The organism is Xylanibacter muris, from assembly GCF_013166605.1.
Lineage (GTDB): Bacteria > Bacteroidota > Bacteroidia > Bacteroidales > Bacteroidaceae > Prevotella > Prevotella muris.
The window spans coordinates 57,672-115,342 of the sequence record NZ_JABKKF010000007.1; the positions used below are offsets into that span (position 1 = coordinate 57,672).

Here is a 57,671-nt window from a genome sequence, read left to right on the forward strand (position 1 = left end):
CAGACGGAGGCGATTTCGTCGAGGACTGCTCGTTTGAAAGCGACATAGAGATGTACTTTCCCGATAGCTACGTGCCGAGCGACAGCGAGAGAATGCTTCTCTACAGGGAGCTGGATAACCTGCGTGACGACAGCGAGATCGAGGGGTTCCGCATGCGTTTGCGTGACAGGTTCGGAGCCATTCCTGATGTTGCCCGTGAGCTTATGAATGTCGTTCCGCTCCGTCATGCCGGCAAGAGCCTCGGTTTTGAGAAGATAATGATAAAGCAGGGACGTATGACGCTGTTTCTCGTGGCCAACGTTAACAGTCCGTACTATCGCAGTGCCGTTTTCGACGGTATTCTTGAATATGTCACATTCAATCCCCGTCGCTGCAGTCTTCGCGATAACGGCGGCAGGCGTTCTTTGGTTGTTTCGGAGGTGGCGACCGTCGGTGACGGGGTTGAGGTGCTGAAGTCAATGGGAGCTGCGGTAAGCAAAACCAAGGAAATGAAAGCCGGATGAAAATTCTAAGATTGTTCATATTGCTGCTGCCGTTGATGTTGGCCATGCCACTGGCTGCCGAAAGGACATATTATGTGCTTGACGGAGGACAGGGGCTTCGCGGACGCAGCGTGCTTCAGATGCTCCAGCTCTCCGACGGGCGTATGGTTGTGATGACGGAAAGCCACGTAAATATTTATGACGGTGCGGAATTCCGTTCCGTGGCTGTCGACACATCGGCTGCCGAGCCTCTTGAGGCGTATTACGGCCATACCCATCTCTATGTGGATGCATCCCGCAGGCTTTGGATAAAGTCTTATCGCAGTGTGTCATGCCTTGACCTTACTGCTCTCCGGTATGTCAGAGACTGCAAGAAACAGGCCTGTGTATCGTGTTTCGACGATATGTTTGTAGATTCGGAAGGCGGTATATGGACTGTTGCCGGAGGCGATGTGGTGTCGGCTGACACGGGTGTAAGGCTGTGTATGCCGGAAGGTGGCGGAACGGTGCAGGACATTGATGTGAAGGCCGGACGTGCGGTGATTTTTACAAGCGGCGGTTATGCATGTGTATTTTCCTTGTCTTCCGGTAAATGCGAAGGCATGACAGCGGCTTATGACAGTGTGACGGCCCGCAAGTATGAACGTACATCGTTGATAGTGAAGACTTCCGACGGTATGTTCCATCAGATACGTACGGGCAGCGGATGTTCCATATTCCAGACTTTTAATCCCGTAACAATGTCATGGAAACGCCATTTAGAGTGCGGTTATCTGCTGCATACACTCATTGCGGGCGATGGCGGCATGGCCTATATCACTACTCCTGAAGGGTATATAGCATATAATTTCGGCACCTCCGGCCGACTGGTGTTGCGTGAGTTGCGTCTTCCCGACGGCACACGGCTGACCACCGGCATAAACACCGTGTGTAGCGATCGTGAGGGCGGAATATGGCTTGGAACGTATAATCGCGGCATTCTTTATCTTCCGCCTCTGTCGGGGGTGTTTGATATGGGGGAGTCGAATGTTCCGCTCACCCCTGTGCTCATTTCCGTGATGATTCACGGCCGCCGTATCGAGGCCGGTGGCGGCATGGATGTCGATGCGCCTTATCTCGACAGGCTCAGTCTTGATTATGAAGACAACTCCGTGGCTTTTTGTTTTTCTCCGATGAAGTATGTGCATCCGCGTAGCGTATGCTACCGTTACAGGATTATAGGTCTCGACGGTGTGTGGCATACGGCCGATGCCGACAGCGACGGCATGCTTGTAGACAGTCGCGGGCTGCTCACACTGTCGTTCGTAGACCTTGCCGCGGGCAGTTATGTGCTCGAGGTGATGGCCTCGTCGCGTTTCGGAGTGTGGAACGGCGGTATACGCAGGCTTGTCTTTACTGTGGCCGTACCGTGGTGGCGTTCCACGGAGGCCATTGTCTTATATGTGCTGCTGTTTGTGGTGTCGGCTTCCACCGGCGTTTGGGTTTACATAAAAGCTGTGAGGCGCAGGGTGGCGCGCGAAGGACGCGAGGAGATGCTGCTCATGCGTATCCGTGACCTTATGGAGCAGTGCAACCGCAATGAGAGTTCCGTCAGGGTTGTTCTTGTCGATAACGGTCATGGCGATGAAAAACCAGACATGAGCGGTTCGGAGATGGATTTTCTCGATAAGGCGACGAGGATTGTCGAGCGGCATATAGGCGATACGTCATACACAGTGGAGCAGCTCAGCCGCGAGATGTGTATGGACCGCACCGGACTATACCGCCGGCTTACGGCCATACTCGACAAGTCACCCCAGATGTTCATACGCAGCATCCGTCTGCGTAAGGCCGCAGAAATGCTTTCGCGCGGTGGAACGACTGTGACGGAAGTGGCCGACGCCACAGGTTTCAGCTCGTCGAGCTATTTCACCAAATGTTTCCAAAAAGAGTACGGTTGCCGTCCGTCGGAGTATGCGGAGAAGAAAAGCATGCAATGATTGTTTATGTGAGGATATTTGAAATATGAAGTGATGACTCATCCGGTAAATCAGGAAAGATATTCCTAAATATACTTTCTGAAAAGGTATGGCATTTTGTCTTAATTAAAGAATGTTATGGCTTTATTCTTAATTTCTTATGACTTAGGAAAGCAATGTTCACCGATGCATTTTAATTTCTTCGTTTTGCATTCATTTTTCGTTTCTTTGCTGCATATTTCAACGTGATTACCAATAGAATCAACATAAGTGCAATGCTGTTTCAGGGTATTTGCAGTACCTTTGCATAAGGTAAGCTGCACCTCAGCAATTCCAAGCAAGCTTGATTGCGTTCGGTTTGCATTACCTTTGCAATAACTAAAACAATATAGCATTTATGAAACGATTATCATTTATGATGCTTTTTGCCGCATTGTGGATGGCATGTCTGCCGTCGGGCGGAGCATCGGTTACGAAAGTAGTGTTTTATTCGCCGCACATCGTGCGGATAGTAAAGTATCCGTCTGCGTTTGAGTCGCAGCCTGAGAAGAAAAGCTTCACAGTCATCATGCAGCCTGAGAAGGTTGGCGTGAAGACCACTGTTGCCGGTTCGCTTACCACATACGCAACCGACAAGATGAGGGTGGTTGTTCACGGCAACGGTACGGCCATGTTTCTTTCCGCTGACGGTGACACTCTGTTGCGCGAACAGTCTGTTCCAGGATTCGAGATGAGACGCGATGATGCCGATGAGGGCAAATACGTAGTGAACCAGAGATGGAGCCTTGCCGACGGTGAGCATATCTATGGTTTGGGCCAAAGGAAAGACAGGACCCTCAACCTCCGCGGCAAACACATAAAACTGTGGAACACCAATACCTATACCACCATTCCCGTGTTTATAAGCAGTAAGGGTTATGGAGTGTTCTGGGACAATATGAGCCGTTCATTCTTTGACGATGACAAAACAGGGACATCGTTCAAGAGCGAGGTGGCTGAGATGGTCGACTATTATTTCATCTTCCGTGATGGTACGGCCGACGGTGTGATTTCCGGTTTGCGTTCTCTTACCGGCCGTGCCACAATGTTTCCTTTATGGGCAATGGGGCATTGGCAGTGCCGTGAGCGTTACAAGACTTCCGATGAGCTTGCCGGGGTGCTTGACAAATACCGTGCCCTGCAGATACCGCTTGACGGCATCGTGCAGGACTGGCAATACTGGGGATGTGATTCCAACTGGAATGCCATGCGGTTCATGAATCCTTACTATATTAATAAGGTGGGAGATCCGGCATGGGCCAAATACCTGCCGGGCGACATGCGTAATATGAGCCGTCAGGCAGAGCCCAGACTGAAAAGCCCTTTGGAGATGGCAAAGTATGTACATGACAATAATGCACATCTCATGATTACCATCTGGGCCAGTTTCGGTCCGTGGACGGACGCTTATGCCGATATGAAGAAGATTGGCGCACTGCTGCCTTTCGAGACATGGCCGAGGAATAGCGGCACGATGCCGTACGATGCCTTCAATCCAAAGGCACGTGACATATATTGGAAGCATCTGACCAACCTATATAATATAGGTTTCGACGCATGGTGGACAGACTCTACCGAGCCCGACCATTTTGAGAAGCCGGGCGATGACGACTATATGACTGCACGCGGCACATGGCGCAGCGTGAAGAATGCCTTTGCCATCGAACACAACCGTGGCATATATGAACATCAGCGGAAGATGCGCGGCAACAATAAGCGCAGTATCCAGATGACACGCAGCGGACAGATAGGCATACAGCACTACGGTACGTTCTCATGGAGCGGTGACATCTCCAGCAGTTGGGAAGAGATGAAGGCACAGGTGCCGTCAGGTCTGAGCTATGTTATATGCGGGATACCGTTCTGGAACACCGATATCGGCGGATTCTTCGGAGGATACTACCGCAACAATCCTAAAGATCCAGGAATGCAGGAGTTGCAGGTGCGTTGGATGCAGTGGGCGGCATTCATGCCGCTGATGCGCAACCACTGTTCTTCACCGATGGTGAGTGAGCTTTATGAATTTGGCAAGCCGGGCGAGTGGGCCTACGATGTCCAGAAAGATTTCATAAAGTTGCGCTATCGTCTTCTGCCGTATATCTACAGCACACAGGGTGATGTGGTGCTCAATGACGGCTCCATGATGCGTCCGCTGGTGATGGACTTTGCCTCTGACGTGAAGGCACTTGATTGCAATGATGAATACATGTTCGGACGTTCGTTGCTCGTACGTCCTGTGACAGATCCCCTATACACATGGCGTAGCGGTGACCGTCGTGGTCATCTTATATATCCGGATGTGACCAAAGGAGCGGCACCGGTCAGTGTGTATCTGCCGGAGGGTGCGAAGTGGTATGATTTCTGGACAGGCGAGTGCATAGAAGGAGGTCGTGAGATAATGCGTCCGTGTCCTATAAGCGAGATGCCGGTGTACGTGCGTGCGGGAAGTATCATGCCTTGGGGGCCAGAGGTGCAGTATTCCTCAGAGAAATCATGGGATAATCTTGAAATGAGGGTATATCCCGGTGCCGACGGACGTTTTGTCCTCTATGAGGACCGCGGTGACGGTTACGACTACGAGCGTGGAAAGTATACTCAGATAGAGTTTGAATGGGACGATGCCTCACGTACTCTTACAATAGGCAACCGTAAGGGGGCTTATCCGACGATGCTTCGCAACCGCAAGTTCAACATTGTTATGATGAACCACGGAACAGGGGCGGGAAGTGTTCCGGTGCAGGCTGTGCGCACAGTGGAGTATAACGGTGAGAAGACAAAAATAACTCTTTAGGGCATTTATATCACCATGTATCTGACATAATGTCGCTATATTCTGTCTTTTTATACTTGTTATATGTCATTTTGTCTTGCGACTTGCAATGGTATGCTTGTTGCGATATTGTAGGTGAAAACCTTCCGACAGAGCGGAGGTAATCATAAAAGACAATTTAAACATTAATAAAATAGGAGGATTTGATTATGACATTAGTTAGAAGAAACGCAGCATGGCTGCCAGAGGTGTTCAACGATTTTTTTGATAACGGCTATATGCATCGTGCCAACGCCATGGCACCGGCAATCAACGTGATAGAGACAAGCAAGGGCTATACAGTGGAGCTGGCTGCACCGGGTATGAAAAAGGAAGATTTCATGGTGCATATAAATGATGAGGGCAACCTTACGGTGAAACTGGAAAAGAAGGAGGAACAGAATAATGAGGACAAGACAAGGCGCTACCTGCGTCGCGAGTTCTCTTACACAAAGTTTGAGCAGACGCTTGTATTGCCGGATGATGTTGACAAGAGTAAAATTGCCGCATCGGTGGCCAACGGAGTGCTTACAGTGGAACTTCCGAAATTCGAGCCTACCCAGGAAAAGGTGTCTCGTAAGATAGAAGTCATTTAAGCGGAGCCGCTTTTTAAACAAAGAGAGAAAAGTGAAGAATGGGCAGATGTATCTGCGGAATTCTTCATTTTTCTCTCTTTTCTTTTTATTGGGAAATATTAAACCTTGTCATGCATTCCGCGTCCTAAAAAAGAAAATAATAATCTTATCAAAAGAAAACGACCAAAACTTATGAAAAGATATCCGGTTCTGTTTATGATTCTGATGCTGTGCCATTTGTTTGTCAATGCCCAGCAGGCCGTTGTGTCTGGAAATGTCTTTGAAGGCGGTTCGGATAATCCGCTCGACAAGGCCACGGTACAGCTGCTGAAGACAGACAGCACATTCGTGTGCGGAGCCTTGACGGCGACAAACGGACGGTTTGATCTTAAGCCTCCGTCGGCAGGGGCATACATAGTGAAAGTCTCATATCTCGGATACCGCACGGAATACAAGGATGTCAGTGTGCCGAAGAAAGGTGTGGCGGAGGCCGGGCGCATAGCGCTGTCGGCTGACGCGGTGATGCTCGAAGGGGCTGTAATCACCGGTGATGTGCCCAAGATGGTGATGGTTGAGGACACATTTGTATACAATACGGCAGCCTATCGGGTGCCGGAGGGCTCAACGATAGACGCTCTTGTGGAGAGGCTGCCCGGAGCGAAAGTAGATGAAAACGGAAAGATAACCCTTAATGGCAAGGAGGTAAAGAAGATAATGCTCGACGGTCGTGATTTCATGCCGGGAAACATGAAAGAGGCCATGGAGAATCTTCCCGCCTCGATAATAGATAAGATAAAGTCATACGACGAGAAGAGCGACATGGCCAAGCTGACCGGTATTGATGACGGTGAGGAGAGCACCGTGCTTGATTTCACCGTAAAGCGCGGCATGAAACGGGGTATGTTTACTAACGCCGACATCGGTTATGGCACGGATGACCGGTATTTCGGACGTGTGAATCTCTCGAGATTTGTCGGAGATTTCCGACATACCGTGATGGCAAATGCCAACAACGCCACAAACAGGAACATACGAACCGGTGGGCGCGGGCGGAACGGACTGAGCGCACGGAAGACTGCGGGACTGAACTTCAACTATGAGAAGAGGGGAAAGCTTAAGGCTGACGGAAACATAAACTGGAGTCATGGCGATACAGATAACCATACAATAAGTTCGGTGGAGAATTTTGTCAACACGCGCGGAGCCTTTTCAAACAATGTGAATAAAAACTTGTCAAGAAACAACTCGTGGAACGGAAACATGCGTCTGGAGTGGAAACCGGATACCGTGCAGACCATAACCTTCAGACCTCAGTTCTCTTTATCCTCGAACGACGGAATGAGCTCGGGCGCATCAGCATCGTTCAACGAGAATCCATATCTTTACACGGATAATCCGCTTGATGAAGGGAATATAGCCATGATGGCTGAAGACAGCATTGTCGTGAATTCCAGAACAAACAAATCGCTCAGTTACGGTACGTCGGCCGGTTTCGGAGCATCACTGCAATATCACAGGAGGCTGGGATACAAAGGGCGGAATTTCGGGGTCACGGCAAGTTTCAATATCGGGGATAACACCAATAAAAGCCTGTCGGCATCCAACGTGCATCTTTTCCAAAAGAAAAACGCGGCAGGCGAGGATTCCGTTTATCAGACCAACCGCTATAATCTCACACCGTCCGACAACCGTAGCTATACGCTACAGGCAACATATACAGAGCCGCTTTTCAAGGCAACTTTCCTGCAGCTGAGTTATCGTTTCCAGTACAGTCATAGGAAAAGCGACCGTTCTACATTTGATTTCGGCACAATGGACTATGATCGTTTTGCCGATGTACTGACACGCTACCGTGATTGGGACGGATATTTCGCGCTTCTTGAAAATCCTATCGACTATTATATAGATCACGATCTCAGCCGCTATTCGGAATACAACAATTATACACATAACATAAACATACAGTTGCGGATAGCACAGAAGAACTACAACATGAATGTGGGTGTGATGATTCAGCCGCAACGTTCCTATTTCATACAGAATTACCACGGCATTGACGTAGACACGGTCAGGGACGTGACAAACATCACACCGACGCTTAACTTCCGCTACCGTTTCAACCGCCGCACCAACCTGCGTGCCACATACCGCGGAACAACATCGCAACCGAGCATCTCGCAGATGCTCGACATCACCGATAACAGCAATCCTCTGAACATCACTATGGGAAACCCCGGGCTGAAGCCGTCTTTCACGAGTAATCTCAGGGCTGAGTTCAACACAAGCTCGCCGCGTTATCAGAGAAGCATAACATCGAGTGTCGACTTTTCGACAACGCGCAACAGCATAAGCAATATTGTGTCGTATGACGAGACAACCGGAGGACGGGTGACACGTCCGGAAAACATCAACGGCAACTGGCGTACAGCGGCACGTTTCGGGTTAAACACGGCACTTGACACCACCGGTGTATGGACTGTCAGCACGCATACGTGGTTCAACTATTCCAATTATGTGAGCTATATAACGACAGACCGCAAGTCAAGTTCGCAAAAGAACATCACACGTACGTCAACCTACAGCGAAGACCTCACTTTCGGATATGACAAGGATTGGTTTGAGATAGAACTTCACGGCTCAGTGGACTATAACCATTCGCGAAACATGTTGCGTAGTAGCGCCAACCTCGACACATGGGAGTTTGCATACGGAGCAAACCTCACACTGGATGCCAAATGGAACATGAGTTTCACGACAGGCATACACCAGACAAGCCGCCGCGGATACAGCGACAAGACAATGAACACCGATGAGCTGATATGGAACATGCAACTCAGCCAAAGTTTCCTGCGCCGTAAGGCTCTGACCGTATCTTTTCAGTGGTTTGACATTCTCCGCCGCCAAAGCAGCTTCCGCCGCCAGATAAGCGCGACGCGAAGAAGCGACACAGAATATAACAGTATAAACAGCTATGCCATGCTGCACGTGATATACAAGATGAACATGTTTGGAGGACGCTCTGCAAACCGCGGACTGCGTACCGGACGTGCCGTCTCCGGTGGGGGCGACCGTACGGTCAGAACCGGTGGCGTGCGTGGCAACAGAGGTGGAAGAGGTATGTGATGTGTTTTGATTTAAAACAAATATCATTCTTTTTGCTTTAAATTGATTCTTTATTCTAAAATAAAAATAATGTTTGTTGGCTGTTAGAAGAAAATAAGTTATCTTTGCACTTTATTTGATAAAATATGCCTGTAATCCGGATGGAAATGACGGTATGGCATATTATGAAAGGTATATATAATATTAGGTGTAAAGATTATGAAACATCAGTTGAGAAGTGCCGTATGCACCGAAGGAAGGAGAATGGCCGGTGCCCGTGCACTGTGGGTGGCTGCGGGAATGAAACGTGAGCAGTTCGGCAAACCGATAATTGCTGTGGTCAATTCATTCACGCAGTTTGTTCCTGGTCATACCCACCTTCATGAGATAGGACAGATTGTAAAGCATGAGATAGAGGCAATGGGATGCTATGCCGCCGAGTTTAACACTATTGCCATTGACGACGGCATAGCGATGGGGCATGACGGTATGCTTTATTCGTTGCCGAGCCGTGATATCATCGCAGACAGTGTAGAGTATATGGTTAATGCCCACAAGGCGGATGCGATGATATGTATTTCCAATTGCGATAAGGTCACTCCTGGCATGCTGATGGCTGCAATGAGGCTGAATATTCCAACGCTGTTCTGCTCGGGAGGTCCGATGGAGGCCGGCAGGTGGAAAGGAGAGAATGCCGACCTTATCACGGCAATGGTCAGCGGAGCCGATCCATCCGTATCGGATGAGGATATGGAACGTCTGGAGAGTTGTGCCTGTCCGGGATGCGGAAGTTGTTCGGGTATGTTTACGGCAAACTCGATGAATTCGCTGACAGAGGCCTTGGGGCTGTCGTTGCCGGGCAACGGTACGATACTTGCCACGCATGAGAACAGGATTCGCCTGTTCAAGGACGCAGCGCGCAGGATTGTGGAAAATGCCTTTGCCTATTATGAGGACGGTGACGAGAGTGTTCTGCCGCTGAGCATCGCCACCCGTAAGGCCTTTATGAATGCCATGGCTCTTGATATTGCCATGGGCGGAAGCACGAATACGGTGCTTCATCTGCTTGCAGTGGCGCAGGAGGCCGGTGTGGAGTTTACCATGAAAGACATTGATGCCCTCAGCCGACGCGTGCCGTGTCTGTGCAAGCTGGCTCCTAATACCCGTAAATATAGTGTTCAGGAATGCAACCGTGCCGGTGGTATACTTGGAATAATGAACGAGCTTTCCAAAGGCGGGCTTGTAGACGGTTCCGCCTTGAGAGCAGATGGCAGGACGCTTGCCGAACAGATGGAAAGATACGACATCACGGCACATGACATCGATGCGGAAGCCCAACGTATATATGGCAGTGCGCCGGGAGGCAGATTCTCCACGGTTATGGGAAGTCAGGATGAGAGATGGGCAACGCTTGACACCGACCGTACTGATGGATGTATACGTGATATTGAGCATGCCTATACTAAAGACGGGGGACTTGCGGTGCTTTTCGGCAACATTGCCGCGGACGGATGTGTGGTGAAGACAGCAGGTGTTGATGAGAGTATATGGAGGTTCTCCGGTCCGGCAAAGGTATTCGACTCCCAGGAAGACGCCTGTGATGGGATTCTTGGTGGAAAGGTGAGAAGCGGTGACTGTGTGGTGATTACCCATGAGGGGCCGAAGGGCGGTCCGGGAATGCAGGAGATGCTTTATCCTACATCATATATAAAAAGCATGCATCTTGGAACAGAGTGTGCCCTGATAACCGACGGACGTTTTTCCGGAGGGACAAGCGGACTTAGCATCGGTCATATATCCCCTGAGGCGGCGGCCGGAGGAGACATAGGAAAGATAAAGGATGGCGACATTATAGATATAGATATCCCTAACCGCAGCATAAACGTAAGGCTCAGTCCCGAGGAACTTGCCTCGCGTCCGCAGCAGCCGCTTAGGCGCAGACGAGAGGTGTCGAAAGCCCTGAAGGCCTATGCGAAAAGTGTCAGTTCGGCTGATAAGGGAGGGGTGAGGATACTATAATTGTCTCCCCCCCCCTGTGCGGACTAAACCGAGAGTATTAAAGCTGCTTGTAGAACCTGCCTAAGAAGAATATTATGTCAAAAGAAATAATAACCGGAGCCGAAGCATTGATGAGGGCTCTTAAGAACGAAGGCGTTACCACTATATTCGGCTATCCGGGTGGTGCGATAATGCCTGTGTTTGATGTATTGTATGATTATACGCGTGGTGAGAGGAAAGTTTTCGAACATATACTTGTGCGTCATGAGCAGTCTGCGGCCCATGCGGCCGAGGGGTATGCCCGTGTGAGCGGCGAGGTCGGAGTATGTCTGGTCACCAGCGGTCCGGGTGCCACAAACACGCTTACCGGCGTGGCCGATGCAATGATGGATTCCACACCGATTGTGGTCATAGCCGGTCAGGTGGGTGTGGGTGCGCTTGGGACAGATGCGTTTCAGGAGGTTGACCTTGTAGGCGTGGCCCAGCCCATATCGAAATGGAGTTATCAGATACGCAGGCCGGAGGACGTGGCGTGGGCTGTGAGCAAGGCTTTTTATATTGCCCGTTCCGGACGTCCTGGTCCGGTGGTGCTTGATTTCCCGAAGAATGCCCAGACGGGCACTACAGAGTGGGTGCCGTCACGGGTCGGCTTTGTGCGCAGTTATGTGCCGTATCCCGTTCCGTCTTCCGATGCCATAGTCCGGGCGGCTGAACTTATAAATAATGCGGAGAAGCCTCTTGCGCTTATAGGGCAGGGGGTGGAACTCGGTAATGCGCAGGACGAATTGCTTGAGTTCATCGAGCGTGGGGATATTCCGGCTGCACGCACTTTGCTTGGGCTGTCGGCGTTGCCGTCGGGACATCCGCTGAATGTGGGAATGCTTGGAATGCATGGCAACTATGCACCGAATGTGAAAGAGCAGGAGTGCGATGTGCTTATAGCCGTCGGCATGAGGTTCAGCGACCGAGTCACCGGTCTTACAAGCACATACGCAAGGCAGGCGAAAGTGATACATCTCGACATCGACAATGCGGAAATAGACAAAATCGTGAAGACTGACGTTGCCGTCATAGGCGACTGTAAGGTGACTCTTCCCGCTATAACCCGTCTGCTCGACAAGAAAAGGCACACGCAGTGGATAGAGAGTTTCCGGCCGCTTCAGGCAATGGAGGAAGAGAAGGTTGTCCGCCCGGCGATATATCCGGAGGACGGACCGCTGCTCATGGGTGAGGTGGTGAATGCCGTTTCAGAAGTCACAGGTGGAAATGCCGTGCTCGTGACAGATGTGGGGCAGAACCAGATGTTCTCGGCCCGTTATTTCAAGTATAACAAAAAACGGTCCATAGTGACCAGCGGAGGTCTCGGTACGATGGGATTCGGTATTCCGGCGGCTGTGGGAGCGTGCTTCGGGGCGCCGGGGCGTATGGTATGCATGTTCTCGGGAGACGGAGGGTTCCAGATGAGCATTCAGGAACTTGGCACGATAATGGAGCATCGGATACCGGTGAAGATGATAATGATGAACAACAATTATCTTGGTAATGTGAGGCAGTGGCAGGATATGTTTTTCTGCGGACGCAAGTCGTTCACAAGGATGGCGAATCCGTGTTATGCGCATATAGCGCAGGCTTACGGCATTCCCTATTGTGCCGTGACGGACAGAAAAGACCTGCATGCGGCCGTGGCGGATATGATTGCTACCGACGGGCCGTATATTCTTGAGTGTGCCGTGAGAGAGGAAGACAACGTGTTGCCGATGACCCCTCCCGGAAGCAGTGTAGACGGAATGTTGCTGGAGATTAAAATATAAATATATGGAAGGAAAGACATTATATACCTTATTGGTTTATTCGGAGAATATCGCCGGTGTGCTTAACCAGATAACAGCGGTATTCACCCGCCGTCAGGTGAACATTGAGAGCCTGAATGTCTCTGCATCGAGCATCGACGGCATCCATAAGTATACGATAACGGCATGGAGCGATGAAGACCAGATAACGAAGATAACAAGGCAGATAGAGAAAAAGATAGATGTCGTGATGGCTAAGTTTTATCGCGATGAGGACCTTTATATAAGGGAGACCGGACTTTACAAACTTTCTACTCCCGACGTGATGGCCAATCCGGAGATTTCGCGTACGGTACGGCGTCACGATGCCTTTATTACGGAGGTAAATCCCACATACGTGATAGTGATGAAAAGCGGGCGCACAGAGGAGATAATGAGTCTCTATCATGTGCTTGACGACTTTGGATGTATACTTCAGTATACGCGTTCCGGACGTATAGCCGTGACGCGGAGCCCCCAGGAGGAGGTAAGCATGTTTCTTTGCGAGAGGGAATCAGGAGAGCAGACAGGTGTATGACCTGTATGTGTAATAGTCAGTGATAATGTCGGACAATGTGCGTATATCATATATGCGGTTTGTCTGTAAACAGGATAAATACAAAATAAAAACATAGGAATGGACAAGGTAGGAAAGTATCTTTTTATGTCGGAGCCGTTTCATTGTGATTTCTCGAAACGTCTTTTTATGGGTCATCTGGGCAATCACATGCTCAATGCGGCCGATTTTCATTCATCGGAACGCGGTTTCGGCATGACATATCTGAATCCCATACATAAGACATGGGTGCTGTCGCGTCTGGCGATAGAAATGGAAGAGATGCCGGAACAGTATACACGGTTTTATGTGGAGACATGGGTGGAGAGTGCCATGCGTTATTTCACAAACCGCAATTTCCGTGTGGTAGGAGAAGATGGCACGATATACGGTTATGGCCGTAGCGTATGGGCGATGATAGATACAGGAACGCGGCAGCCGCAGGACATTATGGCTGTTCGTGACGGTGAAATAGTAAACTGGATAGAGACGGAAAAGGAATGCCCGATGGAGAAAGGCTCGCGTGTCAGGATGAGTGGCAACGCCGAATTAGTCCGGACTATAGACACGCATTATAATGATGTGGATGTGAACGGGCATATCAACTCCGTTAAATATATAGAGCATGTGCTCGACTTGTTCTCTCTCGACAATTACCGCGAGAACCGTATAGGGCGATTTGAGATTGCCTATGTTGCCGAAAGTTATTATGGAGACAGGCTGAGCTTTTTCCGTGAAGAAACGGCAGACGGGGAATACTGTGTAAGGATAGTAAAGACGAATCCGGAGAACTTGAAAGAAGTGGAAGTTTGCAGAAGTAAGATTGTTTTTGTAAAAAAGTGAAAGTAAATTTGGTTGTTTGGTTTTAATTGTATACTTTTGCATGCGGTTAATAAATAATAAGGAACAAGTATTAATTTAAAGGCCCGTTTTGTGGCTTTATATTTAAAAACACATAGATAATTATGGCAGAAATGAATTTCGGTGGCATATCCGAGACAGTTGTTACCAGCAGGGAATTTTCATTGGATAAAGCCCGTGAGGTTTTAAGAAACGAGACAATCGCCGTTATCGGCTATGGTATTCAGGGTCCAGGACAGGCATGTAATCTCCGCGACAACGGCTTCAACGTCATTGTAGGCCAGCGTCAGGGCAAGACATACGATAAGGCGGTGGCAGACGGGTGGGTTCCCGGTGAAACGCTGTTTTCAATAGAAGAGGCGGCAGAGAGGGGAACGGTGATATGTATGCTGCTTTCCGATGCAGGTCAGATTCAGGCTTGGCCTTCTGTAAAGAAGTATCTGAACGCAGGGAAGACATTATATTATTCTCACGGATTCGCCGTGAATTGGAGTGACCGTACGGGAGTTGTGCCTCCTGCGGACATAGATGTCATTCTCGTGGCTCCAAAGGGGTCGGGTACATCGTTGCGGACCATGTTTAAGGAAGGGCGCGGCCTCAACTGTTCCTATGCAGTGTATCAGGACGTGTCGGGCAAGGCTGAGGAGAAGACACTGGCGCTTGGCATAGGTATCGGTGCGGGCTATATGTTCAAGACAACATTCGAGCGTGAGGCTGTGTCTGATCTTACCGGTGAGCGCGGTTCTCTCATGGGGGCCATTGAAGGCTTGCTGGAAGCGCAGTATGAGGTTCTTCGCGAACATGGACATTCTCCTTCGGAAGCGTTCAATGAGACTGTAGAGGAACTCACGCAGAGTCTTATGCCCCTGTTTGCCCAAAAAGGTATGGACTGGATGTATGCAAACTGTTCCACAACGGCCCAGCGTGGCGCGCTTGACTGGGCTCCGCGCTTCCGGGATGCTATCAAGCCGGTGATGGAATGGCTTTATCTGTCGGTAAAGTCAGGTGATGAGGCCCAGCGTTCCATTGACAGCAACTCCAAGCCAGACTATCGTGAGGGACTTAACAAGGAGCTTGAGGAAATGCGTAACAAAGAAATGTGGCGTGCCGCTGTTTCCGTGCGTAAGCTTCGCCCGGAATATGACGGTGAGTAATTGAGGAAAGAGACATCATACTGAAGAAAACGGTGAAAACCGGTTGAAATATAAAACGCATTGAGGGAGCAGCCGACGGTTGCTCCCTCAATGCGTTTTATAAATTCTGTTCATATATTTCTGCGGTCTTCTAATGTACCATGCGTATCCCCTCTTTTACCGCTGTTTCTTATTCTGTTGCCGTAAAATGTCGGAGGCGCCGGCGGTGCGCGGCAATGAGTTAATTCTTTTTTAAAATATAATGACATATATGAGTATTCGGATTATTTTTATTAACTTTACAGGCTGGTAATGCTATTTACACCGGCAGCTGTCATAAAAGACACAGTAGGCATGGAATAGCATTATCTCTACTAATTCGACAAATAAAAACAAAATATAAATGCACTTTAAATGGAATTATGAACCGCCCACGCCTGAAAGGCAGAAAGCAGCCATGGAACTTGCTGAGAAAATCAACATGAGTCCCATACTCGCAGACCTGCTGATAAGACGTGGGATAAAGACCGAATCGGCCGCAAAGAGGTTCTTCCGTCCTATGCTCAATGAACTGATCGACCCGTTCCTTATGAATGACATGGATATGGCCGTAGACCGTCTGAACGACGCAATGGGACGGAAGGAGCGGATAATGGTTTACGGAGACTACGATGTGGACGGATGTACCGCTGTGGCACTGGTATACAAGTTCCTGCTGCAATTCTACTCAAATATAGAATACTACATACCCGACAGATACGAAGAAGGGTATGGGGTGAGCTATAAGGGAATTGACCATGCAAGGGAAAACGGTGTGAAACTTGTGATTGTGCTCGATTGCGGAATAAAGGCCGTGGAGGAGATTGCATACGCCAAGGAGCACGGAATTGATTTTATTATATGCGACCATCACGTGCCCGATGAGGTCATGCCTCCTGCCGTGGCGATACTGAATCCCAAGCGTCATGACTCCACATATCCTTTTCTTCATCTTTCAGGATGCGGGGTGGGATTCAAGTTCATGCAGGCTTTTGCCAAGAACAACGGAATACCGTTCATGCGCCTGATTCCGCTACTTGACTTCTGTGCAGTGAGCATAGCCTCAGACATCGTGCCGGTGATGGGAGAGAACAGAATACTCGCTTTCCACGGACTGAAACAGCTTAACAGCAATCCTTCTGTGGGGCTTAAGGCCATCATAGAAATTTGCTCGCTGACAGGCAGGGAGCTGACGATGAGTGACATAGTCTTTAAAATAGGGCCGCGCATAAACGCATCGGGCCGTATGCAGAGCGGAAAGGAAGCCGTGGAACTGCTTGTGGAGAAAGATCTTAAAAGAGCGCTCGAGGAAGCAAGCCGCATAGACAGATATAACGACCAACGCAAGGATGTGGACAAGCAGATGACCGAAGAGGCAAACAAGATTGTGTCAAAGCTTGAGGAACAGAAACACCTGCAGTCTATCATACTTTATGATGAAAACTGGAAAAAGGGTGTCATCGGTATTGTGGCATCGAGGCTCACCGAACTGTACTTCCGCCCGACAGTTGTCATGACCGTCAGCGGTGGAATGGCAACGGGGTCGGCACGTAGCGTATCCGGTTTTGATATATATGAAGCTATAAAAAGCTGCAGCGATCTTCTTGAGAATTTCGGAGGACATACCTATGCTGCCGGATTGTCGATGAAAAAGGAAAACATACCGGCTTTCAGGGCCAGGTTCCAGCAATATGTGGAAGAGCATATCAGGCCGGAACAGACTCAAGCCATAATAGACATTGAGGAAGAGATTGATTTCAAGGATATCACGAAGAAGCAGCATGCCGACCTTAAGAAGTTCGCACCCCATGGTCCGGGAAATCCGAAACCTTTCTTCTGTACGAAAAGAGTATATGACTACGGCACAAGCAAGGTTGTGGGACGCTCGCAGGAGCATATCAAACTCGAGCTTGTAGACTGCAAGTCGAGCAACGTCATGAACGGAATAGCCTTTGGACAGAGCGCTTCGGCAAGGTACATAAAAAGCAAGAGAAGTTTCGACATAGTATATACCATTGAGGAGAATATATATAAGAGAGGCGATGTGCAACTGCAGATAGAAGACATCAAACCTTCGGAGGAAGAACAGACGCAGGAATAACAATACACGGAAGAATAGTATTTATCATGGCCGACAAGTATTCTGAAATATTGAAAAGATATTGGGGATATGACTGCTTCAGAGGCATACAGCGGGAAATAATAGAGAGTATCTGCAGAGGCGACGACACTTTAGGACTGATGCCCACCGGAGGTGGCAAGTCGATTGCCTTTCAGGTGCCGGCACTCGCCATGGACGGGGCATGTATAGTTGTGACACCCCTTATAGCTCTGATGAAAGACCAGGTGGATAACCTGCGCAGGAGAGGCGTCAGGGCCGCGGCCATATATTCCGGAATGACACACTCCGAAATCATCACAACTTTGGAAAATGCCGTTTTCGGTGCAGTGAAAATTCTTTATGTCTCACCGGAGAGACTTTCTACAGATTTGTTTCAAGCCAAGCTGCGCCACACCAAAGTTTCTTTCATTTGTGTGGATGAGGCGCACTGCATAAGCCAGTGGGGCTACGACTTCAGACCGTCATATCTCAGGATAGCGCAGATAAGGCGTCTGCTGCCCGGCAAGCCGGTACTCGCACTTACGGCTACGGCCACTGGAGAAGTTGTGGCGGATATACAGAAAAGGTTGGGTTTCAGGCGCGAAAATGTGTTCAAAATGAGTTTTGAACGCAAAAACCTTGCCTATGTGGTAAGGTATACCGAAGATAAGATGTCGGAAATGATACACATTCTATCGGCTGTTGAAGGATGTGCCATTGTATATGCAAGAAACAGAAATCACACAAAGGATGTCTCGAAAGTATTGTGTAATAACGGGATTGATGCCACCTACTATCATGCAGGACTTGAAGATGCCGTGAAAGACAGGCGACAGAAGGAATGGCAGACAGGCAAGGTGAGAGTGATTGTCGCAACAAACGCTTTCGGAATGGGCATAGACAAACCGGACGTCCGGACAGTGATACACATGGACTGTCCGGACAGTATAGAAGCCTATTTTCAGGAGGCCGGGCGTGCCGGACGCGACGGGAAAAAGGCCTATGCCGTGTTGCTTTATGACAAGTATGACACAAACAGACTTAAGACTTCTCTTTGTGTGAGTTTTCCGGAAAAGGAATACGTGAGGCAGGTATACGATCATATCGCATATTTTTATCAGATAGGGGTCGGCTCGGGAGCAGGGCTTTCATTTGAGTTTAATATGGATAAGTTCTGTCGCATCTACAGGCACTTTCAGACAAGGGCGGAATCGGCACTTAAAATCCTTACACGTGCTGGATATATAGAGTATCGCGACAACGAGGACCATAAATCAAGGGTGATGTTTATTCTTGAGCGTGACGGACTCTACAGATTGAAGAACAATACGGTGGAAGAGGACAGCGTAATTGAAGCCCTGTTGAGAAACTATACCGGACTGTTCGTGGAATATCAGCTTATAGAGGAGGCTGTGTTGGCCATGAATACGGGAATGTCTCAAAATGAGATTTATAACATATTGAAGGGACTTAACCGAAAACATATAATAAGATACGTGCCCAGGAGCACCACTCCTACATTAAGATACACTCAGAACCGTGAAGATTCGCAATACATCCACATCGGACGTGAGGTGTATGAGGACCTTAAGGCGGCAGCGGGAAGGCGTATCGAAGCTGTTATTTCATACGCGGAAAATGATACGGTGTGCCGTAGCTCACAGCTTCTTGAATATTTCGGTGAAGAAACCGCACACTCCTGCGGATTGTGTGATGTGTGTCTGGCGGAAACAGGAAAAGAACAGGATGTACGGAAGATAAGCGAGGCCAAAGAGCAGATAATAAGGATTCTGGGCGATGGGAAACGCCATGTGGCATCAGATTTGGAAATTATGAGTTTTTCCAATGCCGTTTGTGATGCTGCATTGGATGAACTGTTAAATGAGAACTTTATAAAAACCGATAACGGATTCATAATGCTTTCCCATACAGACAATAAACGGCTTGAACGATAGCAATGGCCGGGATATAATAATGTAAGTAACACCGTAGTGTGTAGTCAGGTGCATTGTTAAGTCAGAAGGAATAAACGTATAATGAGGAATTCCGCAGCCATATAATTGTGCGGGATTCCTCATTATACGTTTTATCGGTATCAGAAGTTTCCGACTTAAAGAATTTCTTTCTTCAGATCTTCCGCCATCTGTTCATATTCAGCGTCAGTCAGGTAAACCTTCTGCGGATTCATTCTGAACACGCCTCCGAAATCAGGACCTCCCTTGTATTTTGGAATAAGATGGAAATGAAGATGCTCAAGAGTATCAGAGTAGGCGCCATAGTTTATTTTGTCTGGGTTGAACACTTTCTGCATCGCACGGGTAACCTTGGCAACGTCTGCCATGAAGGCGTTACGGTCGTCGTCGCTCAAGAGATTGAGGTCGTCAACATGGTCTTTGTAGGCCATGAGACAACGTCCACGGTATGTCTGTTCCTTGAATATGAATACACGCGAAACGCTTAGCTTCGCAATTTCAATCATAAGATTGTTCAGAGTCTCGTTGTTCTGACAATAGAGACACTCTTTCGGATCGCTTTTCATTTCTTTAAAATATCTTTTTTTGATTTGTATATACTGTTAACGGAGTCTCCTGATTCTTAATTGATGTTTGCCATACGGCATCGGGATTACAGGAGAATCATGAATGCAAAATTACAGGAAATAAAATAAATAAAAGAATTTCATTCGGACAATACACGTTAAATATAGATAAAAATAAAACGTCAGCATGGCAGTCTATGGATAAAAGTCTAACTTTACAAGACGTTTTCATTAAACCACAATAGATTCTTTTACCATGACCTGTCGAAATATCAATGACGTCACATCGGAATATATCAGTGAGAATGCCGAAGACTACATCAGCGAACTGCTGGCGGCTGTGAATACTCATGATATCCGCAAAACCTATTCTATGTTCGGTTCTACATTGCAAAGGGTAATAAACCAAAATACAAGAGAACTGAGAATAAAGCTTATAGGTCCGTTTGCAAAGATAGATTTCCTGCTTAAGGAGCATAAGGCGGATAACAGGTTGAGGAAGGCTGTAAACGACACACGTGTGAGACTTAGGCGCATGAGTGTCATTGAGACGGAAATGCTGGAAAATTTTCTTTATGCGGATTTTGAGTCTCTTTGTCTGTTTGTCTGCATGATATACGGCATTCCCGTTCCTGAAGAAGTTGCAGAACTCTTTCCTGCAAGGAAACCGGAGGAGAGAAGGACGGCTGTGGCTAAAGACTATATGCGCATAATCGTAAACAGGTGGGACGGCAATTTCATTTACGGGACGTCTGACACGGACGGGGCCGCACAGGTCACGGTTTGTTATACGGAAAACAGAAACTATCCTTACGACTGGAGCTATCTGGGCGATATGCTATATGAAAACGCACAGTTGAACATTATCCGTCCGGTAATGAAAGACCAGGTGCTGTATCCTGAACTGATAATTCTCGAGCCTGACTATCTTGTCGATATATCGGCTATTGCAACATGCTTCGAGGACTATACAGTCTCGCCTCTTTTACATCTCCTTAACAAGATCAAGCCAAGTGCATGCACAGAGCCTGTTCTTCTTGGAAATTTCGCATCGCAGCTTCTCGATGAGGAGATAAACAGTGCCGGTATGACTTATAATGAAAGCGCCGGAAAGTTTTTCCGTAATAACGCCATCGGAATCCTTACGGCCGGAACCGGCAGGGAATTTCATGAAAATGCAAGGAATCAGAAGCGTAATATATGCAAGGCTGTAGGAGAAGACCTTGCAAAAAGTGTAGGCACGTATAACCCGCGTAATATTATCCTTGAACCGTCTTTTTTTTCCGAGATGCTTGGAATACAGGGACGCATGGACTTCCTGCAGCTCGACTTCAAGGTGCTTGTGGAGCAGAAATCGGGTAGGGGGGCATATCCCCAGCCATCCCCGGATTCTCCGTCACCGCAGCTGAAACACTATGTCCAGCTGTTGCTTTACATGACACTCATCCGCTATAATTTTCATGTTCAATACAGCAGGAACGGTAAAAGCCTTTATTCTTTTCTTTTATACTCAAAATACAAAAACGGACTTGTCGGTACCGGCTTTGCGCCGGAAAAGGTATGGCAGGCTATAAGAATACGTAACGGCATAGTATACGGAGACTTCAGGTATGCGGCTGGAGGAATGAAAATTCTCGGGGAGCTTTCGGCCGACAGGCTGAATACCAATCAGGTGCACGGAAAGTTATGGGAGATGTATGTCAAACCGTCAGTTGACGGCCTTTTGCGTCCGATACACGAAGCTTCAAGGCTGGAACTTGCCTACTACTATAGAATGATGACATTCATTGCCAATGAACATCTGCTTTCGAAAATAGGCGACAAGAAGAGGCCTTGCTCCGGTTTCGCCTCCACATGGCATGACAGTATCGTGGAAAAACTTGCTTCCGGAAACATCTACGACAATCTCACACTTGTGTCGCCCGACAGTATGACGGCCGGAAGTGTAGACAACGTCGTGCTTAGATTCAGCGACAGTGCTGACAACGACATGGCCAACTTCCGCCGGGGGGATACTGTTATTCTATATCCCTACGACCAGGGTACGGAACCGGATATAAGGAAGACTATTGTCTTCAGATGCTCAATAGATCGGATTTCCACAGACAGAATAAGGCTGTGCCTGAAATCGGTGCAGGCAGATGCGCATATTTTCATTTATCTGAACACATGTGGGAATAAAAACCGGAAATGGGCGATAGAGCACGATTTTTTCGAGTCTTCTGTCAATTCGCTCTACCGTGGCATGCACGCTTTCCTGTCTGCTCCCAAGGAACGCCGCAATCTTATATTGATGCAGCGTGAACCCCAGACGGACAAGAGTATCAGGCTCAACGGAGAATATGCCTCATTCAACACCCTTGCGCTGAAAGCGAAACAGGCAAGAGACCTTTTCATAATAATAGGGCCTCCGGGCACGGGAAAGACATCTTTTGGGTTGCTGTATGCGCTTTTGGAGGAACTGACCGAGCCTGATTCTTCGGTGTTGCTTCTCGCATACACCAACAGGGCTGTCGACGAGATATGCGGAAAGCTTACAGAGCATGACATTGATTTTATACGTATCGGCAGCCGTCTTTCATGCGGTGAGGAGTATAGAGGTTTTCTAATGGAAGAGAAAGTGAAATCGTATGAGAACATTGCACGGCTGTATGAGGAAATAAAAAGTACACGAGTGTTTGTCGGTACGACAACAGCCTACAACTCAGATACTTCCATCTTTAAGATAAAGAGATTCACACTTGCCGTAATTGATGAGGCCTCACAGATTCTCGAACCTCATCTTATGGGAATTCTTGCCGCCTGCCATGGCTCTGCAAACGGGAATGTTTCGGCAATAGACAAGTTTATCCTGATAGGCGACTATAAACAACTTCCTGCCGTGGTGCGTCAGACAGCCGATGAGTCGGCTGTCACTGAATCCATGCTGAACGATATTTTTCTCTATGACTGCCGTTTGTCTTTCTTTGAGCGCATGCTTAGGAAATATAAGGATAATGACGACGTTACGTTCATGCTGACCGGTCAGGGAAGAATGCATACGGAAATAATGGATTTTCCGAATCAGGAGTTCTATGGCGGAAAGCTCAGGGCTGTGCCTCTGCCCCATCAGACTGAGAAACTGATACCGTCCGCTGACGGAGATAATGACCACATGACAGCCATGCTTACCGGTACGCGTGTAGCTTTTATTGATGTGCCGGCACCTGATGATTCGTCGTCGGAGAATGTAAACCGTAATGAGGCAATGATTATTGCCTCTGCTGTGGTAAGGATATTCCGGCAGAACCGTGACAGTTTTAATCCATTGCTCACTGTCGGAGTCATTGTACCGTATCGCAACCAGATTTCCACTGTGCGCAATATCATCGGGAAATACAACATTCCGGAGCTTGAAGGCATCACAATAGATACTGTTGAGCGTTATCAGGGCAGTCAGCGTGATTATATTATATATGGGTTTACAATAAGGAAATACCACCAGCTTGAGTTTCTCACTGAGAATGTATTTGAAGAGGACGGAAAACTTATTGACCGCAAGCTGAATGTGGCAATGACCCGTGCGAGAAAACATCTTATCATCACAGGTAACGGTGGTTTGCTCTCACGAAATCATACTTTCCACCGTCTGATAGAATATACGAAGAATAAAAAAAGTTTTTTTTCAGTATTGCCGGACGACATTCCTGAACGGGAAATACGTTCTTGAATGTTTACAATGGTGATTCGGGTCATTATGTTACGCTTTTTTGTTTTTTAACGTAAAGGCATCTGATTTCCCGCTGTTTTTTATTAATTTTGCCAAACAAAAATAAAAAGCGGATATAAAATAAAGAAAGTTGTCCGGATTACTAATTGTTAATACTCAAATAAAAAATAACAAGAAAATGAAAAAATTACTTTTAACTTTCATTGCTGTGGCTGGCATATTTGTTGCTGTCGCCGCACAGGAGACTACATCGGCATCTGCAAACGACAGCCTTAAACAAAGGCTTGACTCATTGGAAAACTCTCTCAACAGCCTGCATGCAAAAGAGGAGAAACGCACTGAGGACGAAAAACTTGAGAAGATATGGAGAAGAAAGAAGTATACAGTCATTGGCTTTGTAAATCAGACTCTTGAAAACAAAGACAGTGAGAGTAAGTATAAAAGTAAGTTTGGAGTGACGCTGCAGAAAGGAAAGACATTCAGCCTTCATAAGAAACCTATAGCCAAAATGGTGAAGATCGGCCTTGACTGGACGTTTGTCGACCTTAACTTCGCAAAATACAAAGACGGAAACGGAATCAGTATAAATCTTCCGTCAGAAGATGATTTCTACGGCAATGACGATGATGACGATTATGGTTATGGAGATGCTGTGGATCTTGATTTGGGAGTCATGCAGCTTGAGTATGGTATGGGCTTTGGCCCGTCTGTTCAGGTCACTCCGTTCTATTATCTTGGAAAGGGGCTTGAACACATAAAGGCGTATACATATTTTCATGTGACACCGTCGTATTCTCTTATTATCGAGACTACTGATGACGAAACAAACCTTAATCATGGCTATTGCACGTTCTTCAACTTCGGCATAGGTCTTTCGTATAAAGTCATATCATTAGGCTTTGAGCATCGTTGGGGGGAAGGCAAGTATAATATGGCAGACCTCAGTGACGAGGAGACAATCACAAGCGGATTCAAATTTGATGACAAGCAGAAGTTCTCGACAAAATCCTCAAGATTTTTTGTGCGGTTTAACTTCTGATGCGTCTCTAACGGGCGATACTGCCTTCTGATGCCGCCATAAGGAATAATCATTTGCATAAAAAATAAAAGACTACAAGTATCTTTATCCAAACATACAAGAGCCACATCCTGACCTCGGTACTGAAGGTCGGTGTGGCTCTTGTTTTGTATGTGTCTCCGATGCGTGTCAGCCGGCAGCATGTTCCGGTCATTTATAATTATCAAGGTTATGTTCCTTATATTGAGGATAACCATAGTGTGCAGTTGATAAAACAATATCAGTTAAAAGTTATATGTCTGAAACATATAACATGTAATAATAATTCATAATGAGCGTCCGTCCTGTTTCTTGATGTCTTTGTATTGAGGATAATAGCCTGGTATACAGAGTGTTGTCTTCAGATAAAAAGTGTGCCAAAAATGAATGGCCTGTTCATGCTTGATGAATAGGCCATTCACGGCCGATGAACATGCCATTCATTGAGCGTGAATAGGCAATTCATCGGAAGAGAATTTTATATATATCGGAAATGTAAATAGATTTCAAAATTTTACATGAGCCATGGCTTTTTTGATAAATTAATAATGTTTGAATCGCAATTTCCAAATATTGGCTGATGAGTCCGACATCCCAGAAATTCCGGACCACAAGCTTGACGTGGAATTCAGCTATGAGCTGGTTTGTTCAGATGCGCTACTGAAATATGTAACGCCCGAAGTGACCTTTACCGATGCTAAAGGAGTGCAGCGCACTGTTTCTGTTGAGAGTGGCATGTGGGAAGGTAACGAACACAAAACTTGGAAGCAAATCATACACTATGATAGCCTGAATGTTTCCAATACAGCGACAGTTAAATATGTGTCCAAATCTGGTGTGGCTTATCAAGACGAGTCGGATTTTGAAAGCGTTCACAATCTTACTTGCCTTATCACTATTAAAGAAGACGGAGACGGAAGAAGGAACAATCACACGATTATTCCAGAGACTCCGCCCATAAAGACGACTGTTAAGGCAGATGCACTTGAAAACTTTATCAACAGACTCTGCAATTCGTCTCTTACGAGAGGAGGGGCTATTGACATGAAGGGAGAGATAACTAAAATTGAAAACGAAAAATAGGACAGAAACATGAAAGCATTAAGAAACTTAGTTTTGTTAGGTATTGCTGCACTTATCGGCGGATTGTTTATAAGTTGTGAAAAAGAAGAAGTAAAAGAATACCCTAACGAAAGTACGACTATCAGCTATTTACTTACGGTGTCACCTGATTTGCTGAAATTTGTATCGCCAGAAGTAACATACGTTGATGCAGAGGGTAATGTACATAAGATTTCGGGAGTTAAAGAATTGGACAGTCTCATAAATGTTGGTTTCGCTTACACACCAGGTATAGGCGTATGGACAGTTCAAACGATAAAAGGAACGAACTATAAGTGCTGGAACCTTAATATGAATTTTAATAATAGACCCTTTCACTCTTATATGGGAGTAAAATATAAGAAGAATGTTGATGTGACAACTCTGTCGAGTATCACTCACACTCTTACCATATCACCCGACTTGTTGAAATTCGTTACTCCATAAGTGAGTTGTGTCGATGAGAATGGCAACCTTATAACAATTACAGGTATTGAAGAGTTGGACGTAAAGGTGATTGAAAACAAAGCGGAGATTAGTGCAAGTAGTGGCGGGAGTGAAGCTTATGTAAGCGGTTGGACGCAACAGGTAGTCAGAGGAACTGGTTATAAATGTTGGGTCTTTCAAATGTTGCCTGAAAAGTCGTTGTGGAGTAAACAGATTATGATATCATCTGGTTTACATGAAGAATCAAAATGTAACTGCTAATTTTTCAAATTGCAGCAGTAAAACGATAAATTAACTCTTATGTGCAAGAGAAATTTGCATGTATCGGTAAAAATTCGTAATTTTACACCAAAAAGAAGTAGATACACGCAAAATTTTATTGCATGAAGATAAAGAGTATTTCACTTTCAGGGTTTTGCAATATCAAGCAGTTTGATATTCAGTTGACGGATTTCAATGCGCTGGTTGCTCCCAACAACTATGGTAAGAGCAATGTTATTGAGGGTATCAGGTTTGCCTTCGATTTTATTACTGCATCCGAAAACATGCGCCGCCAAATGATGAGCGATGCTGCTTATATCCCCATCAACACTGCCACCAGTGGAGAGCCATTCAGGTTTGGTTTGTTTTTCACAAGCGCTGACGAGTCCCTGTATTCTTATATATTTGCTTTTGACTGGCAGAAGACCAATGGTGAGCAAGGATCTTGTATTATTGAGGAAAGCCTAGTCAAGTTCTCAGGGAAGCGTTGTCGCCCATCCGCTCTCATCAAGCGTACAATAGATGATGGTGGCTTGTATGTATCGAGTCCCAAGGCAAGATGCAATAAGCCCGTTGGAGCATCGGAGCATCAACTGGCAATAGACAAGCTGGCACTCATAGATAGGTTGATGTTTGGCAATGTCGTTTCAGAACTGAGAAGATTGTCGATTCACATGGTGGGAACATCGGCTTTCAACAAGCAATCCATCTGTGAGTTTATATACATATTGCGTGATCGACACAGCGACCGCTATTCATTGTTAGAAGATGCAGTTATGCATTTGGTTCCAAACATTATAAGCATCACACCGACGCGCTCTCATTTAGGGATTGGAAGTGGTGACGTTCCATACAGGATAGAAGATGCAATCTATGATCTGCGTATTAACGAGCGTAACAATAATCAGGACATCAGCATCTCGCGCCTGTCAAGTGGTAGCTGCCGAATAATAGCTATCATTGCCGAAATTGTCAAGGCAGAGATGGATGGTTCTTCGCTGATATGTATTGAGGAGCTTGAAAACTCCGTCCATCCCAAGTTGTTGGAGAACATGATTCTGATGGTACAGTCGTTCGCCGAGGGTATAACGGTAATTACCACAAGCCATTCTCCCTATCTTGTCCGCTATCTGAAATCGCGCCATCTCACCTTTGGACTACCGACAAATGAAGGAGTCGCATCGTTCCACAAGATAAGGCCAACCAAGGTGAAGGCAGTTGTCAAACGTGCATCTGCAATGGATATGACCCTTGGGGAGTACATGTTTGACCTCATGCTTGGCCTGAGGCCCGAGTCAGAGGAAATCACAGAACTTTTTGAATGATGGCCTGAATGAAGAAGAAAAAACAAACATCCGACCTCACACCTCATGTTGTCATCTTCGTTGAGGGTGACACCGATGAAGTATTCTTTAATCGGCTGCTGAACTACTATAGATGTCAGTCGGTAACACCTGTCAACTCCTGTGAAGTGCAGAACATGAAAGGTGTAGGCAGATATGCCAGTAGTAAGTTCACTGGTAAGCTTTCTGCTGACATCATTCCAAGGAACGAGCGAAAGGGACGCAAGATATATGGAGTGTGTTGCAGTTTCGATACGGATGTCTTTGAAGATGAAGAAACACCCATCGTCAATTGGAATAAAGTCAGAAAAATCATCGCTCGACTTGGCATCGAAGAGTTCTGTACTATAGAAGTTAAAAGTGCCATGGAAGACTGGTTACTCGATGACATCGAAGGGGTGTGCTCATTCCTGAAATTGAAGGATTGCCCTACATCACTGAATGGGGCCAATGGATATGCCAAGATGTCTGGATTGTTCAAACGCGGTGGAAAGGTATATGTCAAAGGCTTGTCGATTGCAGACTTCATTGATGCTCTGAATATTTGGAAGATAAGGGATAAACGTAAAGAAGCACTTGCTGAACTTGAACGGTTACTTCGAGTTCAATTACCATAACCGACTATAGCACGGCATCCTTGACAGCATATCCGGTAGGAAGAAAATTTATGAATCAGATAAACCGAAGGTGCAGAGGGTGGAAACAGAGCCACGGGCTATCCCGACCGTCATTAACTATGAACGGTCGAGTCTGCAGAAGTATGTTGACACGAAACAACTCTTGCTTGTCATCGGTGGCAAGTACAACCAGAAGCAAGTGGTCATCATGTCCACCTCGAAGTATGAAAGTTACAAAAAGGGTGGCAAGATATGGCCATGCGTGACCGTCGAAGATGTGGCTGGTGATGAACAAGAGCCTGTCAGGTTCCGGTATAGGCGAAGCTTAAGGTAAGGGCATAAAAAAAGGAGTACCGCCGTACTCCAATCTTTGTTAACCTTAAATCTAATACTATGAAAAACACATTGCAAAGGTATATATATTATTTTAATAGTGCAAATATAACACTATTAAATATTTGTATTTTAAAATTATTTAAGAAATGGAATCTGCGATTAGGCAGCATAAATCTGTATTGATGATATTTAAAGCGTTGTGTTATTCTGTTTTCACATCTATTATAAGACCGTCATACCCGAGTCTTATGCCGCACGGTAATTGTCTGTTCACCTCATCATGAAGCCCGATGTCATGACTGCAATGTATGAGATAGGAATCATGTGCCCCGATTCTCTCTATGAATTTAACGGCATCGCCTACCAATTGATGGGAATGATGTTCTTTTCTGAAGCGAAGTGCGTTTACAACAAGAGTATCCACACCCGTAAGATATTTGATTTCCGTTTCCGGAATACTTTTCATATCTGTTATATACGCAAACTTTCCGAAGCGGTAGCCGAGTATCGGAAGTTTGTCATGCATGACAATAAAAGGCAGCACTTCTATGTCACCGATCATAATAGGTACATGCGGGTGCAGCCTGTTTAAATGTATTGCAGGAACTCCCGGATACTTTTTCTCGGCAAAACAATAGGGGATAGAGTTTCGGAGATTATCGGCGGAATGTTTGTCCGCATAGATTTCAATATTTCCGAAACTGCAATAAGGACGCAAATCGTCAATGCCTCCCACATGGTCATAATGTGTATGTGTTATTAAAAGACCGTCAATTCGACGGAAAGGCTGCGACATTATCTGCTGGCGGAAATCCGGACCGCAGTCTATCAGTATACGTGTTTTCTCTGTCTCAACCAGTGCGGAGCATCTAAGACGGCTGTCGTGCGGGTTGTCGCTTTTGCAGACATCGCAGTTACAGCCGATGCTCGGCACTCCGCAACTTGTACCAGTGCCTAATAATGTGACTTTCATACTATATTCACTTCCGGATGTATGTCAATACCGAATTTGTCCATTACATCCCTCCTGACAGCATTACATAAGTTTAATATTTCCGTTCCGTCAGCTCCGCCTTTATTCACAAGTACGAGAGCCTGTTTGTCATGCACACCGGCACGTCCTAATGCGCGGCCTTTCCATCCGCAACAGTCAATCAGCCATCCGGCCGGAATTTTTTCATGCCTGTCGTCTATCCTGTAATGCGGAATGTTGCCATATTCAGCAGCCAATTCCACATATTTTTCTCTTGACACTACCGGATTCATAAAGAAGCTGCCGGCATTGCCCTCTGTCTTTGGATCAGGGAGCTTGGCATTGCGAATGTCGATGATTACGTTACGCAAATCCACTGCTGTTGGATTGTTGATGCCCCGGCTGTTTAGTTCTGCCTTTATATTTCCATAGTCAGTATTAGGAACAAAGGTGTCTGAAAGCTTATATGTGACATAAGTGATGATATACTTATTCTTCCATTCTCCTTTAAACTTGCTGAAACGATATGCATAGCCGCATTCCGCATTTGTGAATGACACGGTTTTGCCGGTGCTTGTTTCCATGGCCTCCACCATATATATAATGTCTTTCGCCTCAGAGCCGTAAGCTCCGATATTCTGAACGGCACTTGCTCCGACTTCACCTGGAATCAGCGACAGGTTCTCGGCTCCATGCCATCCGTTTGAGACACAGTATGCCACGACATCATCCCATACTTCACCGCTTCCTACACGCAGCAAGACTCCGTCTTCTGCTGCCGTGTGCTCCATTCCCTTAATGGAAGAGTGAATGACGGTGGACGGATAATCCTTGGTAAGCAACAGGTTGCTTCCCCCTCCCAAGACGAGTAGCGGATAGTCTTCACAGCCAAGTCCGGAAAGTATGGTCTGAAGTTCGTCTGTGGAGCAAAATTCTATGAACCTGTGGCATTTGGCAACTATGCCAAATGTATTATGGTCAGTTAAAGGATAATCGTAAATGTCTTTCATGCCTGTGGAATGCTTGTATGGGTTAAACGGGGAAAATCAGTTTATGAGTTTTGTCAGGACCCATTTACCGTCTTTTCTAATAAATGACATCTCTATTTCAAGACCGTTGGATATTCCGCGTATAAGGAATATTTTACAGTTGCTCTCCGAATGATTATTACCATACACGATGTTGTAAATACGCCCTGATGGCAATTCCGGTGCAAATGCAGGCCATGTTTCCGGAGTAATAAGTCCTTCCATGGTATTGAAGTCGTCGTCAGGGTCAGGCCCTACGAAAGTGACAGGGTTGCTGAGACTCTGTATCTGAAAGACGGAATCCGTGACAAAACGTTCGTAGAATTTCAGGAAGGAGGCATTGTTGTTCCTGTAAAGCGGAACATACCGTATGGATTCCATAAACCATATTCCCGTTACGCGTCTGAACACATATTGCTTGATGGTCTTTTTGGCAAAATTCACCATTTCAACCACGACGCTGTCGATAGATGTGTCGTTAACCAGATCCATTTGCCTTCTGTTGTCAAAGATAAGGGTATAATATCCTTGTCTCATGAAAAAATGTTCGGTTTTCCATTGTTCTTTCTTTATCGTGTCAACTTTCTCACCGACAAGAACAGGCAACGGGAATTTTATCCGCTGATGCTGTAATTTGCGGTTTGCGGCAAAATTAAAAAAGAAATTGTCAAATAACTCGTCTGCCGACTTTGGCATGGGAGTCTCAGATATCAACATCTCCATTGTATCAGATACGACTGTATCTGTCACAATACTGTCGGAATCGACAGGAATGTCATCACTGACACTGTTACTGTTTCCATTACCGGTACAGGAAAACATCACAAATACCAATACAACGATTGCTATGAAAAATTTATTCATCATTTATCGGATATTATATCCATCTCTCAAATTTCGGCAAAATTACAACTTTATTTTGATATCGTGCTCTCTTTTGCTAATAAAATATTACCTTTGCAATGAATTTATATAATATCACGATAATGATACTTGATAAAATAGAGCAACTACTTGCAGAGATTCAGAACCTCAGTGCCGGCAGCTCTGAGGAGATAGAGGCTTTACGTCTGAAATACCTTAGTAAGAAAGGTGAGATTTCCGCACTTATGGCAGATTTCAGGAATGTGCCTGCAGACAGGAAAAAGGAAGTAGGAGTGAAGATAAACCAACTGAAACAAACGGCAATAGAACGTATAAACGCACTAAAGGAGCAGTTCGAAGAGTCTGAGAATACTGACGAATCCATCGACCTTACCCGTACTCCCTATCCCGTACAACTCGGAACCCGCCATCCTTTGACAATAGTGAAGAATGAGATTATAGACATTTTCTCACGCATGGGTTTTATTCTTGCCGACGGGCCGGAGGTGGAGGATGATCTGCATGTGTTCACAAAGATGAACTTTGCCGCAGACCATCCTGCCCGTGACATGCAGGACACGTTTTTTGTCGAGCAAAGCGCTGATGATGTCACAAAGAATATATTGTTGCGCAGTCATACGAGTTCCGTACAGGCAAGGGTGATGGAGACAACGCAGCCTCCGATACGTATAATATGTCCAGGACGTGTCTACCGTAATGAGGCAATCACCGCCCGTGCCCATTGCTTCTTCCATCAGGTTGAAGGTCTGTATATAGATAAAAATGTTTCTTTCACAGACCTGAAGCAGGTACTCCTGTCATTTGCAAGAGAAATGTTCGGGCCTGATACTAAGATTCGTCTGCGTCCAAGCTATTTCCCGTTTACAGAGCCAAGTGCGGAAATGGATATCTCCTGTCATATATGCGGTGGAGAAGGGTGCGGATTCTGCAAGCACACCGGTTGGGTAGAGATTTTGGGTTGTGGTATGGTAGACCCGAATGTTCTTGAACAGTGCGGAATCGACAGCAAGATATACAGTGGTTACGCATTCGGCATGGGAGTTGAGCGAATCACCAATTTGAAATATCAGGTAAGCGATCTTCGTATGTTCTCTGAAAATGATACAAGATTCCTGCGTGAATTCGAATCTGCCGACTGATTAAATAGATTTGAAGCAGGAGATACTTTTCACTAAAAGTTATATATGCATATTGGCGGCCAATTTCCTTTTGTTTTTCGGATTTTGGCTGCTGATACCTGTCTTACCGTTTTATCTTAAAGAGACATTCGGATGCCGGGCCGCCATATTGGGAACTATATTAAGCTGTTATACGGTAAGCGGAATATGCGTAAGACCTTTTTCCGGATATATACTCGACAGATTCCCGCGTAAGCCTATATACATATTCTGTTATTTTGCAGGTATTGCCGTCTTTGCCGGCTATATGGCATCTGCGTCACTTCTATGTTTTGTCGTGTTGAGGACATTGCATGGAATTGCATTCAGCGGTGTTACCGTCGGAGGGAACACTCTGTGCGTAGATATAATGCCGTCCGGCAGACGTGGCGAAGGACTCGGCTACTACGGGCTGACAAATAACATTGCAATGGCTTTGGGACCGATGGCAGGTCTGCTTATGCACGGCCATGTCAGTTATACGGCAATATTCGGCACAGGAATGGCAGCGAGCATTGTCGGGCTTATGTGTGCCTTGTGTGTTAAGGCACGTATACCGGAATCAATGAAAAAAGACATGCCGTCAGCAAGGAATACATGCTTGTCGTCATCTGTAAGTGACATAAGGAAAAAGCGGTCGGCATTATCGCTCGACCGTTTCATACTGATAAAAGGCATTCCGGTGAGTGTTTCACTGCTTATGCTTTCAATACCATACGGAGCAACAACCAACTTCGTGGCAATGTATGCCCGCGAGATAGGCCTCACCGCTCCGTCAGGCTTCTTCTTCACTCTTATGGCACTTGGAATGGGAGTCTCAAGGATAATTGCAGGCAAGAAGGTTGACCATGGGTATGTGACGCAGTGTATCCATGTGGGCTACTATCCTGTGATTGTTGCATTTCTGATTCTTAGTCTTTGTCGTCTTGTTGCCGGTGAGAGTATTGCCGTGGCAACGGTCATATTCTATATTGTTCCGGTTCTTCTTGGAATAGGTTTTGGAGTGATGTTTCCGGCAATGAATTCACTTTATATTAATCTTGCCCCAAATAATAAACGCGCGACAGCTACAAGCACATATCTTACGGCATGGGACATAGGAATATGTGTAGGAATATCGTCAGGCGGATTTGTTGCCCAGTGTTTTACATTCTATATGGTATATCTTGTCGGGGCGGTAATTTGTATCGTATCGCTTGTTTTCTTCAGATATAAGGTCACTCCTCATTATAATACGAACAAGCTCCGCTAATAAAACAAAACGGGCGGGATAATGCTTGTAGTCATTAAAGACAGATGAGGAAGAAAGTCAGTCTGTGGCTACGCCTATTGTAAAAAGGACCATCTCGTCTTCTACAATGATTTCATGTCGGCATCCGGCGGGAACCCCAATATAGGTATCAGGAAGCATGGGTATCTTCCGGCCGTCTGCCGTCATCGTGCCCTTACCGGATAAAACAATGAAATGCTCGTCCATGGTTGGATGGGCATGTCCGCTCACTTGTTTTAATCCTGCTCCATGAGACGTTGGAACAGCCTCTATGTCGGATACCTTTTTTACAATACACTTTTTCGTCATACATATCATGTTATATCGGGATATAGAACGTAAAAATACTGTTTTTATTTTCCTGTGTATACTGTAAATTCTCTTGGATTTATTGTTTTTTTCTTAATATTCTTCATTCTTTATCATAGACATGTAAAAAAGCATCGGGAAAATTTTGTCAATATGAAGAAAATAGTTACCTTTGCACTCGCTTTTAAGCTAAAGACACTCTTTGGCCCATGGCAAGGAGAGATGGTAGAGTGGTCGATTACAGCGGTCTTGAAAACCGCCGTGCTGAGAGGCACCGGGGGTTCGAATCCCTCTCTCTCCGCTTTCAATCTGGATATCAGTAATTAAGGTTAACGCCCGATTTTAGACCCTTAAAAGGTTGAAATTGGGTGTTTTTTATTTCTGATGTTTTGTGTTGTATGGATGGCATTGACTGTAATGGGCATAAAGTCAGCCTTTTTCTTTTTCGCGGCCTTATCTGTATATTGGTTGAGGCAGGCATTATAATAAAGCCGGAATTAAACTGAATTGTTGGCATCCCTGGTGTTTTTGGGCCTGGCAAAGAAAAATAAAAGATATTGCTGTGTAGGCAATGTCAGTCAATTTGTCTCTGAAAAGTTAAAGATTAAATTCTGGAATGTGTTTTATTGTCAAATGTGATTTACTTAGATTATTATGCATAACTTTGTATTGAATGATAAACTATTTAATATGACGAAAGATTTGAATCGTATAAAAGTAGTCCTTGTTGAGAAGAAGAATACAGGCAAATGGTTGGCAGGGCATTTAGGCGTTTCTGTATCTACTGTATCAAAATGGGTGAGTAATATGGTACTGCCTAATCTCGGTACCTTGAATGACATTGCCCGGTTTCTTGATGTTAATATGAAGGATTTGTTAAAAAGGAATAAAGAGTAGCGGTTGCTAATTTTAAGAAGATATGAAAGATTTGTATTCCGTCGATTGGACTTTTAAGGAAGCGAGAACAGAACCTTTGCATTCAATACATCCATACCCTGCCAAATTTATCCCTCAAATTCCGGAAAAACTTCTTGAACTTTTCTCTCCAAAGAAAAATCTGTGTATTTTGGATCCATTTTGTGGTAGTGGAGTGACTGTGTGTGTTGCTCAAAAAATGGGTTATAATGCTATTGGGGTTGATTTAAACCCAATAGCCACTCTTATTACAAGGGTAAAGACAACACCTGTGGCAGATGATTTTCTTAATATATGCGATAGTATTGTAGAAGAATGCAAGAAGCATGAACAGCCTGTAGAAAAGAAGAATTTTCCAAACATAGACCACTGGTTTTCCGTTGATATACAATATGCTTTAGCTATTTTGAAAGAGCAGATCGATGTTTTTAGGGATTATCAAAACTATGATGCTTTAAACTTCTGTTTCTCCAGTATTATCGTAAAAGTTTCCAATCAGGACAGCGATACGAGATATGCTTTTCGGGATAAAGGTAAAACAAAAACAGATGTGTTGAAATTTTTTCTGCAATCTGCAAGGAAATTAAAAAAGAATTCGATAAAAGACGGGACTACTGCGACAATATTGAATATGAATTCCCTTCATCTGGATGATCAGATTCCAAATAACATCGGAGCAGTGATAACATCTCCTCCATATCCCTGTGCCTATGAGTATTGGCTCTATCATAAATTTAGAATGTATTGGTTGAATTATGATCCGATTCAAGTTAGAGGAGAAGAAATTGGAGCACGCTATTCGTATTTCAAGAAATCAAAGTATGAGGGCTATGATTTTGCTGTTCAGATGACAAAGCTTTTATCCTATTTATATGATAAATGTGTGCCTGGCGCCCCATTATGTTTTGTGATTGGTCGTTCAAAGATTCATGGACAAATATATAATAACGATGAGATTATTGCAGACATAGGAAAAAGTATCGGCTATAAATATATTGCAACATTAACCAGAGATATGGTAAATAGCCGTAAGTCTTTTAATCTTTCACATGCAAGAATCAAAGTTGAATACATAGTAGTACTTCAAAAATGAATGATATAATCCTACATAAGCAAAGATATAAACTTTTCGCCTATGAAAAAAAAATGGCAGTTAAGGAAGTTCAAAGTATTTTGCACCCTGAATATATCCGTGAAGAAAATGATTGCATAAAGGCCTATGGTTGTAAAAGAATAGAAAATGCAAGCCGACTGGTTTTTTATTCTTCTTATGAAAATGAAGGTACTGAGACTACAACAACTCAGGCTATTAGGGAAAGTTCGACTCGGAAAAAACAAAACACACGATATTATGCTCATGGTATTCATGACTATAAGGGCAAATTTAATCCTCAGATAGTAAAGGCTCTTTTGAATATATTTGATATTCAGCCGGGACAAAGAGTTTTGGATCCGTTTTGTGGTAGTGGAACATCACTATTTGAAATACAGTTAATGGGTGGAGTTCCTTATGGCGTAGATATAAATCCTATGGCTGTCTTTATTGCCAGTACAAAAACGTCTGTCGGTAATGAAGTTGAGGCATGTGTAAATTTCAATATTGATGCTTTCATGACTTCTGTTCAGGATTGTCGTGTGGACATAAGTGGAAAAACAGAAAGGATGGTCTATTTAAGAAGTTGGTTCAGAGAAGATTATCTGAGATGTCTGGAAGCCATTAGAATTACAGCAGGAAATGAAAAAAACGAATCATTGAGAAAATTGATTCTATTATGTGCAAGTAATATAATTAGGGAATATTCGGAGCAAGAACCTTCCGATTTGCGAATACGTAGAAGGAAATCCGCATATCCTGAAGAGTCTCTGTTTCATCGTTTTTCTGCGGAGTTTACGGCCATTCAAGTCAAGATTGCTAAAATGTTAGAAGACAATGTAGGTAATGTCCCCAAAGCAACGATTTATAATGACAGTGTTGTGAATATCGGAGGCTATAAAGAATATAAAAACTATTTTGATTTCGCTGTAACCAGTCCTCCTTATGCTACAGCTTTACCTTATATAGATACACAAAGGCTGAGTCTTGTATGGTTGGGATTGGCTCGTCCTTCTGAGATTATTATGTTAGAGAGTTCCCTTATTGGAAGTCGTGAACTGAAAAGGAAATCCGTAGCTGCCGAACTGCTGACTGATTTAAAGACAAATGCAAATAAAATATCATCAGCATCTCATTATATTTGTATGGATTTGCAGAATAAGCTGGTTCCTTCAGATGGGTTTAGAAAACAAAACGTCCCTATATTGTTATACCGGTATATTTCGGAAATGAGAGCAATGTTCAGTTCTGTATATACTGTCCTGAAAACGGGAGCATACTATTGTTTGGTGGTAGGTCATAATAAGACAACTATAGGAGGTGTAACGACATATATAGATACTCCAACTCTTTTATGTAATGAAGCGGCAGAGCAGGGATTCGTAGTCTCAGAGGTATTGCCTCTTGAAACATATCAAAGATATGGTATTCATGCACAGAATGCAATCACAAATGAATCATTAATTGTATTACAAAAACAAGAATAGTATGGATTTTTTATTGCAGCCGAATATTTATTCCACGGAAAACGGAACAAACACCCTAATGAGTTTGCTTGAAAGGGCTTGGGTTAAGGATGTTAAAGAACATGACTCTGTTGGTAATGGTACGTTCTATATACTATCCGGATTTTCCAATTTTAATGGAGGGGTGCCTTTTTATGAAAGGATTGAAAAACATATTCAATTAGGAGGAAAATGTAAAATTATACTTGGTGCCAGCGCATCGCAACGTATGTCGAGTCAACAGATAGTAAGAAAACTTTTGGAAATTGGGTGTGAAGTGGGTTTGGTTAACAGAAAAGCAATTTTTCATGCTAAATGCTATGGATTTCAGAATGGGCAGTTCAGGAATCTAATAGTTTCATCAGGTAATTTTACAAGTAGGGGTATAACCCAAAATATAGAGGCTTCACTTTTCTTACAGGAGGCTGATTTGAAAATGAAATTTGAATGGGAAACGGTATTTGATGCAATAAAGACCCAGAAACTGGAATATTATCAAGTGTCTTCTGATGAAGCAAATGACCCTGCATGGAAGCTGTTGTTTGATGAGGACAAGTATAGGATAGAAGAAGGAACTAAAGACGAGTTTAGTACAATGGTATTGACGTTAGGGCATAATGATACTGTCAGAATACAGGCAGAACCAAGAACAAATGCTTCTAAGGGATCTCAATATTTTTGGCTTTCTAAGGATGCAATTGACTTCTTCCCACGTCTTAACATAGAGAATAAGCGAGGTACAAAGAAAACGTATTCCACATTTATAAAAATTCATTATTTGGATATTGGCAGGACTGTGGAAGAACGTGTGACACTTGAAGCTGAAAACAATCTTGATTTCCGCTTGGGTACAGGGACTTTGAGGAATACACAAGCGGCTTATGAGGGAGACATAGCCCTTATTACCCGAAAAGATAATGCAGAATATGAATTAAGAATCGTTCATAAGACGGATCCTTTATATTCTGTTATCATAAAATATGCCATTTATAATATTGGCAACCGCGGCAAGAGATATGGTTATATAGCCAATTCTCAATTAATGAAGATACAACAATCATTATTATAGCTATAAACTCTTCTCGTAAAAGAATCAGGATTGGCATGTGGGATATCTTTTGTTTAGGTTTATCTTATTTTATTTTGTTGAGGCAGGAAAATAAGTCTTCTTTCTTTGTTTTATAAAATGTTGCAGCCCGGGATTTGCTTCATCATGATTGCCATAGCTGAACGGTATACACTTTTTCGCATCATTGAATGGAATCAGGGCATGGTATTCTCCGGCAGCAAAACAGTCAATCTGATACGGATGATAGGTGAGCACGAATCCTTCCGGAAGAATCGCCAGGTGAGGCAGCGGAAAGGTACTGTATGCGGAACCATTCCCGCTTGTGGAATTCCATCCGGACCATTTGTCACACATATATTCAGACGTAGGCAAGAAAGCCGTGTCATTTTTCGTACTGATTGTGTCATATACGGGAAGTACGGACTGTGTGAATCCGTCCCATGTGCTTTTCATACCATGAATGGAGTCATGCTTCATCTTCAGGTTTTTAAGGGCCAGTTCCCTGAACCGGTTCATCATTGACGGCTTTATTGTATTTGAAGCATGTACGAATAATTTTCTTCGTTTGTCGTATGTGATGTAGTACGACCTCGGCAAGCCGTGAGCTCCTCCGCTATACGGCAATGCCTGATAATAATAGGTGGTGTAGTCGCGGCAGTCGGCAACTTTACGGGTTATAATGTCGCATGTCATTATAAGAACAAATGTGTCACCGGCCTGATAGTCGTTTAGACAGATCTTTTTCCATAATTCCCCGTACTTATCCAATAAGGAAAACGTCTCGTTATATGTCAGGCTGCTTGTTGACGGTATTGTATCCTGATAGCACACCATGGCCAAAGCATCATCCTTAACGGAATTTACCATCCATCCGCGAATGGCCTTGTCTGATTCCGAATTGCCTTTGGGTATTTCCAGGTTGACGCAAAGGGCGGCTCCCGCATCTTCATGTTCATTTTGAGGCCTGATACTATATTCCCTTTTCAGTATGATGGCAGTGGCGTCTTCTTCGGCGTGTAAGCTGTCAGACACATACAGTTCCTCCAATGAAACCTGTTTGGTCTGTACTCCACACACAAGGCTTATTTTACCTTCCTGTTCAGACTTCATGCAATAGGCATATTCTTGAAGATTGATGCATTTCCCGTCAGAGAAACATATCGAATCCTGATTGGTGAACGCATGCAGCCCCCTCCATTCTCCCAGATAATATAAGTGTGAGGCATTACAAGGAATGGTAAATGATGTTCTGTCATGATGGTCATATATAGTCCTGTTATCTATGCAAACGAACTTCGATGTGTTCTCAATGGCAGAAATATACCGTGCCTCCTGCTGTACGTAATAGAAGCCGTTGTGTTTCTGTTCTATGAGATAAAAGGGGGTGTTCTCTGCATGATCGTACCATACGATTAACAGACTGTCTCCTATCGTTTCGCTTATTCTAAACGTATCACCGTCAAGTGTCATCATATTGTCGTCCAGTATGATGCCCCTCAATCCTATTCCAGACCTTAGCCCCTTACATGAAACGAGCATTAGGAATGTCATTGCAATAAGCATGGTGTGGCTGAATATTCTATTCATTATTGTATTTATGTTATTTTAAATTTGTTGCATAGTCAATATGTGCGGCGGGTGTAACTCTAATTGTTTTTACTTTTATGCCGGAATTCTATGAAAAGTAACCTTTTCGTAGAATTTTTATTATAATATTCTCGTTAGATATTGTTCTTTGAATAAAGAAACAGTCGTGAAATTGATTTCACGACTGCCCAATATTACAAATTAACATTTTTCTTGGAAATGTTCAACCTTGCGGATGAACGTTCCCCCTTTCCAATCAGGCCAAAGCCTCACGGCTTCGCCTGTTTCATCAATTGCTTGTTATCACTAATTCACAATCAAAATTACCTTTAGGTCTAACACCTTAAACCTGAAAAACTAACAATCTTTCTATTACCTAAAACTTAAAACCTATCAAATAACACAATCTTTACCTAATAACTAAAACTAACCTATCAAATTATGAATGTATATCCTAACAATCTTTATTGTTTCTATACCATTGAAACTTTCGACATGTATCTTATTGTCTACTTATTTCCTTTTGACAATGCAAAGGTACATCGATTTTATGAAACTTGTAGCAGAATGGTATCTTTTTTTAGAAAAAAGTGCCATTCTTTTGACGTAAATCAAGTTTGCTGTGTTCGTACACATAAAAACAGTGCAATAAGACAGAATATGCTCTTTATTTTATTTTCGCGGCAATGCTCAAATAAACATTTATAATTCTGCCTTCTTTTTCCAGAATGCAATATTTACCACAGTTGATATGTGATGTCGCATTACCATGGAATGAGTTCTGCATGTTGCATGATGTGCCTACATTGCAAAAGTTTGAAAACTTTAGTGAGTATTCACTTTTCACGTTACATAATAACAGACATATCGCACTGTTGTCCATACGGCAACACCTGTTGCAGGTCGGAAGAATATTCTGTTGGTGAAAGGTGCCATTGGCTGATAAGCCCGCGTATGCGCTCTGCCGCCTTATGACATTCGTTGGGGTAGGTGACAGAGTATACAAACCACAGTTTGCCGTTTCTTATATATTTTGCGTAGCGTGAATGGTCCGGGTAGGGAGTGCCGTCGCAATAGAGCAACCCCTCCACGATGAAAGCGTCGTTGCCGACCTTGGTCACGGTAGTGTCTTTTCTTTCTGCAAATACAGGCCATTTGTCCGGAGACATATCGTCCATTGTATTCTTGAATACGGAAAACTCGATGGCTATATTTTCGTAGAGCGAGTATTCGAATTTTGCGTGTGTGGAGTCGTAGCCGGTTTCCTGCATTATGAAACATTTTGGATATTGTGCCTTGAAACCGTAGAATTTATTGTGGTAGGCGGTTATAGGCGCACGGTTTATCACCTCACTCATTATTTCGTGGTATGGAGGCATTGGCTTGTTTTCCCATACAATAGTCATGCCTGATGCGGCAAGAATGGCGATGAATCCTAATATGACAAATATTCTCATAATCTATACACTATAACATTATTGTATTCTATCTGACGTCTTCTGTTATGAAATCCGGACGCTGGTCGGGCTGTTCTGTCCTTATTCCGATGTTGTTGAATGTCACGTTTCTGGCATGGCGCACAAAGAATCCTTTTGCCGGAAGTATGCCCCACATGTTTGCTTCGGGATAGTCTTTCTCTTTTTCATCTGTCGGTATGGAGATTTTTTCTGCTCCTCCTTTGTGGCTTACCGTGACGTTGCTTATATGTATGTCTTCCACAGGATGTCCGGGGAGTCCGGTCACCGAGCATCCAGTATTTCCGGCATTGCGTACGATGACGTTATCAATGTGCACATCGCGTATTTTCCCTACGTTGGTGATTGTCTGCCCTTGATAATATCCTCGTGCCCGGTTGCCAAGGCGTATGAATATAGGTGATTCTGTTCCCTCTGCAGTAATGTTGCTTACGTTGACGTTTTCGAGCACTCCGCCGTCTACAATCTCGAGTGATACGGCCGATATTCCGTGCGGGAGTCCGAAAAACTGTGATGTCTGGTCTTCTGACGGTTTTATGGTTATTCCGCTGATGTTGATGTTGCGAAACCCGCCGTTTGTCTCGGTACCAAGTTTTACAGCGTTGCAGTGGCTGCTTACAACACAGTTGCAGATGGTCACGTTCTCGCACATTCTCGGTGAGGTGCTTTTCAGGGTGATGCCGTCGTCATCGCTGTCTGCAATCATTCCGCTTACCACCACATCGTGGCATCCGTCAATGTCGAGCGCATCGTTATTGTAGTTGTTCCTGTTTTTTACCCTGATACCTTGTATTCTCAGACGGTCGCATGCCAGATAATGTTGCATCCAGCATCCGCTGTTTCTCAATGTGATGTCTTTAACCACAATATCGCGTCCCCGTATTATGCGAAGGAGATGCGGACGGGTGATACCTTCGTCATTCCATGACAGTTTCTTGAATGATTTACCTCTTCCGTCTATTGTACCGTAGCCGTCTATTACCACATTCTCCACATTGTCGGCATAAATGAGTTGTATGGTTTCGGTTTGTGTACGTAATGACAGATAGTCGGACTTCATGCCCTTGTAGTCTGCAAGGCTGGTGCTGCCATATAGTGTTGCTCCGTGTTCAAGATGTAGGTTTACATTGCTTTTAAGCACAATTGTTCCTATTTTATACATGCCTGTCGGCACAGTAACACGTCCGCCTCCAGCCTTGGAGCATGCATCGATGGCACGCTGTACCCCTTCTGTGCTCAGCTTAGTGGTGTCGTTCACTGCACCGTAGTCTGTTATACGGTAGTCTGCTGCATGGGTAAGCTGCAACATGCATGCCGCTATAAGTGAGAATATTGTTCTTTGTGTCATATTTACGGGTTTGGCTGTTTGGGTCTGCTGTTATTTCATCAAGTTGGCTATCGTTGCGATCATTGTCGCTATTGAGGCTGTACCAGAACCGATGGCGACGATCTCCGCAGTAGACATCTTCTTGTTTATCGGTCTGCTTGACACGACTATTTCACATCCCGGCAACGGTTTGTTGCTATAGCTTGCCTTTGCAACTGTTCCGTTCATATATATGATGAATGTTTTGTTCTTCTTTGCCCTGTTGCCCCAGCCTCCGGCCTGGTCTATGTAATAGCTTATGCTTTTTCCTTCACGATACGCGACGGTGGTGGGGTACATCACGTCTCCGCTTATCTTCACTGTTCCGGAATACTCCGGGATTATTATTCTGTCTCCCTCACGCAATACGACATCATAGTTGCTTCCCGGATTTTCTATGGCCTTGTCAAGATTAATACCCACAAAATATGTTTCTCCAAGGTCGAGTTTCTTAATGTCTACGGAGTCTTTTGAGCCGCTTTGTGCATTTGCCATCTTTATTACGGATTCCATTCTCAGGCGTTCGTCCGGTGTTATTTTACGTTCAAGGCGTGCTCCTTGCGGGAATGCTGTGTTTGTAAATCCTCCCGATTGTTTGATGATTTCACTTATTCTCTGGCTTTTCTTTGACAATGTGTATGTTCCAGGGAACATTATCTCTCCTTCAATCTTCACATTCTGTTGTTTTGAGAATCCGGGGCTTGTACGCACATACACCTCGTCGTATGGCATGAGCTTGAAGCCCTGTTCTCCGTCGATTACAAATCCGTCCTTAAGCGCGAATGAGTAAGTATGTGCAATAGTATCGGATGATGTCAATGCATTAGGATTTATTATGCGTCGTGCTATGTCCACTTTCATTATTGATGCGGCGTCTGTAAGCCCTCCGGCCTGTAGGATGAAATCCTCAAGTGTCTCATTGTCTGCATACATATAAACTCCGGGATAGATTACCTCTCCGTGTATTGTAAGTGTCTGCTGTTCGAGCAAATCTTTCTTGCTCGGTATGTATAGTACGTCTTCGTTTTTAAGCGGTATGTCTGCAACTTTTCCTGACATGATGCCGTCAACGTCTACGGACAGAACCTCAAGGGTACGGTCTGGTTTCATTCTGTGCATTACGGCATGTGCGGTGAAAGCGTCTTCGGTGACCCCGTCTGCGTTCTCAATCAGCGATTTCACTGTTGCTATGCCGTTTCCTACCTGATACATTCCGGGGCGGAACACAGCACCTTTTATTTCCGCCATGTTTGAATACCGCGGCAGTATTGAATCTACGCTTAGCGAGTCCTCATCATAGAGTTGGAATGAACTCATGTCGAATTCTCCGATGTTGAATACGGAATACTGTGTTCCGGCCTTGCGCACCAGACGTACGGATTTCTTATATGCGTCTCCTGTAAATCCTCCGGAATACTTCAGAAGTGTTTCCACGCTTTCGTTCTTCTTCATTTCGTAAAACATCGGGCGTTTCACTTTTCCGGTAATATTCACGAGACAGTCGTATGGGCCTACGACCACAACATCGTTGTCGGCCAGCCGTATGTTGCCTGTGAGTTTTCCGTTCAGGATATAGTCGTAGATGTCTACAACGGTTACAAGACGGTTGTTGCGGAATACCTTTATGTTGCGCAAGGTTCCTATGTCGTTGGTTCCCCCTGCCATATATAGTGCATGGAATACGGAGGCAAATGCCGACAGGGTGTATGTTCCCGGATTTTTTACTTCCCCCATTACATTAACCATTATCGTACGTGTCTGTCCTACTGTAAGCTGTATTCTTGAACTGCTGTATCTTGCTCCGAGTGTTGAGCGAAGATGCGCGTTGGCTTGTTCCACTGTAAGTCCGCTGACGGTTATCGGGCCGTATCCGTCTATTATTACGGTTCCGTCGGGAGTGACGGTGCTTTCTATTGTTTTCTGTGAAGCTCCGTAAATGTCAATATATACGGCATCGCCAGGACCGAGACGGTAGTTCTTCGGTGTGGCAATATTCATGTTTGGTTCAAACGTAAGATTCTTATTGTTGAAGATGTCACGTCCGAAAACTTTGCGTCTTGGTTCCTTCTTTTTCACGTTGTCCATTATCATGTCTAATGAATCGGGCATGAATTCAGACAGTTCGTCTTTCATTTCCATGAATTCGTCATCTTCTTCATTGTATGTGTTTTTCATGTCAGTTCTCTCATCTTTTATGATGAAGCCCGATTTTGTACTTTCTGCCGCTCTTTTCTTTTTGCCGTTGTCCTTACGGCTGCGGTCGTCTGTCTTCACAGCTCCGTTGGTTATGTCTTTTGTTCCTAATCCTTGTTTCTGTATCTGTCTTTCATATTTGTTTCTCACTCTTCTTATCTGTTCTATCGTAACGCCGCGTTGCATCAGTCTTGTTACGATTTGTGCCTGGTCGGTGCCTTTAGCCTGTTCTTTCATTACAAATTCCACTATGTCCTGATCGCTCATTGATGATTGTGCAAATGATACGGTGGCACAGGCCAGTAGAAGAAGCATTGGAAAAATATATCTTTTCATAAGTTTTTAGTGTGATAAACAATATTGTATTTACATAAGTAATAACTGCCCATCCGGCAAATTTATTGCAAAGATACTGAATTTAATTATAAAAGTGTTGTAGTTCGGGAATTTTTATTTACCTTTGCATCATGATAGTGTGATGCAGGAGCAGTTTATGACATGTTTCTCCGCTGTGATTGCATTTCTATTCCTTTTTTACGGGCATTTTCATTGGGGTTGACTGGATTTGACAGCCGGATGAGATGGTACGTAAGCATGCGGAGTGAAGACTGTGGACTCCCTAATCAATTCGGTCAAAAATTTATCTGGCGAAAACAAGTATGCTCTCGCTGCCTAATCGAAGTACAGTAGATTACTGGCTTTATCCTGTCACCAGGTGACGGGACGAGACATCACTCAGACGCTGTTGTTCCGAAGCTGTCTGGTAAAGTGGTGCAGTTAAATCGGAAATAGTTGTCTGCAGCCCCGTGCAGGCAATGAGATTCAGGGGATAAGGCTGTTGTTGGTGGTCCGGGTCTTGCAACGGCACGAAAACCGAAGTCCGGAATAAGCATGTAGAAAGCGTATGGTTTCCCGGTTTGGACGAGGGTTCGATTCCCTCCAGCTCCACAAATGAGAAACGGCTTGCAGACAATCTGCAAGCCGTTTCTCATTTGCATTAATGTGTGTTTCCGAATGATTCAGTTTATGGGATAAGCCTAAAAAATGCGGCCTACGCTGGATGCCTATATTACAACTGCCGTACCGCTTGTTGTCACCATCAGCATCGAGCCGCTCGCTCCGATAGTCTCGTAGTCGAAGTCTACGGCCACTACTGCGTTTGCTCCCATTTCAATGGCTTTCTGCTGCATTTCCTTCAGTGATGTTTCTTTTGCCTCACGTATTACCTTTTCGTATGCATTGCTTCTGCCACCGATTATATCGCGTATATTTGCCATAAAGTCTTTTACTATGTTGGCCCCAATAATTGTCTCGCCTGTGACTATGCCAAGGTATTCACGAATCGGGTGTCCTTCGATTGTGGGTGTGGTTGTTGTAATCATGATACTGGTTTTATGTTATTTATTAATACTATAATATATATATGTTCGCGTACATTAAGTATGTCTTACGTGTCTTATTGCTTTATGATTACATCAAGTAGACCGTTACATGCATCTTCGAGCAGTTCTATCACAAGTTCAAAATCCTTGTCATTTCCGTAGTAAGGGTCTGGAATGTAGGTATAAGCTTTGTGTGAAACCAGAAAATCAGCCATGCACCTCACCTTGCCCTTCTCTTCACTGTTTTCAGCCATAGACGTCACTGCGCGAAGATTGTCTTTGTCCATGACGATGATAATGTCGAAAAGACTGAAATCTTTCTTTGAGAACTGTCTTGCATGGCTGTCGAATTTATATCCGTGCGATGCTCCGTGTCTGCGCATACGGCTGTCGGGCAGTTGTCCGACATGCCATGAGCCGATTCCGGCGGAGTCGATAAGGAAGCCTTCTTCCATACCGTGCTCTTTTACGATATGTTTCATTATTCCTTCGGCAGCCGGTGAGCGGCATATATTGCCAAGGCATATAAAAAGTAGTTTTTTCTTCATTTTTATTTATACAGAATTCATAGACAATTCGACTCCGGATAATTTAAATCAAGCTTGAAATATCCGTAAAGCCGCTTATATTTTACAAATATACTACATATTTTAAAAGAAACTTTTTGTATGTTTGTTTTTTTACATTATTTTTGCAAATATGTTAGGTACTATAGTAAATACATTGTGTATTGTTGCCGGTACGGTTGCCGGAGTGGTGTTCCACAGGGGCATCGGTGATAAATACAAGACGGCACTTTATAATGGTTTGGGGCTTGTTAGCCTCGGAATAGGGTTTAATGCCGTGATATCAAACTTACCTAAGAGCGGATATCCGGTGCTGTTTGTAGTTTCGATTGCACTTGGCAGTGTTGCCGGAACGGCAATGGATATCGACGGCCGTTTTCGCAGGCTTGTTGACAAGCGTTCCGGGGCACGTGGCGGCAAGACGCTTGCCGACGGTCTTTCAGCGGCAATTCTTTTGTATTGCATAGGGCCGTTGTCGATGCTCGGGCCGGTGATCAGTGCCTTGAAGGGCGACAATACATTCCTGTTTACCAATGCCACCCTTGATTTTGTGTCATCGGCAGTGTTTGCTTCCACATACGGTCCATGGATGTCTTTGGCGGCCATTGTACTGTTTTGCTGGCAGGGTATGTTCTATTTCATTGCCGTGATATCGGGCACTGCCATAAGTGCCTCTCTTATGACTGAACTTCTTATCGTGGGAGGGCTGATGATTGCCGGAAGCGGTTTTTCCCTGTTGGGAATAAAAGACTGCAAGACGTTGAATCTTCTGCCATCGCTTCTTGTTCCGGTCATATTCTTTGTTTTGAAGAGCGTCATTTAAGTTTGGAATATTTTAAATAAAGTGAATATCTTTCATGATTAATCTTATTTGTATTACCTTTGCATCGGATAATGTCTGTGGCCTGTGTATTGGTGTGCCACAGCATAAAAAATAAAAAAACAGGATATGAAAAAGATTTTTGCAGCATTGGTTTTGGGTTCTGCTTTGGCATCATGCGCCACGGGCAGCAAGACATCCGGTATGGCATCACTCGAAGGAGAGTGGAGTGTAGTCAGTATTGACGGTGAGAAGGTGATTGTGCCGGAACATCAGGATGCGCCTTTTATTGGTTTTGACATGGAGAAAAAGCATATTTACGGAAGCACAAGCTGTAACAGGCTTACCGGTGGTTTAAACATTGACGAGAAAAGGTCGGCAATAGATTTCAGTGCGATGGGAAGTACACGTATGATGTGCCCTGACATGAAAATCGAAGACGGTTTGCTCAATGCGTTCGGACGTGTGAAGACCTATGAGGTGAAGAAAGATGTCATGAAGCTTAAGGATGCGAACGGTAAGCCGGTTATTGAATTGAAGAAGAAATAAAGGCTCCTTTATAAAAATAAAGGGCGGCACCCGGAAAGTTTTGTATAGACTTTGGGGTGTCGCCCTTTTTGATTATATGATTCTTTTATTTGCGTGTGGGTTTTTATTATGATTATCTGATAAACAGAAGTTCGCGATACTTCGGCAAAGTCCAGAGTCCGTCTTCCACAATCATCTCAAGGCTGTCGATACGGTCGCGTATTGCCTGGATTTTAGGCTCGACGGTGTTGTGGTAGGCTATTGCACGCTCATGGATGCTTTCGATGCGGTTTGCCACCCTGCGTGACTCAATCAGTTCGTCGACAAGTGTTTCGATGGTCTCTGTGCTTTCTGCGATTTCCTCTATCAGTTTCATGTTTCGTTGGCTCAGCCTGATGGCCTTGTCGGCAGGAAATATGTTTTTCATGCTTTGGACGTTTCTTATCAGTTTGCTCTGATAGTGGGTGGCCACAGGTATGATATGGTTCATAGACAGGTCACCGATAACCCTTGCCTCTATCTGTACAGTCTTGACGTATGTCTCCCATTTCACTTCGTTGCGTGCTTCGAGCTCCTTCCTGTTCATCACCTTTACAGACTCAAACATTCTGATGCTGGCTTCATCGAGATAACGTTCGAACACTACGGGGCAGCTGCTCTCGGTGTCGAGACCGCGGCGGTGTGCCTCTTCAATCCATTCCTCGCTGTATCCGTTTCCGTCGAAGCGTATGGGCTTGCATGTCTTGATGTCTTCGCGCAGGATATCGAGTATTGCGCTTATTTTGCTTTCACCGTTTTCCATGAGCCTGTCTACGCGTTCCTTGAATGATGTCAGTGCTTCTGCCATTGCAGAATTGAGGGCGATCATTGCCGAGGCGCAGTTAGCCTCCGATCCTATTGCGCGGAATTCGAATCGGTTGCCTGTGAAGGCGAACGGGCTTGTCCGGTTACGGTCGGTATTGTCGATGATGAGCTGCGGTATCTGCGGTATGTCGAGTTCCATGCCTTGTTTGGCCTTGAGGTTGAAAAGCTCGTCTTTATGCGAGTTTTCTATGTGGTCGAGCAGTTCGTTCAGCTGTTTGCCGAGGAAAGATGATATTATGGCCGGAGGTGCCTCGTTTCCTCCGAGACGGTGTGAGTTTGTGGCACTCATTATGCTTGCCTTCAGCAGTCCGTTGTGTCTGTATACGGCCATCAGTGTCTCAACGATGAACGTTACGAAGCGCAGGTTCTCCTCGGGTGTCTTTCCCGGGGCATGCAGCAGTTTGCCGTTGTCGGCACAAAGGCTCCAGTTGTTGTGTTTTCCCGAACCGTTGATGCCGTCGAACGGTTTTTCGTGTAGCAGGACTCTGAATCCGTGTTTGCGTGCTATTTTTTTCATCAGCGACATGAGGAGCATGTTGTGGTCTACGGCCAGGTTGCATTCCTCATATATCGGTGCAAGTTCAAACTGGTTCGGTGCGACCTCGTTGTGGCGTGTCTTGCATGGTATGGACAGTTCCAGTGCCTGTATCTCGAGATCTTTCATGAAAGCCTGCACACGGTCGGGGATTGTGCCGAAATAGTGGTCGTCCATTTGCTGGTTCTTTGCGCTTTCATGTCCCATGAGCGTGCGTCCGGTCAGCATCAGGTCGGGGCGTGCCGAGTATAGTCCTTCGTCAACGAGAAAATATTCCTGTTCCCATCCAAGGTTGCATTTCACCTTTGTCACGTCCGTATAGAAATATTTGCACACTTCGGTGGCAGCCTTTCCCACGGCATGGAGTGCGCGCAGCAATGGTGCCTTATAGTCGAGGGCCTCGCCGGTGTATGATATGAAGATGGTCGGTATGCACAGTGTGTCGTCGATGATGAATACCGGTGAGGTTGGATCCCATGCAGAGTATCCCCGTGCCTCGAATGTGTTGCGTATACCTCCGTTGGGGAAAGAGCTGGCGTCGGGTTCCTGCTGTACGAGCAGTTTGCCGCTGAAGTTCTCGACCATTCCTCCCTTGCCGTCATGTTCCACGAAAGCGTCGTGTTTCTCGGCCGTACCTTCTGTAAGCGGCTGAAACCAGTGTGTGTAGTGTGTCACACCCATTTCCATCGCCCATTGTTTCATGCCCGCAGCCACGGCATCGGCGATGGAGCGGTCGAGGCGTGTGCCGTTGTCTATGACATCAATAAGTTTCGCGTAAACATCGGCCGGAAGATACTTATACATCTTATGGCGGTTGAAGACATATTTTCCGAAGTACTCGGACGGCCGTTCTTTAGGTGTAGCCACTTCCAAAGCTCTCTTCTTGAAAGCTTCCTCCACTACCTGGAATCTTAAGTTTACTGACATTTTCTTCTTTATTTGATTGTTTTTTATTCTATTCAGTCTATGTATCTTTTTATGATATCACCGTATTCGTCTATTCTTCTGTCTCTGAGGAACGGCCACCATCTGCGCACTTGTTCGGTGTGTGCCATGTCGATGCTTACTATCACGCTTTCCTCTTCGTTTTCAGAAGCCTCATACAGGATTTCTCCCTGTGGTCCGGCCACGAATGATGTTCCCCAGAACTGTATGCCTCCGGTCTGTTCCGAAGGATCCGGCTCATATCCCACGCGGTTGACGCTGACAACAGGCAGTCCGTTGGCTACAGCGTGTCCGCGCTGCACTGTCTGCCACGCCCGCCTTTGCCGCTGTTGTTCTTCTGCGGTGTCGTTTGCCGCGTATCCTATTGCCGTAGGGTAGATTAGAATTTCTGCCCCGCGGAGTGCCATTAGTCTGGCTGCCTCTGGATACCATTGATCCCAGCATACGAGAACACCGAGGCATCCCACGCTTGTGTTTATTGGTCTGAACCCCATGTCGCCTGGTGTGAAATAGAATTTTTCGTAGTATGCAGGGTCATCGGGTATGTGCATCTTACGGTATTTTCCTGCTATGGTTCCGTCGCGTTCCATTACCACCGCTGTGTTGTGGTATAGTCCGGGGGCGCGTTTCTCAAACAGCGAGGCAACTATCACTACATTATATCTCCGTGCCAGTTCACCGAACATGTTTGTGGACGGTCCGGGGACGGGTTCGGCGAGGTTGAAGTTGTCCACGTCTTCCACCTGACAGAAATACAGGGAGTTGTGAAGTTCCTGAAGTACTATGAGCTCTGCTCCGCGTTTTGCCAAATCGGCGATACTTTCAGCGAGTCTTATTATGTTGTCCTTAGTATCAGCAGTGTTGTGTTGCTGAAGAAATCCAATCTTTAGTTCTTTTTCCATGGTTATTGTTTGCAGGCTGTATTTTCATGCAGCCTGTATTCTTTTTATTCGGTAGAGGGTGTGGGGCGGTGCATACCTCCACATCGTGGTTATGCGAAAAACTGCATCGTGCAGCAGTGTAGTGAGCCGTGCTGTATGATAATGTTCCGGCAGTCTATGCCTATTATTTCCCTGTCGGGGAATGCGTCTGCTATTATTTCGGCAGCTTCGCGGTCGCGTCGCGGCTGTCCGTAGGTGGGGTAGAGCACAGCCTTGTTTATGACAAGGAAGTTGGCGTATGTGGCGGGCAGCCGTTCCGCATTTTCGTCACCGGCATTGCAGAAGTCTTTCCCGTTGTGATATATAGGTTCGGGCATCGGCAACCGCAGAAGGCGGTATGATCCTCCGCTCTTTGTATGCAGCGACCGCAGCTGTTCTTCCATGCGTGCAAGCTCTTTGTATTGCTCATCGTTCTCGTTGTCGCAGCCTATATATAATAATGTGTCGGCCGGAGCAACTCTCACGAGTGTGTCTATGTGTCCGTCGGTGTCGTCACCGGTAAGATTACCGTAGTCTATCCATACCACTCTTTCCGCACAAAGGGTCTGTCTGAGCGTGATGTCTATGTCGTTTTGTGTCATCGGCTGGTTTCGGTTTGGCGCAAGCAGGCATTTTGTGGTGGTGAATATTGTTCCCCGTCCGTCGCTTTCTATCGAGCCGCCTTCGAGTACGAAGTCGAGCCGGTCGGAGTATTCTCCTGTGAGGATACTTCCTTTTTGGTTGAATAAGTGCGATTCGTATAGTTTGCGGTTGATGGCGTTATCCTTTTCCGCTTCAAATTTATTTCCCCAACCGTTGAAACGGAAATCGAGCATTGTTTTGTCACCGTTGTCTCCGGTGAGTGTTATGAAGCCGTGGTCGCGTGCCCAGGTGTCGTCGGTAGGGCATTCGAGGGTGTGGATGTTTTTCATTATCTTTTCCCTGTCGTTATCCGCAGCGGTGTGTTCTTTTATGGCGTCGATGGCTTTTGGCGGTTCCGGTGCAACGATTATCAGTTTTTCTCTCCTTGCTATTTCCGCAGCCATGTGTGAGTATGTCTCGTTTATTTCTTTCAGAATCGGCTTCCAGTCTGTATTCTCATGGGGCCATGTAAGCTGGACTGCAACCTGAGTTTCCCATTCTGCCGGCAGTCTTTTTTTGTTGCTGATGATAGGATTATTGTCCATATTTTCTATCGTCATAAAATGAAATATAATTTAAGCCCAGGGCAATTGCGGCATTTATTAAATTGCCTGTGTGCAGCTTATCTTATGCAAAGATAAGACAAAAAATTGAATAATACCAAATATTTTGCTTACTTTTGTATTCAAATCATAATGCATAAGATGTTAGAAGTTAAAAGTATATCTATGGATATGGGTGGCCGCCAATTGTTTGACGGCCTGTCTTTTGTCGTGGAGGACGGAAAGGTGTTTTGTATAATGGGCGGGTCCGGCTGCGGAAAGACATCCCTTCTTCGTGCGCTGATGGGATTTGAGACTATCGGCAGCGGATACATAAGCATCGACGGTGAGTTGCTCACCCCCTCGTCAGCAGAGCAGTTCAGGCGTTATATGTCATATATACCTCAGGAGCCGGCATTGCCTTCGGAGTGGGTTAGAGACTTGGTCTCGCTGCCGTTTGAGCTTGCAGCCAACCGCGGCAAACCATTTTCCAAATCTCTGTTGTTCGGTGAGTGGGAACGCCTGGGGCTTGAGCGTGAGCTTTACGGCCGTAAGGTGGCCGAGCTTAGCGGTGGTCAGCGTCAGAGGGTGATGCTTTCGGTTAGCGGTCTGCTCAACAAGCCGTTGTTGCTTGTGGATGAGCCGACTTCTGCTCTTGACCGCCACTCTTCCGGACTTGTTCTCGGATATTTGCGCCACTTGGCGTCCAGGGGAAGCACTGTTGTGGCTGTGAGCCACGATGAAGAGTTTGCCGCCGGATGCGACGGCAGGATTGTCATTTCATGACGGTGTGATGTTTTTTTAGAGTTTTTGTTTAAACGTTATTTTTATGGAGACAACAGACATTTCTTATATAAGCATGGTGGTAGGGCTTTTGCTGATGGCGGTTCCGATTTATATTTTCCGCTTCTTTAAAGTGCCGCTTATATCGTCTACGGTCATTGCCACTGTGCGCATGGTGGTGCAGCTTTTTCTCATAGGATTGTATCTGAAGTATCTTTTTGTGTTGAACAGTCCTTGGGTTAATTTCCTTTGGGTGATTCTTATGGTTGTGGTGGCGTCCTTTACGGCGGCCGTCCGCACCCGTCTTCGCCGCCGCACCATTCTGCTTCCGCTGTGCGTGGGGCTGTCGGCTTCGGCATTGTGTGTGGGGCTTTATTTTCTTTTTGTGGTCCTGCGCCTGGCCAATCCGTTTGACGCGCGTTATTTTGTGCCTATCATGGGTATACTTATGGGCAACATGCTGACGGTCAACGTGATGGCACTCAATACGTTTTACGACGGTATCGAGCGCGAGCGTCAGCTGTATTATTATCTTCTCGGCAATGGAGCCACGCATCTTGAGGCTGTAACTCCGTTTGTGAGGCGTGCAATGGAGAAAGCCTTTGCCCCGTGTATCGCCAATATGGCCGTGATGGGGCTTGTGTCGCTGCCGGGAACGATGATAGGACAGATTCTTGGAGGCTCGGCACCCGGTATAGCCATAAAATACCAGATGATGATAATCGTCATAACGTTCTCTGCATCAATGCTTTCGCTTGTGATAACGCTGTTCATGGCCGACCGTCGCTCGTTCGACGGATTCGGACGTTTGAAGGATGTGAGGCTGAGGAATTGATATTTGTCAACGGCTTTGACAAAGGTCAAAAATAAAAGCGTTTTCCTCATAATCTTTATGTTTCACCATTGGCAATACCGGTAACTATACTATCTTTGCAGAAGATAAGCGGCACCTCAGCAATTTGAAGCAAGCTTCATTGCCGTTCGGTTTGCATTATCTTTGCAGAAGATAAATACAAAGGACACGGTGGTGTCTGGAAATATAGTGAGGATGTGAGGATACATCCTGCCGGGATAACGACGTATGATTTAAAGTAGAATTAAAAGTAAAGAAAGGTAAAAAGATTATGAGACGTATTATGAAGAAAATCACAGAGAACAGAAAGTTTAACAAGTATTGTGTAAACGTGCTTAAGATGTATAACTATGGAAGGGTAAACATGCCAGTATGACATTTTTCCCATGAATGGTATTAAAAAGAAGGAGGATTCGGCATTATAATATGCCGGATCCTTTTTTTATGCCTCATTGATTGGCGTTTATCCTTTTCGTATCACTTCTGTATATAATTCAAAATAGCACTTTATCGGTAATTCCGAGATGCTTAGCCACCTTTTATCTCTATTCATTTTGACTCGAACCTGTATGATATGTAATAATAATTCATAATACGTCCTTGGCGTATTTTTCTTGAATTCTTATATGTGGCTAATTTGTTGATATCCAGTGTGTTAGTTGCTATTAAAAAGTGTGCCAAAAATGAATGGCATGTTCATGCCTAATGAATAGGCTATTCACGGCTGATGAACATGCCATTCATCGAGCATGAATAGGCCATTCATTGGAAGAGGATTTTACATCTGTTGAAAATGTAAATAGATTTCAAAGTTTTAAGTGAATCGTGCTTTTTTTGATAAATTAATAATTCTTTGATTTGGTGTTTTACGGTCAGTGACATCTGTTTGAAATAGTGGGCAATGTTTTTTTAAGACTAATGCTTCGTACCATGGTATGCGAAATGTTTATTTTCATAAAGAAACACCGTACAGGGATAAAAAACGTTAAATATATGCGTGGTTTTGTCGCAAAATGACATTTATTGCGTCTTTTGATGGAAAAGTTTTAAATAAATGAATTAAAAAAGTAATAGATGTTTAAAATTAGATTTAGCGCGGTATTGCCTTTCCTTATTGCGGCAATGCCTGCGGTGGCTCAAAAAAGTGGAAGCTTCACTGTAAAGGGCACTCTTGTGGATTCGCTGACAAGGGAAGCCGAGCCATACGCCACAATAAAGATAGAGAAGAAAGGAAATGCGGGCGGCAAGCCCTTGAAAATGATGGTGACGGATGAGAAAGGAAATTTCAGGCAGAGTGTTTCCGGGACCGGAGAGATGAGAATGACAGTCAGTATGGTAGGCAGAAAGAATATCGTGAGGGAGTTTATCGTAAAGCCTGGACAGAAGGTCGTCGATATGGACACTATATATGCGGTGAGTGCTGAAAACGAACTCGGACAAGTTGTGATAAGAGGACAGAAGCCTCTGGTCAAGGCGGACATAGACAAGATAACATATAATATAAGCGATGATCCGGACGCCAAATCAAACACTGTGCTTGAAATGCTGCGAAAAGTGCCGATGGTGACCGTCGACGGTGAGGATAATATAAAGGTGAACGGAAACTCGTCGTTCAAAGTGTATGTAAACGGAAAACCGAACAGCATGATGAGCGACAATCCTACCGAGGTGCTTAAAAGCCTGCCTGCAAATTCGGTCAAGCACATCGAGGTCATCACAAATCCCGGTCCTAAGTATGATGCGGAGGGAGTGGGAGGCATTATCAATATCGTTACTGTTGGAGGAGGACTGGAAGGATATACTCTGACGCTGCGCGCAGACGCGGATAACCGCGGTGCCGGTACCGGCTTTTTCGGAACCGTGAAGAGTGGGAATCTTACTGTAAGCGCACAGTATAGCTATAAGCACGATACCAATTCAGATAATTATTATGGCGGAAGCAGAAAGACTGTCGGAAATATCTCACCGACATCGTCAGACCAGGATTACAGCGGTGGGAGCGGAGGATTCGGCAACCGTCATTACGGAAATATGGAGGCGAGCTATGATATTGACACTCTGAGGCTTATATCCGCATCTTTCGGGTTGTGGGGAAACAATGGAAGAAACAACGGATATGGCCGCATGTCGGCGACTTCGCCTGCTGACGGTTCGTTGCTGTATGATTATATTCATAGCAACAGGGGCGGAAATTCTTATTTCTCAGTCAATGGAGGTATCGACTATCAGCGGCTGTTTCGTATGAAAGACCGTATGTTCACGCTGTCGTACAGAATAAGCTCACGTCCGAACTCGTCTGACTCGTACTCTGTATATGATGAAGTGACGGCGGTGGAGGGATGGCAGGATTTTGTCGGAAGGATGAAGGATCAGCACAATGACAATTCGCAGCACTCCACAGAACATACCGTACAGGCCGACTATACCACACCCATAGGGAAGATACACACTTTGGAGACAGGCGTGAAATATATAATGCGAGACAATTCTTCAGAGAACGACCGTTATCAGCGTCAGGCCGCAGGAGGGGCGGAATATGAATATGATCCGGACCACAGCTCGCATTACAGCCAC

The 57,671-nt window shown here is 45.2% G+C and carries 43 protein-coding genes, 1 tRNA gene and 1 other RNA gene (2 of these 45 cut by a window edge); 31 read left to right on the plus strand and 14 right to left on the minus strand.

What is annotated here, in order from left to right; all coding sequences use genetic code 11:
- The 12 genes from mfd to HPS56_RS08485 all read left to right on the plus strand — a co-directional run.
- On the plus strand, nucleotides 1-503 hold the 3' end of the coding sequence (mfd, locus tag HPS56_RS08430) for a transcription-repair coupling factor (RefSeq protein WP_172275709.1). It extends 2,905 nt beyond the left edge of the window; 503 of the gene's 3,408 nt are visible here — the last part of the coding sequence; the start codon falls outside the window, past its left edge; the stop codon is at nucleotides 501-503.
- Nucleotides 500-2,461 (plus strand): helix-turn-helix domain-containing protein, encoded by a 1,962-nt coding sequence (locus HPS56_RS08435; RefSeq protein WP_172275710.1) that lies wholly within the window; start codon nucleotides 500-502, stop codon nucleotides 2,459-2,461. Before mfd ends, HPS56_RS08435 begins: the two co-directional genes overlap by 4 nt.
- Nucleotides 2,462-2,837: 376 nt before the next feature.
- Complete coding sequence (locus HPS56_RS08440) at nucleotides 2,838-5,270, plus strand: glycoside hydrolase family 31 protein (RefSeq protein ID WP_172275711.1); 2,433 nt, start codon at nucleotides 2,838-2,840, stop codon at nucleotides 5,268-5,270.
- Nucleotides 5,271-5,458: 188 nt separating this feature from the next.
- Nucleotides 5,459-5,884 (plus strand): Hsp20/alpha crystallin family protein, encoded by a 426-nt coding sequence (locus tag HPS56_RS08445; RefSeq protein ID WP_172275712.1) that lies wholly within the window; start codon nucleotides 5,459-5,461, stop codon nucleotides 5,882-5,884.
- Between the two features lie 171 nt (nucleotides 5,885-6,055).
- Complete coding sequence (locus tag HPS56_RS08450; protein WP_172275713.1) at nucleotides 6,056-8,986, plus strand: TonB-dependent receptor; 2,931 nt, start codon at nucleotides 6,056-6,058, stop codon at nucleotides 8,984-8,986.
- A gap of 198 nt (nucleotides 8,987-9,184) precedes the next feature.
- Entirely contained in the window at nucleotides 9,185-10,984 is a 1,800-nt protein-coding gene (gene ilvD, locus HPS56_RS08455) for a dihydroxy-acid dehydratase (protein WP_172275714.1), read from the plus strand.
- A gap of 74 nt (nucleotides 10,985-11,058) precedes the next feature.
- On the plus strand, nucleotides 11,059-12,774 hold the full coding sequence (gene ilvB, locus HPS56_RS08460; RefSeq protein WP_172275715.1) for a biosynthetic-type acetolactate synthase large subunit: 1,716 nt from the start codon (nucleotides 11,059-11,061) through the stop codon (nucleotides 12,772-12,774).
- Nucleotides 12,775-12,778: 4 nt separating this feature from the next.
- Nucleotides 12,779-13,330: an acetolactate synthase small subunit gene (gene ilvN, locus HPS56_RS08465; RefSeq protein ID WP_172275716.1), complete on the plus strand. Its 552-nt coding sequence runs from the start codon at nucleotides 12,779-12,781 to the stop codon at nucleotides 13,328-13,330.
- A 99-nt stretch (nucleotides 13,331-13,429) separates the two neighbouring features.
- On the plus strand, nucleotides 13,430-14,191 hold the full coding sequence (locus HPS56_RS08470) for an acyl-[acyl-carrier-protein] thioesterase (protein ID WP_172275717.1): 762 nt from the start codon (nucleotides 13,430-13,432) through the stop codon (nucleotides 14,189-14,191).
- A 122-nt stretch (nucleotides 14,192-14,313) separates the two neighbouring features.
- Nucleotides 14,314-15,363 carry a ketol-acid reductoisomerase gene (gene ilvC / locus HPS56_RS08475; protein ID WP_172275718.1) on the plus strand — a complete coding sequence of 350 codons (1,050 nt, stop codon included), beginning with the start codon at nucleotides 14,314-14,316 and terminating at the stop codon, nucleotides 15,361-15,363.
- A 382-nt stretch (nucleotides 15,364-15,745) separates the two neighbouring features.
- Complete coding sequence (recJ, locus tag HPS56_RS08480) at nucleotides 15,746-17,482, plus strand: single-stranded-DNA-specific exonuclease RecJ (protein ID WP_172275719.1); 1,737 nt, start codon at nucleotides 15,746-15,748, stop codon at nucleotides 17,480-17,482.
- Between the two features lie 26 nt (nucleotides 17,483-17,508).
- Entirely contained in the window at nucleotides 17,509-19,437 is a 1,929-nt protein-coding gene (locus HPS56_RS08485) for a RecQ family ATP-dependent DNA helicase (protein ID WP_172275720.1), read from the plus strand.
- 155 nt (nucleotides 19,438-19,592) lie between these two features.
- Here HPS56_RS08485 and HPS56_RS08490 read toward each other — a convergent pair whose 3' ends face one another.
- Nucleotides 19,593-20,021, minus strand: a complete 429-nt coding sequence (locus tag HPS56_RS08490; protein WP_172275721.1) for an HIT family protein — start codon at nucleotides 20,019-20,021, stop codon at nucleotides 19,593-19,595.
- 256 nt (nucleotides 20,022-20,277) lie between these two features.
- Here HPS56_RS08490 and HPS56_RS08495 point away from each other — a divergent pair, with 256 nt between their 5' ends.
- The 6 genes from HPS56_RS08495 (at nucleotide 20,278) to HPS56_RS08520 (ending at nucleotide 28,556) form a co-directional block, all read left to right on the plus strand.
- Nucleotides 20,278-23,730 carry an AAA domain-containing protein gene (locus HPS56_RS08495; protein ID WP_172275722.1) on the plus strand — a complete coding sequence of 1,151 codons (3,453 nt, stop codon included), beginning with the start codon at nucleotides 20,278-20,280 and terminating at the stop codon, nucleotides 23,728-23,730.
- 178 nt (nucleotides 23,731-23,908) lie between these two features.
- On the plus strand, nucleotides 23,909-24,769 hold the full coding sequence (locus HPS56_RS08500; protein ID WP_172275723.1) for a hypothetical protein: 861 nt from the start codon (nucleotides 23,909-23,911) through the stop codon (nucleotides 24,767-24,769).
- A gap of 570 nt (nucleotides 24,770-25,339) precedes the next feature.
- The gene (locus tag HPS56_RS08505) at nucleotides 25,340-25,870 is read left to right on the plus strand and encodes a hypothetical protein (protein ID WP_172275724.1); all 531 of its coding nucleotides are present in this window, start codon (nucleotides 25,340-25,342) and stop codon (nucleotides 25,868-25,870) included.
- A gap of 9 nt (nucleotides 25,871-25,879) precedes the next feature.
- Nucleotides 25,880-26,335, plus strand: a complete 456-nt coding sequence (locus tag HPS56_RS08510) for a hypothetical protein (RefSeq protein WP_172275725.1) — start codon at nucleotides 25,880-25,882, stop codon at nucleotides 26,333-26,335.
- A gap of 383 nt (nucleotides 26,336-26,718) precedes the next feature.
- Nucleotides 26,719-27,921 carry an AAA family ATPase gene (locus tag HPS56_RS08515; RefSeq protein ID WP_172275726.1) on the plus strand — a complete coding sequence of 401 codons (1,203 nt, stop codon included), beginning with the start codon at nucleotides 26,719-26,721 and terminating at the stop codon, nucleotides 27,919-27,921.
- A gap of 8 nt (nucleotides 27,922-27,929) precedes the next feature.
- Nucleotides 27,930-28,556, plus strand: a complete 627-nt coding sequence (locus HPS56_RS08520; protein WP_172275727.1) for a hypothetical protein — start codon at nucleotides 27,930-27,932, stop codon at nucleotides 28,554-28,556.
- Nucleotides 28,557-29,094: 538 nt separating this feature from the next.
- Here HPS56_RS08520 and HPS56_RS08525 read toward each other — a convergent pair.
- The 3 genes from HPS56_RS08525 to HPS56_RS08535 are packed head-to-tail and all read right to left on the minus strand — an operon-like array spanning nucleotide 29,095 to nucleotide 31,757.
- On the minus strand, nucleotides 29,095-29,865 hold the full coding sequence (locus HPS56_RS08525; RefSeq protein WP_172275728.1) for an MBL fold metallo-hydrolase: 771 nt from the start codon (nucleotides 29,863-29,865) through the stop codon (nucleotides 29,095-29,097).
- On the minus strand, nucleotides 29,862-30,875 hold the full coding sequence (gene murB / locus HPS56_RS08530) for a UDP-N-acetylmuramate dehydrogenase (protein ID WP_172275729.1): 1,014 nt from the start codon (nucleotides 30,873-30,875) through the stop codon (nucleotides 29,862-29,864). The genes HPS56_RS08525 and murB overlap by 4 nt, the downstream gene beginning before the upstream one ends.
- A gap of 36 nt (nucleotides 30,876-30,911) precedes the next feature.
- Nucleotides 30,912-31,757 carry a DUF4348 domain-containing protein gene (locus tag HPS56_RS08535; RefSeq protein ID WP_172275765.1) on the minus strand — a complete coding sequence of 282 codons (846 nt, stop codon included), beginning with the start codon at nucleotides 31,755-31,757 and terminating at the stop codon, nucleotides 30,912-30,914.
- Between the two features lie 122 nt (nucleotides 31,758-31,879).
- Between HPS56_RS08535 and pheS the strand changes: the two genes are divergently transcribed.
- Both pheS and HPS56_RS08545 read left to right on the plus strand, forming a co-directional pair.
- Nucleotides 31,880-32,917: a phenylalanine--tRNA ligase subunit alpha gene (pheS, locus tag HPS56_RS08540; protein ID WP_172275766.1), complete on the plus strand. Its 1,038-nt coding sequence runs from the start codon at nucleotides 31,880-31,882 to the stop codon at nucleotides 32,915-32,917.
- A gap of 10 nt (nucleotides 32,918-32,927) precedes the next feature.
- Complete coding sequence (locus HPS56_RS08545; protein WP_172275730.1) at nucleotides 32,928-34,187, plus strand: MFS transporter; 1,260 nt, start codon at nucleotides 32,928-32,930, stop codon at nucleotides 34,185-34,187.
- 57 nt (nucleotides 34,188-34,244) lie between these two features.
- On the opposite strand, the gene HPS56_RS08550 is transcribed toward HPS56_RS08545, so the two are convergent.
- Nucleotides 34,245-34,514, minus strand: a complete 270-nt coding sequence (locus tag HPS56_RS08550) for a cupin domain-containing protein (protein ID WP_172275731.1) — start codon at nucleotides 34,512-34,514, stop codon at nucleotides 34,245-34,247.
- Between the two features lie 216 nt (nucleotides 34,515-34,730).
- Here HPS56_RS08550 and HPS56_RS08555 point away from each other — a divergent pair.
- The 5 genes from HPS56_RS08555 to HPS56_RS08575 all read left to right on the plus strand — a co-directional run bounded on the left by HPS56_RS08555 (nucleotide 34,731) and on the right by HPS56_RS08575 (nucleotide 39,096).
- A tRNA-Ser gene (locus HPS56_RS08555) sits at nucleotides 34,731-34,815 on the plus strand.
- A gap of 389 nt (nucleotides 34,816-35,204) precedes the next feature.
- A complete protein-coding gene (locus HPS56_RS08560; protein WP_172275732.1) occupies nucleotides 35,205-35,411 on the plus strand; it encodes a helix-turn-helix domain-containing protein in 207 nt (68 codons plus the stop codon).
- 22 nt (nucleotides 35,412-35,433) lie between these two features.
- A complete protein-coding gene (locus tag HPS56_RS08565; RefSeq protein WP_172275733.1) occupies nucleotides 35,434-36,522 on the plus strand; it encodes a DNA methyltransferase in 1,089 nt (362 codons plus the stop codon).
- A gap of 53 nt (nucleotides 36,523-36,575) precedes the next feature.
- Nucleotides 36,576-38,009 carry a TRM11 family SAM-dependent methyltransferase gene (locus HPS56_RS08570; RefSeq protein ID WP_172275734.1) on the plus strand — a complete coding sequence of 478 codons (1,434 nt, stop codon included), beginning with the start codon at nucleotides 36,576-36,578 and terminating at the stop codon, nucleotides 38,007-38,009.
- A 1-nt stretch (nucleotide 38,010) separates the two neighbouring features.
- Nucleotides 38,011-39,096 (plus strand): phospholipase D-like domain-containing protein, encoded by a 1,086-nt coding sequence (locus HPS56_RS08575; protein WP_172275735.1) that lies wholly within the window; start codon nucleotides 38,011-38,013, stop codon nucleotides 39,094-39,096.
- 69 nt (nucleotides 39,097-39,165) lie between these two features.
- Here the strand turns inward: HPS56_RS08575 and HPS56_RS08580 are convergent, their stop codons facing one another.
- From HPS56_RS08580 to HPS56_RS08595, 4 genes are all read right to left on the minus strand, one after another.
- The gene (locus HPS56_RS08580; protein WP_172275736.1) at nucleotides 39,166-40,683 is read right to left on the minus strand and encodes a hypothetical protein; all 1,518 of its coding nucleotides are present in this window, start codon (nucleotides 40,681-40,683) and stop codon (nucleotides 39,166-39,168) included.
- A gap of 848 nt (nucleotides 40,684-41,531) precedes the next feature.
- On the minus strand, nucleotides 41,532-42,140 hold the full coding sequence (locus HPS56_RS08585) for a hypothetical protein (protein ID WP_172275737.1): 609 nt from the start codon (nucleotides 42,138-42,140) through the stop codon (nucleotides 41,532-41,534).
- Nucleotides 42,141-42,168: 28 nt separating this feature from the next.
- Nucleotides 42,169-43,506 carry a glycoside hydrolase family 28 protein gene (locus HPS56_RS08590; RefSeq protein WP_172275738.1) on the minus strand — a complete coding sequence of 446 codons (1,338 nt, stop codon included), beginning with the start codon at nucleotides 43,504-43,506 and terminating at the stop codon, nucleotides 42,169-42,171.
- A 30-nt stretch (nucleotides 43,507-43,536) separates the two neighbouring features.
- Nucleotides 43,537-46,053 carry an SLBB domain-containing protein gene (locus tag HPS56_RS08595; protein ID WP_172275739.1) on the minus strand — a complete coding sequence of 839 codons (2,517 nt, stop codon included), beginning with the start codon at nucleotides 46,051-46,053 and terminating at the stop codon, nucleotides 43,537-43,539.
- Nucleotides 46,054-46,268: 215 nt separating this feature from the next.
- Here HPS56_RS08595 and ssrA point away from each other — a divergent pair.
- Nucleotides 46,269-46,668, plus strand: a transfer-messenger RNA (tmRNA) gene (gene ssrA, locus HPS56_RS08600).
- Between the two features lie 113 nt (nucleotides 46,669-46,781).
- On the opposite strand, the gene HPS56_RS08605 is transcribed toward ssrA, so the two are convergent.
- Entirely contained in the window at nucleotides 46,782-47,099 is a 318-nt protein-coding gene (locus tag HPS56_RS08605) for a heavy metal-binding domain-containing protein (RefSeq protein WP_172275740.1), read from the minus strand.
- Between the two features lie 74 nt (nucleotides 47,100-47,173).
- Nucleotides 47,174-47,647 carry a low molecular weight protein-tyrosine-phosphatase gene (locus tag HPS56_RS08610; protein ID WP_172275741.1) on the minus strand — a complete coding sequence of 158 codons (474 nt, stop codon included), beginning with the start codon at nucleotides 47,645-47,647 and terminating at the stop codon, nucleotides 47,174-47,176.
- A gap of 151 nt (nucleotides 47,648-47,798) precedes the next feature.
- Between HPS56_RS08610 and HPS56_RS08615 the strand changes: the two genes are divergently transcribed.
- Both HPS56_RS08615 and HPS56_RS08620 read left to right on the plus strand, forming a co-directional pair.
- Nucleotides 47,799-48,488, plus strand: a complete 690-nt coding sequence (locus HPS56_RS08615) for a DUF554 domain-containing protein (RefSeq protein WP_172275742.1) — start codon at nucleotides 47,799-47,801, stop codon at nucleotides 48,486-48,488.
- Nucleotides 48,489-48,614: 126 nt separating this feature from the next.
- Complete coding sequence (locus HPS56_RS08620) at nucleotides 48,615-49,034, plus strand: META domain-containing protein (RefSeq protein ID WP_172275743.1); 420 nt, start codon at nucleotides 48,615-48,617, stop codon at nucleotides 49,032-49,034.
- Nucleotides 49,035-49,146: 112 nt separating this feature from the next.
- On the opposite strand, the gene HPS56_RS08625 is transcribed toward HPS56_RS08620, so the two are convergent.
- From HPS56_RS08625 to HPS56_RS08635, 3 genes are all read right to left on the minus strand, one after another.
- On the minus strand, nucleotides 49,147-51,339 hold the full coding sequence (locus HPS56_RS08625; protein WP_172275744.1) for a glutamine synthetase III family protein: 2,193 nt from the start codon (nucleotides 51,337-51,339) through the stop codon (nucleotides 49,147-49,149).
- Between the two features lie 32 nt (nucleotides 51,340-51,371).
- Nucleotides 51,372-52,259 (minus strand): carbon-nitrogen hydrolase, encoded by an 888-nt coding sequence (locus tag HPS56_RS08630; protein ID WP_172275745.1) that lies wholly within the window; start codon nucleotides 52,257-52,259, stop codon nucleotides 51,372-51,374.
- 89 nt (nucleotides 52,260-52,348) lie between these two features.
- On the minus strand, nucleotides 52,349-53,479 hold the full coding sequence (locus tag HPS56_RS08635; RefSeq protein WP_172275746.1) for an agmatine deiminase family protein: 1,131 nt from the start codon (nucleotides 53,477-53,479) through the stop codon (nucleotides 52,349-52,351).
- Between the two features lie 144 nt (nucleotides 53,480-53,623).
- Between HPS56_RS08635 and HPS56_RS08640 the strand changes: the two genes are divergently transcribed.
- The 3 genes from HPS56_RS08640 to HPS56_RS08650 all read left to right on the plus strand — a co-directional run.
- Complete coding sequence (locus tag HPS56_RS08640) at nucleotides 53,624-54,247, plus strand: ABC transporter ATP-binding protein (protein WP_172275747.1); 624 nt, start codon at nucleotides 53,624-53,626, stop codon at nucleotides 54,245-54,247.
- A gap of 43 nt (nucleotides 54,248-54,290) precedes the next feature.
- Nucleotides 54,291-55,079 carry an ABC transporter permease gene (locus HPS56_RS08645; protein WP_172275748.1) on the plus strand — a complete coding sequence of 263 codons (789 nt, stop codon included), beginning with the start codon at nucleotides 54,291-54,293 and terminating at the stop codon, nucleotides 55,077-55,079.
- 1,092 nt (nucleotides 55,080-56,171) lie between these two features.
- Nucleotides 56,172-57,671, plus strand: partial view of a TonB-dependent receptor domain-containing protein gene (locus tag HPS56_RS08650; RefSeq protein ID WP_172275749.1) — the 5' portion only. It continues 1,020 nt past the right edge of the window; only the first 1,500 of its 2,520 coding nucleotides appear in the window; it begins with the start codon at nucleotides 56,172-56,174; its stop codon lies beyond the right edge, outside the window.

What these genes read in the sequence shown, in the direction of transcription:
- HPS56_RS08435 (WP_172275710.1), top strand. Translation starts at nt 500, where the DNA reads ATGAAAATTCTAAGATTGTTCATATTGCTGCTGCCGTTGATGTTGGCC.
- HPS56_RS08440 (WP_172275711.1), top strand. Translation starts at nt 2,838, where the DNA reads ATGAAACGATTATCATTTATGATGCTTTTTGCCGCATTGTGGATGGCA.
- HPS56_RS08445 (WP_172275712.1), top strand. Translation starts at nt 5,459, where the DNA reads ATGACATTAGTTAGAAGAAACGCAGCATGGCTGCCAGAGGTGTTCAAC.
- HPS56_RS08450 (WP_172275713.1), top strand. Translation starts at nt 6,056, where the DNA reads ATGAAAAGATATCCGGTTCTGTTTATGATTCTGATGCTGTGCCATTTG.
- ilvD (WP_172275714.1), top strand. Translation starts at nt 9,185, where the DNA reads ATGAAACATCAGTTGAGAAGTGCCGTATGCACCGAAGGAAGGAGAATG.
- ilvB (WP_172275715.1), top strand. Translation starts at nt 11,059, where the DNA reads ATGTCAAAAGAAATAATAACCGGAGCCGAAGCATTGATGAGGGCTCTT.
- ilvN (WP_172275716.1), top strand. Translation starts at nt 12,779, where the DNA reads ATGGAAGGAAAGACATTATATACCTTATTGGTTTATTCGGAGAATATC.
- HPS56_RS08470 (WP_172275717.1), top strand. Translation starts at nt 13,430, where the DNA reads ATGGACAAGGTAGGAAAGTATCTTTTTATGTCGGAGCCGTTTCATTGT.
- ilvC (WP_172275718.1), top strand. Translation starts at nt 14,314, where the DNA reads ATGGCAGAAATGAATTTCGGTGGCATATCCGAGACAGTTGTTACCAGC.
- recJ (WP_172275719.1), top strand. Translation starts at nt 15,746, where the DNA reads ATGCACTTTAAATGGAATTATGAACCGCCCACGCCTGAAAGGCAGAAA.
- HPS56_RS08485 (WP_172275720.1), top strand. Translation starts at nt 17,509, where the DNA reads ATGGCCGACAAGTATTCTGAAATATTGAAAAGATATTGGGGATATGAC.
- HPS56_RS08490 (WP_172275721.1), bottom strand. Translation starts at nt 20,021, where the DNA reads ATGAAAAGCGATCCGAAAGAGTGTCTCTATTGTCAGAACAACGAGACT.
- HPS56_RS08495 (WP_172275722.1), top strand. Translation starts at nt 20,278, where the DNA reads ATGACCTGTCGAAATATCAATGACGTCACATCGGAATATATCAGTGAG.
- HPS56_RS08500 (WP_172275723.1), top strand. Translation starts at nt 23,909, where the DNA reads ATGAAAAAATTACTTTTAACTTTCATTGCTGTGGCTGGCATATTTGTT.
- HPS56_RS08510 (WP_172275725.1), top strand. Translation starts at nt 25,880, where the DNA reads ATGAAAGCATTAAGAAACTTAGTTTTGTTAGGTATTGCTGCACTTATC.
- HPS56_RS08515 (WP_172275726.1), top strand. Translation starts at nt 26,719, where the DNA reads ATGAAGATAAAGAGTATTTCACTTTCAGGGTTTTGCAATATCAAGCAG.
- HPS56_RS08520 (WP_172275727.1), top strand. Translation starts at nt 27,930, where the DNA reads ATGAAGAAGAAAAAACAAACATCCGACCTCACACCTCATGTTGTCATC.
- HPS56_RS08525 (WP_172275728.1), bottom strand. Translation starts at nt 29,865, where the DNA reads ATGAAAGTCACATTATTAGGCACTGGTACAAGTTGCGGAGTGCCGAGC.
- murB (WP_172275729.1), bottom strand. Translation starts at nt 30,875, where the DNA reads ATGAAAGACATTTACGATTATCCTTTAACTGACCATAATACATTTGGC.
- HPS56_RS08535 (WP_172275765.1), bottom strand. Translation starts at nt 31,757, where the DNA reads ATGAATAAATTTTTCATAGCAATCGTTGTATTGGTATTTGTGATGTTT.
- pheS (WP_172275766.1), top strand. Translation starts at nt 31,880, where the DNA reads ATGATACTTGATAAAATAGAGCAACTACTTGCAGAGATTCAGAACCTC.
- HPS56_RS08550 (WP_172275731.1), bottom strand. Translation starts at nt 34,514, where the DNA reads ATGACGAAAAAGTGTATTGTAAAAAAGGTATCCGACATAGAGGCTGTT.
- HPS56_RS08560 (WP_172275732.1), top strand. Translation starts at nt 35,205, where the DNA reads ATGACGAAAGATTTGAATCGTATAAAAGTAGTCCTTGTTGAGAAGAAG.
- HPS56_RS08565 (WP_172275733.1), top strand. Translation starts at nt 35,434, where the DNA reads ATGAAAGATTTGTATTCCGTCGATTGGACTTTTAAGGAAGCGAGAACA.
- HPS56_RS08570 (WP_172275734.1), top strand. Translation starts at nt 36,576, where the DNA reads ATGGCAGTTAAGGAAGTTCAAAGTATTTTGCACCCTGAATATATCCGT.
- HPS56_RS08575 (WP_172275735.1), top strand. Translation starts at nt 38,011, where the DNA reads ATGGATTTTTTATTGCAGCCGAATATTTATTCCACGGAAAACGGAACA.
- HPS56_RS08580 (WP_172275736.1), bottom strand. Translation starts at nt 40,683, where the DNA reads ATGAATAGAATATTCAGCCACACCATGCTTATTGCAATGACATTCCTA.
- HPS56_RS08585 (WP_172275737.1), bottom strand. Translation starts at nt 42,140, where the DNA reads ATGAGAATATTTGTCATATTAGGATTCATCGCCATTCTTGCCGCATCA.
- HPS56_RS08590 (WP_172275738.1), bottom strand. Translation starts at nt 43,506, where the DNA reads ATGACACAAAGAACAATATTCTCACTTATAGCGGCATGCATGTTGCAG.
- HPS56_RS08595 (WP_172275739.1), bottom strand. Translation starts at nt 46,053, where the DNA reads ATGAAAAGATATATTTTTCCAATGCTTCTTCTACTGGCCTGTGCCACC.
- HPS56_RS08605 (WP_172275740.1), bottom strand. Translation starts at nt 47,099, where the DNA reads ATGATTACAACAACCACACCCACAATCGAAGGACACCCGATTCGTGAA.
- HPS56_RS08610 (WP_172275741.1), bottom strand. Translation starts at nt 47,647, where the DNA reads ATGAAGAAAAAACTACTTTTTATATGCCTTGGCAATATATGCCGCTCA.
- HPS56_RS08615 (WP_172275742.1), top strand. Translation starts at nt 47,799, where the DNA reads ATGTTAGGTACTATAGTAAATACATTGTGTATTGTTGCCGGTACGGTT.
- HPS56_RS08620 (WP_172275743.1), top strand. Translation starts at nt 48,615, where the DNA reads ATGAAAAAGATTTTTGCAGCATTGGTTTTGGGTTCTGCTTTGGCATCA.
- HPS56_RS08625 (WP_172275744.1), bottom strand. Translation starts at nt 51,339, where the DNA reads ATGTCAGTAAACTTAAGATTCCAGGTAGTGGAGGAAGCTTTCAAGAAG.
- HPS56_RS08630 (WP_172275745.1), bottom strand. Translation starts at nt 52,259, where the DNA reads ATGGAAAAAGAACTAAAGATTGGATTTCTTCAGCAACACAACACTGCT.
- HPS56_RS08635 (WP_172275746.1), bottom strand. Translation starts at nt 53,479, where the DNA reads ATGACGATAGAAAATATGGACAATAATCCTATCATCAGCAACAAAAAA.
- HPS56_RS08640 (WP_172275747.1), top strand. Translation starts at nt 53,624, where the DNA reads ATGTTAGAAGTTAAAAGTATATCTATGGATATGGGTGGCCGCCAATTG.
- HPS56_RS08645 (WP_172275748.1), top strand. Translation starts at nt 54,291, where the DNA reads ATGGAGACAACAGACATTTCTTATATAAGCATGGTGGTAGGGCTTTTG.